The following is a 57,671-nucleotide window of genomic DNA, read 5'->3' as shown; positions in this document are numbered from 1 at the left end:
TTTGTGCTCGGTAGCATCATTGCCGCCCTCTCCCACTCCATCTGGGGAATTATTCTTGGCCGCGCCCTGCAGGGCTCCGGCGCGATTGCCGCCGCCGTGATGGCGCTGCTGTCGGATTTAACCCGTGAACAGAACCGTACCAAAGCGATGGCATTTATCGGCGTGAGCTTTGGCGTCACGTTTGCGATTGCGATGGTGCTCGGCCCCATTATTACCCACACGCTTGGCCTGCACGCCCTGTTCTGGATGATTGCCGTGCTGGCGACCATCGGTATTGCCTTAACGCTGTGGGTGGTACCGGACAGCAAAAACCACGTCCTCAACCGTGAATCCGGGATGGTCAAAGGCTGCTTTAGCAAGGTACTGGTTGAGCCGCGCCTGTTGAAGCTTAACTTCGGCATTATGTGTCTACACATTCTGCTGATGTCGACCTTTGTCGCCCTGCCCGGTCAACTGGCTGCCGCAGGTTTCCCGGCGGCAGAACACTGGAAAATCTATCTGGTGACGATGGTGATTTCGTTCGTCTCGGTGGTACCGTTTATTATCTATGCCGAAGTGAAGCGCAAAATGAAGCGCGTTTTCATTGGCTGTGTGGCGGTATTGCTGATTGCCGAGATCGTGCTCTGGGGCGCTGGCCCCCACTTCTGGGAACTGGTTGCCGGTGTGCAGCTCTTCTTCCTGGCGTTTAACCTGATGGAAGCCCTGCTGCCGTCGCTGATCAGCAAAGAATCCCCTGCCGGTTATAAAGGCACGGCGATGGGGATTTACTCCACCAGCCAGTTCATCGGCGTGGCCATTGGCGGTGCCCTCGGCGGCTGGGTCGACGGCCTGTTTGATTCCCAAACCGTCTTCCTCGCAGGCGCACTGCTGGCGACGGTCTGGCTGCTGGTTGCCGGTACCATGAAAGAGCCGCGCTACGTCAGTAGCCTGCGGGTAGAAATTCCTGACGACGTTGAGATTAACGATGCGCTGAAACAGCGTCTTGCATCGACAGAGGGCGTGAGTGAAGTGCTTCTCGCGGCAGAAGAGCGCAGCGCGTATGTCAAAATAGACAGTAAGGTGACAAACCGCTTTGAAGTTGAACAGGCGCTGAAAGCCTGAAAAAAAGCCCGGTTAAACCGGGCTTTTTCGTTTTAATCGCGGAAGTTTTTAAACTGGAACGGTTGTCCCAGATCGCCGCCGCGCACCAGCGCCATGACGGACTGCAGATCATCACGGGATTTTCCGGTAACACGAATTTCTTCACCCTGGATCTGCGCCTGAACCTTCAGCTTGCTGTCTTTGATGAGCTTAACGATTTTCTTCTGAACCGCGCTCTCAATGCCCTGCTTCAGTTTGGCTTCAACAAACCAGGTTTTACCGCTGTGCACGAACTCTTCCGGTACATCCAGCGAGGTCCCTTCAATGCCGCGTTTTAACAGCTTGGCACGCAGAATATCGAGCAGCTGGTTGACCTGGAAATCAGATTCGCTCAGCACCTTAATGGTCTTATTGGCATCGTTCAGCTCAAACGAGGCTTCAACGCCACGAAAATCGAAACGTGACTCAACTTCGCGGGTTGCGTTTTCTACGCCGTTGCGAACTTCCTGGATATCAACTTCGGAAACAATATCGAAAGATGGCATCTTTTCTTCTCCCTTCATTTTTGTTGCGTTGCATAATACCCGCTACGAGGCATAACTCAACAGAAGCTTAGCTGACGGCGCTATACTTAGGCCGTAACACCTGGCGCAGTTGCAGGTGAGGAGGAACAATGAAAATTACAGTGCTCGGATGCGGAGCCCTTGGTCAACTCTGGCTGACCGCACTATGCAAGCACGGACACGAAGTTCAGGGCTGGCTGCGCGTACCTCAGCCCTATTGCAGTGTAAACCTGATTGGTGAAGACGGAAGTATCTTTAACGAATCCCTCACCGCGAACGATCCTGATTTCCTGGCGCATAGCGACCTGCTGCTGGTGACGCTCAAAGCGTGGCAAGTTTCAGATGCGGTAAAAGCGCTGGCCGCCCAGCTTCCCCCCACGTCGCCCGTTTTACTCCTGCATAACGGCATGGGGACGATTGATGAACTGAAAAGCATTGTGCAGCCGCTGCTGATGGCCACCACCACGCACGCCGCACGCCGTGACGGCAATATCATTGTGCACGTGGCCAGCGGCGTCACGCATATTGGACCTGCCCGGGACCAGGATGGCGACTACAGTTATCTGGCAGACACTCTGCAAACGGTGCTTCCGGACGTGGCCTGGCACAACAACATCCGCCCTCAGCTGTGGCGTAAGCTGGCCGTTAACTGTGTGATCAATCCGCTGACGGCGCTGTGGGACTGCCCGAACGGGGAACTGAAGCACCATCCGCAGGAGGTTGCCACCCTCTGTGCCGAGGTCGCCTCGGTGATCGAGCGTGAAGGCTTACACACATCGGCGGATGATTTACGCTATTATGTCGAGCAGGTTATTGATAGTACGGCAGAAAATATCTCATCCATGTTGCAGGATGTTCGGGCGCTACGCCACACGGAAATCGACTACATCACCGGCTATCTGTTAAAACGCGCCCGCGCACACGGTATCACTGTGCCGGAAAACGCCCGCCTGTATGACCTGGTAAAACGTAAGGAGAGTGAATATGAGCGCGTCGGCACTGGTTTGCCTCGCCCCTGGTAGCGAAGAGACAGAAGCGGTCACCACCATCGATATCATGGTGCGTGGTGGTATTCAGGTGACCACCGCCAGCGTCGCCAGCGATGGCAACCTGGCTATTACCTGTTCCCGAGGAGTGAAACTCCTCGCGGATGCGCCACTGGTACAGGTGGCCGACGGGGACTATGACATCATCGTGCTGCCCGGCGGCCTGAAAGGGGCGGAGTATTTTCGCGACAGCACTCTGTTAGTCGAAACCGTCAGACAGTTTCATCTGTCGGGACGTATCGTTGCTGCCATTTGTGCCGCCGCCGGCACCGTGCTGGTTCCGCATAATATCTTTCCCATCGGTAACATGACCGGTTTCCCGGGGCTGAAAGAGACCATCCCGGAAGAGCAGTGGGTGGATAAACGCGTCGTCTGGGATCCGCGCGTCAACCTGCTCACCAGCCAGGGGCCAGGTACCGCGATAGACTTTGGCTTAAAGATTGTTGACCTGCTGGTCGGGCGAGAGAAAGCCTACGAAGTCGCCTCAACGCTGGTGATGGCGGCGGGGATTTATAACTACTATGAAGAGTAGTGCAAAGAAAAGCCGGGTGGCGGTAGGTAAAAGCAAAACGGCAACCTCAGGTTGCCGTTTTTAATGTTTGCGCCCTCTCCCCGTGGGAGAGGGTCGGGGTGAGGGCATCAAGCCACACACACACCCGCAAAAAACTACGGACGATACACCTTCACATTCGCAAAGCCCTGCTCACGCAGGTACAGCGCCTGCAGGCGACTCATCACCCCACGCTCACACCACAGCAGGTATGTTTTGCTCTGGTCGAGGTCGCCAAATTTGGTGCTCAGCTTATAGAACGGCAGAGAAACCACTTCCACCCCTTCCACCTGTAGCGGCTTGTCGTCCTGCTCATCAACGGAGCGGATATCCAGAATCGCGTCGTTGGCACCGAAACCGCTCACGGTTTCAACTTCAACCACTTCCTGCTCGGTCTGCTGGGCAATCTCACGGATGTCGATGTTGGAGGCTTCTTCCACCACTTTATCCAGAATGCTGAAATCGAAGTGCTCTTCTTCCGCTTCGATCTTCGCCTTCACCGCTTTGACCGTCGGGCTCTTCGAAATCACGCCGCAGTACTCTGGCATGGTACGGGCAAAATCTTCAGTGCCGATTTCGCGCGCCAGATCGATGATGTGCTCTTTGTCGTGAGAGATCAGCGGACGCAGGATCAGGGTGTCAGAGACATTGTCGATGAGACGCAGGTTGGTCAGCGTCTGGCTGGAAACCTGACCCAGCGCTTCACCGGTGACCAGCGCCTGCACACCGTAGCGTTCCGCTACTTTAGAGGCCGCACGCACCATCATACGCTTGAGGACCACGCCCATCTGGCCGTCATCCACTTTCTCCAGGATTTCGCCAACCACTGGCTCGAAGTTGATCGCCACAAAGCGCACGCGGTGCGAGCTGCCAAAGCGATTCCACAGATAGTGTGCCACCTGACGCACGCCGATTTCATGCGCCGCGCCGCCCAGATTAAAGAAGCAGTAATGCACACGGCAGCCGCGACGCATCAGCATGTAGCTGGAGACGCCAGAGTCGAAACCACCGGAAATCAGGGACAGCACATCTTCCTGGGTACCGATTGGGAAGCCGCCGATACCTTCGTAACGCCCTTTCACCAGCAGCAGGCGATCGTTTTCGATCTCCAGGTTCACGGTGACATCCGGGTTGGTCAGACGCACGCGCGCCGTTTCAACATGCTGGTTCAGACCGCCGCCAACGTAACGTTCCACCTCGATAGAGCTGAATTCGTGCTTGCCGCGGCGCTTCACGCGCACGCAGAAGGTTTTGCCTTCGATCTGGTCGCGATACTGCACCAGCGCTTTTTCGAAGATGTCATGCAGGGAAGTGAACGGAACATCTTCCACTTCCAGAATATGGTGAATACCCGGAATACGGGTCAGCGCGTCGCGAATGTCCTGACGTTTGTTTTCATCTTTCGCGCGGACTTCAACGTGATCCCAGTGGCGCACCACGGCGAGGGTTTCGTCGTAGTGTTTTAAAACGTTACGAATGTTCCCGGTGAGAATTTTAATAAAGCGCAAACGCACAGATTGGCTTTTGATGGTGATTTCAGGGAACAATTTAATGATAAACTTCATGGCGGCAATGTTTCTTAGGCAAGCGTATTAAGGCTTGTAATGGAAAATAATATTACAGCCCACACCCGTGGCTGCATCCAGGCGCGCAAGTATACCACCATCGCGCCGTTCCTGTGCACATTGCGCGTTATTTGATAATTGCCCCGAGTCCGTTACCATGTCGGGGCTGAGAATATAAGAGTCAATTCACTATGCCGAAGAAGAACGACGCACCGGCCAGTTTTGAAACTGCGCTGAGTGAACTGGAGCAGATCGTCACCCGCCTTGAGAGCGGTGATTTACCGCTGGAAGAGGCGCTCAACGAATTCGAGCGTGGCGTGCAGCTGGCGCGCCAGGGGCAGGTTAAACTGCAGCAGGCCGAGCAGCGTGTGCAGATCCTGCTTTCCGATAGCGAAGACGCTAAGACAACGCCTTTCACACCGGACGCCGAGTAAATGGATTTTGCTAACGAGCTTCAGGCGCGAGTCATACGCGCCAACGACGCCCTGCGCCGTTTTATTGCGCCACAACCTTTTCAGAACACTCCACTGGTTGAGGCCATGCACTATGGCGCACTCTTGGGTGGAAAGCGCCTGCGCCCGTTCCTCGTCTACGCCACAGGCAATATGTTTGGTATCAGCGATACTACGCTGGACGCCCCGGCTGCCGCCGTTGAGTGCATCCATGCCTACTCGCTGATCCACGATGATTTACCGGCGATGGATGATGACGATCTGCGTCGCGGTCAGCCAACCTGCCATATTAAGTTTGGCGAAGCGAATGCCATCCTGGCGGGGGATGCCCTGCAAACGCTGGCATTCTCTATTCTGAGCGATGCGCCGATGGCAGAAGTCAGCGATCGCGACCGTCTGGCAATGGTTTCCGAGCTGGCGATGGCCAGCGGCGTTGCCGGAATGTGCGGTGGGCAAGCGCTGGATCTGGAGGCAGAAGGACGTCAGGTTAATCTGGAACAGCTGGAGCGTATTCACCGGCATAAAACGGGCGCACTCATCCGTGCCGCCGTACGCCTGGGCGCACTGAGCGCGGGTGAACAGGGGCGCAAAGCCCTGCCGATTCTGGACAGATACGCAGAAAGTATCGGTCTGGCGTTCCAGGTTCAGGATGACATTCTGGATGTGGTGGGCGATACTGCAACATTGGGTAAACGTCAGGGTGCGGATCAGCAGCTTGGCAAAAGTACCTACCCCGCCCTGCTGGGTCTTGAGCAAGCCCAGCGTAAAGCCCGGGATCTGATAGAGGAAGCCCGCCAGTCGCTGAATGAACTGGCCGCGCAGTCTCTCGATACCTCGGCACTGGAAGCGCTAGCGGACTATATAATCCAGCGTGATAAATAAACACACTATCTCGATGAGCCTTTGATGAGTTTTGATATTGCCAAATACCCGACACTGGCGTTAGTTGACTCCACCCAGGAGTTGCGTCTGTTGCCGAAAGAGAACCTGCCGAAGCTGTGCGACGAGCTGCGTCGCTATCTGCTCGACAGCGTAAGCCGCTCCAGCGGACATTTCGCCTCCGGGCTTGGCACGGTCGAGCTGACCGTTGCGCTGCACTACGTCTACAACACGCCGTTCGATCAGCTCATCTGGGACGTGGGCCATCAGGCCTATCCACATAAAATTCTGACGGGTCGTCGCGATCAAATTGGCACGATCCGCCAGAAAGGCGGCCTGCATCCGTTCCCGTGGCGCGGTGAGAGTGAGTACGATGTTTTAAGCGTCGGCCACTCCTCCACCTCCATCTCTGCGGGTATCGGTATTGCCGTGGCCGCCGAAAAAGAGAACAAGCAGCGCCGCACCGTCTGCGTGATCGGCGACGGCGCCATCACCGCCGGGATGGCCTTTGAGGCCATGAACCACGCGGGCGATATCAAGCCGGACATGCTGGTTATCCTGAACGATAACGAAATGTCGATTTCCGAGAACGTCGGCGCGCTGAATAACCATCTGGCACAGCTGCTCTCCGGCAAGCTTTACTCCACGCTGCGCGAAGGCGGCAAGAAAGTCTTCTCTGGCGTACCGCCAATCAAAGAGCTGCTCAAGCGCACCGAAGAACACATCAAAGGCATGGTCGTGCCGGGCACACTCTTTGAAGAGCTGGGCTTTAACTATATTGGCCCGGTTGATGGGCACGACGTGCTGGGGCTGGTCACCACGCTCAAGAACATGCGCGACCTGAAAGGTCCGCAGTTCCTGCACATCATGACGAAAAAAGGCCGTGGTTACGAACCGGCGGAAAAAGATCCGATCACTTTCCACGCGGTACCTAAATTCGATCCGACCAGCGGTTGTCTGCCAAAAAGCAGCGGCGGTATGCCGAGTTACTCTAAAATCTTCGGCGACTGGTTATGTGAAACCGCGGCGAAAGACAACAAGCTGATGGCGATCACCCCGGCTATGCGTGAAGGTTCCGGCATGGTCGAGTTCTCCAAAAAATACCCTGACCAGTATTTTGACGTGGCGATTGCCGAGCAGCACGCAGTCACCTTCGCGGCGGGTCTGGCGATTGGTGGATACAAACCGGTGGTGGCGATCTACTCCACCTTCCTGCAACGCGCCTACGATCAGGTGATCCATGACGTTGCCATCCAGAAGCTGCCGGTGCTGTTTGCTATCGACCGCGCAGGCATCGTGGGTGCTGACGGCCAGACGCACCAGGGTGCATTCGATCTTTCTTTCCTGCGCTGCATCCCGGACATGGTTATCATGACACCAAGCGACGAAAACGAATGTCGTCAGATGCTGTATACCGGCTATCACTATCAGGATGGTCCAAGCGCGGTTCGCTATCCACGCGGTAACGCGGTAGGCGTTGAGCTGCAGCCGCTGGAAAAACTGGCGATAGGTAAAGGTCTGGTGAAACGTCGCGGTGAGAAAGTGGCAATTCTGAACTTTGGTACCCTGATGCCAGAGGCCGCTAAGGTCGCTGAAGCGCTGAATGCCACTCTGGTGGATATGCGCTTCGTGAAACCGCTCGATGAATCCCTGATCCTGGAAATGGCAGAAACCCATGAGGTGCTGGTGACGCTGGAAGAAAACGCCATCATGGGCGGCGCAGGTAGCGGCGTAAACGAGGTGCTGATGGCGAACCGTAAAGCCGTTCCGGTACTGAACCTTGGTCTGCCGGATCACTTCATTCCGCAAGGTACTCAGGACGAAGCCCGCGCGGCAATTGGCCTGGACGCCGCTGGTATTGAAGCCAAAATTCGTAGCTGGCTTGCCTGATCCTTCCCCTTTTCCGCTCCTGCTATGCTTAAACGTATTGTTTAAAAAAGCAGGAGTGGAACCATGCAATACACGACATTAGGAAAAACGGATCTTAACGTTTCCCGACTTTGCCTGGGCTGTATGACCTTTGGCGAGCCTGACCGGGGTAATCACGCCTGGACGCTGCCCGAAGAGAGCAGCCGCCCTATCATCAAACGCGCCATTGAAGGTGGCATTAACTTCTTTGACACCGCCAACAGCTACTCCGACGGCAGCAGTGAAGAGATCGTCGGCCGTGCCCTGCGCGATTTTGCGCGTCGTGATGAAATCGTCGTCGCCACCAAGGTCTATTACCCGGTGGGCGATCTGGCTGAGGGGCTCTCTCGCGCCCAGATCCTGCGTTCCATTGATGACAGCCTTCGACGCCTGAACATGGACTATGTCGACCTGCTGCAAATTCACCGCTGGGATTACAACACGCCCATTGAGGAGACGCTTGAAGCGCTCAACGATGTGGTGAAAGCCGGTAAAGCGCGCTACATCGGCGCATCGTCTATGCACGCGTCGCAGTTTGCTCAGGCGCTGGCTCTGCAGGCGCAACATGGCTGGGCGCGCTTCGTCACCATGCAGGATCACTACAACCTGATCTATCGCGAAGAAGAACGCGAGATGCTACCGCTCTGCTATCAGGAAGGCGTGGCGGTGATCCCGTGGAGCCCGCTGGCACGTGGTCGTCTGACCCGTCCGTGGGGGGAAACCACGGCCCGCCTGGTATCGGATGAAGTAGGAAAAATCTTTATTCCAGTACAGAAGCCAGCGATGCGTTAATTGCCGAACGGTTAGCCGGGATCGCCGACGATACCGGAGCAACCCGCGCCCAGGTCGCGCTGGCATGGCTGCTGGGTAAACGCGGCGTCGCGGCACCGATTATTGGCACTTCGCGGGAAGAGCAGCTTGATGAACTGCTGAATGCGGTGGATATCACGCTGACGCCGGAGCAGATTGCCGAGCTGGAGACACCGTATCAGCAGCATCCGGTGGTAGGGTTTAAGTAATCCCTCTCCCTAACCCTCAAATACGTAAGCCGGGTAAGGCGAAGCCGCCACCCGGCAGTACAGATCGCACAACATCACCCGAAGTGATCGTACCCTTTCCAGTCCAGCGTAACGGGCGCACCATCTTTCACAAACTTCAGCCCTTCACTCTCCGGCATGATCTGGCCGATACAGGTAAACTTCGCGCCGAGATGCGCTAACGCCACGTCCAGCGTCCCACGGTTGAGCTCAGGCACGGTAAAGCACAGCTCATAATCTTCGCCGCCGGAGAGCGCCCAGCGCAGCGCCTGCTCAGGCTCGACGTGTCGAAGCAGCTGCTCTGATAGCGGGAACAGATCCAGGTCAACGCGCGCGCCGACACCGCTGGCCTTCAGAATATGACCGAGGTCTGAGATTAACCCGTCCGAGAGATCGATAGCTGAGCTTGCCCGTTCGCGTAGCGCCTGGCCGTGAAGAATACGCGGCGTTGGCCGCAGATGGCGTTTGACCAGATACGCCGCGTCGTCAGTGTCATTCACGGTTAAGCGATCCTGGAGGATCGCCAGTCCCGCTGCGCTGTCGCCCGGCGTACCGGTGACGTAGATCCAGTCGCCAGGTTTCGCCCCGGAGCGTTTCAGCGCGCGCCCAGCCGGCACATAACCGTGGATCGCGAGCGTCATCGATAGCGGCCCCGCCGTGGTATCGCCGCCAATCAATTGCATGTCGTAGTAGTTAAGCTGCTCAAACAGAGCGTCACTAAAGGCTTCAAGCCAGGGTTCATCGACCTCTGGCAGCGTCAGGGCCAGCGTTAACCACGCCGGATCGGCCCCCATCGCAGCCAGATCGCTCACGTTGACCGCCAGCGCTTTATACGCCAGGTCGGCAGGATCGATATCAGGTAAGAAATGGCGCCCGCACACTAAGGTGTCGGTGCTGATTGCCAGCGTCTGTTTTTCGGGAATATTGAGAAGTGCACAGTCATCGCCAATGCCGGTTTCAACATCAAGACGAGAGGTTCTGACACGATCGAAATAACGGGCAATCAGGGAGAATTCGCCGCATGCCATACGTTATGCCTCAGCAAATAAAAGAAAAAACCGGAGCCGCACTGCCCGTCAGGCAATGCAGAGCTCCGGTTTGCGGATCACTTTTTGTGGGGACGGATCGCAGGTGCTGCTTTATCAAGAACGCCGTTTACAAACTTGTGGCTGTCTTCAGCGCCGAAGGTTTTCGCCAGTTCGATCGCTTCGTTGATGGCCACTTTGTACGGCACATCATCACGTTTAGACAGCTCAAACAGCGCAATGCGCAGCACTGCTTTTTCTACCTGACCCAGCTCTTCGAGCAGACGGGAGAGGTAGGGTTTCATCAGACCATCGAGATACGCGCTATTAGTCGCCACTCCCGACAGCAGTTCACGGAAGTACAGAACGTCAACATCTTTCACGTCCTGTTCTGACAGGAACTGGTATTCAACATCAGCGATGTCGTTCTGGGACAACTGCCAGGAGTAAAGTGCCTGAACGGCACATTCACGGGCGCGGCGACGAGCAGCAGGTTTCACGGAATTCCCCTTACAAAAAAATCAGGCCTTGATGGCTTTCAATACATTGATCATTTCAAGCGCGGTCAGTGCAGCTTCTGCACCTTTGTTACCGGCTTTAGTGCCAGCACGTTCGATGGCTTGTTCAATACTTTCGGTGGTCAGCACGCCGAACGCGACAGGAATTTCAGCGTCCTGTGCAACGTGCGCCAGACCATTGCTTGCACCGCCCGCAACGTATTCGAAGTGCGCAGTGCCGCCACGAATAACGGTACCCAGCGCAATCACCGCGTCGTATTTACCGGTTTTCGCCAGCGCACCCGCTGCCAGTGGCAGTTCGTAAGCACCTGGAACCCACACAACGGTAATGTTGTCATCTTTAACCTGGCCGATACGTTTCAGGGCGTCAACCGCACCTTCCAGCAGGCTATCGTTGATGAAGTTGTTGAAACGCGCAATGGTGATGGCGACGCGAGCGTCCGGGGTAGCTACAGCAGCTTCAATAATGTTCATACTCTTCCTTTACGGGTTCATTTGGCCCCGCAGGGGGGCGGATTTTATCATAATACTTTGCGCACTGCTTCCCTATTTCAGGAGCAATTACGCTGTCGTTAAATGGAGGCAAACATCCGGACCCACCGGACGAATCTCGCTAAATTTGAGTTGAGGTGCATCGGCCAGTTTTTCAAGGCCGGGCAGCACAAACAGGCCACGCGCGTCGCTACCCAGCAGTTTAGGCGCAACGTAGACAATCAGTTCATCGACCAGACCTGCCTGGAGCAGTGCGCCAGCCAGCGTCGGGCCGGCTTCCACCCAGATGCTGTTCACCTGCTGCTTACCCAGCAGCATCATCAGCACCACTAAATCCAGATGACCGTTGTGCTCCGGCACCATAATGCTGCGCACGCTTTCCGGCCAGTCGCGTGAATCTTCCTTTGTGCGGGCAATCCAGGTTTCACCGGGCTGCTGCACAATGCGGTGTTCAGGCGTGACGCGGTTCTGGCTATCAATGACAATACGCAGCGGCTGACGCAGGTTTTCCTGCGGATACAGCGCCTGGGTATCGGCATTCAGTTCGTTCCAGCGCACGGTCATGGCCGGATCGTCCGCGAGAACCGTTTCACTGCTGGTGAGGATAGCATGGCTTTGCGCACGCAGACGTTGCACATCGCGCCTTGCCTGCGGCGAGGTGATCCACTGACTTTCGCCGTTCGCCATCGCCGTGCGGCCATCCAGTGAGGCGCCCAGCTTGAGCTGAATATACGGGAACCCGGTACGCATACGTTTTAGAAAGCCTTTGTTGATGGCTTCCGCATCCTGCATCATCAGGCCGTGGCTAACATCGATCCCTTCCTGCTGCAGACGGTACAGACCACGTCCGGCCACCTGGGGATTAGGATCCTGCATCGCAGCGACAACGCGCGACACTCCCGCCGCAATCAGCGCTTCACAGCATGGCGGTGTGCGCCCGTGATGGCTGCACGGCTCAAGCGTCACGTAGGCCGTAGCCCCACGCGCTTTTTCACCCGCCATACGCAGGGCATGCACCTCAGCATGGGGCTCGCCCGCGCGGTAGTGGAAACCTTCGCCCACGATCTCGCCATCTTTAACAATGACGCACCCGACGTTGGGGTTGGGATGGGTGGTAAATCGACCGCGCTGCGCCAGCTTCATGGCGCGCGCCATGTACATCTCATCCTGCATGGACTCAATCCTGTAAGCGGGCGATCTCTTCGCCAAACTCTTTGATATCTTCGAAACTGCGGTAGACAGAGGCGAAGCGGATATAGGCAACCTTATCGAGCTTTTTCAACTGCTCCATCACCAGATTGCCGATCATCTTGCTGGGCACTTCACGTTCACCCAGACCACGAAGGTAAGATTTAATGTGGTTTAACGCCATTTCGACGTCATCCGCGCTGACGGGGCGTTTCTCCAGCGCCTTAAGCATTCCGCTGCGCAGCTTCTCTTCGTTAAACGGCTCGCGCACGTCGTTACTTTTTACCACGCGCGGCATGACCAGCTCTGCCACCTCAAAGGTCGTGAAACGCTCGTTACATACCAGACACTGCCGACGGCGGCGTACGGAAGACCCTTCGCCCACAAGACGAGAATCGATGACTTTGGTATCCACAGCGGAGCAGAATGGGCAATGCATACGGTATCCCTGTTATCTGGTTAACTGACTTTCATTTTACCCTGAACTGGCCTGACAACAAAGGAAGAGCTTTTTGAGACAAAGGATCTATGTCTGTCGGGATGATGCTGGCTACCATTACGGTGATCCGTTATTTCAAGGAATTAAACGCAATGACAAGACGTTACCTGAAAATTCTGCTGGTGGGGAGCCTCTTCACCCTTAGTGCCTGTGCACAGCAAACCGAAGTCCGCCAGATGAAACAGAGCGTGAATACGCTCAATACGGCAATGGACAAACTGAACAAAGAGACCGTGAAGATCACCCAGCAAAACGCGCTGAATGCAAAATCCACCAGCGGAGTGTATTTGCTGCCGGGGGCCAACACCCCTGCCCGTCTCAACAGCCAGGTTGGCACGTTAAAAATGTCGCTGGTGAATGTGGCGGCAAATGCGGATGGTACTCGCGCAACATTACGCATTCAGGGTGAGTCCAACGATCCGCTGCCAGCCTTTAGCGGCACCGTCGAGTGGGGCCAGATCCAGGGCACCACCGAGAATTACCAGGAGGTGAACGTGAAGAATCAGCTCTTCACCGCCCCGGCCTGTGTTTTAGCGCCGAGTGATGTGGATATTCCGCTTCAGTTAAGCGGCCTTACGCCCGATCAGTTAGGCTTTATCCGCATTCACGACATCCAACCCGCCGCACAGTAATCCCCCTCCTTTTGAGCGGAGTGAAATGTCACTCCGCTAACATTTACATTTCGTATGGATTGGCAACATAAATGATTGCCGCTACAATCCCGGCCGCTTAAAGTACGCAAACGTGAACGCAATCGATTACGCGTGTGAGAGATATGTGAAACAACACATATTTTTGTGAGCAAGGATTCCTATAATAGGCTCCGCAGAAACACGAAATATTTAGAAACGCAATTCGCGCATTTTTCACTCCCGGAAGGGAATTTCAATCAGTGGCATGATTATGAAAAAAACATTACTCGCAGCCGGCGCCGTGCTGGCATTGTCCTCCTCTTTCACTGTTAACGCAGCGGAAAACGATAAACCACAATACCTCTCCGACTGGTGGCACCAGAGCGTTAACGTGGTCGGCAGCTACCACACCCGTTTCGGACCTCAGATCCGTAACGATACCTACCTGGAGTACGAAGCGTTCGCCAAGAAAGACTGGTTTGATTTCTACGGCTATATGGATGCACCGGTCTTCTTCGGTGGTAACACCGACGCAAAAGGTATCTGGAACCACGGTTCCCCACTGTTCATGGAGATCGAACCGCGCTTCTCTATTGATAAACTGACTGGTACCAGCCTGGCGTTTGGTCCGTTCAAAGAGTGGTATTTCGCGAACAACTATATCTACGACATGGGCCGTAACAAGTCCGGTCGCCAGAGCACCTGGTATATGGGTCTGGGTACCGACATCGACACGGGCCTGCCAATGAGCCTGTCTCTGAACGTGTACGCTAAGTACCAGTGGCAGAACTACGGCGCTGAAAACGAAAACGAATGGGATGGCTACCGTTTCAAAGTGAAATACTTTGTGCCAATCACCCAACTGTGGGGCGGCAACCTGAGCTATATCGGCTTCACCAACTTTGACTGGGGTTCAGATCTGGGCGATAAGAGCGGTTACGCTGAGAACGGTATTAAGCAGCGTACCAACGATTCCATCGCTTCCAGCCACATTCTGGCGCTGAACTACGATCACTGGCATTACTCTGTTGTTGCGCGTTACTGGCACAACGGCGGCCAGTGGAACGACGACGCTAAACTGGTATGGATGAACGAACACGTCCGTTCTACCGGTTGGGGTGGTTACCTGGTAGTGGGTTACAACTTCTAATCGTGTGGTTGTTGCCGGGTGGCGCTGACGCTTACCCGGCCTACAAAACCTGTGCGGGCGGCCTCTCCCCGTGGCTTGTTACTGCTTCACCTTGCGCAAAAAATCCGCCAGCGATCGGTCTGCACTCTCACTAAAGCGCCTTTCCGTAAGGACAATTTTGAGGCATCTGTCGAGACGGAAACAGCGATAGTCATCGCGCAGTTCACACCATGACGCCAGTAACCAGCGTTCTCCCCAGAAAAACAGCCCCAGCGGCTGAACCTCACGCGTTGAAAATTGCCCCGCTTCGTCACGATAATGCAGCACGAGCACGCGCTGGGCCGAGATCGCCTGATGTATGACATCAAAATCACTGCGGGAGTGGCTTTTCATGCCAAAATCCGGGGCGTAGATCCGCGTCTGCTCTGCCTTTAGGCGGCTCTCTTCGGGCAGGATCGCGAGCACTTTCTCCTGTGCAGACTCCAGTTCGCGCGACAGCGACTCCCCACCCCAGGTGGTAAGCAGGCGAATAGCCACAATCAGCGCCTCAGACTCCTTGTTTGTCAGCATCAGCGGCGGCAGGTCAAACCCCGACATCAGCCGGTAACCGCTCCCCGCTTCGCCCTCCACCGGCACGCCGGAAAGCGACAGGTCGCGGATATCGCGGTACACCGTGCGCTCAGAAACGCCCAGCCGGTCCGCAAGATGCGCTGCCGTTGTCAGACGTCGGCCCCGCAGGATCTGTACTATCTGAAACAAACGGTCAGCGCGTCGGGTCATTTTTACTTACGCTCTCAGGCAGGTTGATGAAGGCCGACGCGATTACCTTCGCTGTCGGTAAATAAAGCAATAGTACCAATACCGCGCGGTAACTCCAGCGGGCCAAACACGCACTCGCCGCCCGCAGAGGCAATGCGATCGAGCGTTGCTGTCAGATTGTCAGTATGCAGGTAGATAATGGCCCCCTGCACCGAGGGAATAATCCCCTCAAATTTTGCCAGCGCGCCGCCGGTGGCCGGATCCTCATGCGGGAATACCGCCAGCTCGGCGCTGTCCATTTTCTCGCGCCTCAGTGAAACCTGCATCACCGGCTCATAAAATTTGATGGCGCGATCCATATCCGCGACCGGGATCTCAAACCAGTTAATCACACTTTTCATACATCCTCCTGCCTCTTGTTTGGGTTCAACAGGAGTCTACGACAGGGCTCCTGACAGCATACTGTCAGGAGTGTTTGTCAGGAGCAGATAAAAAAAATCCCGGTCAACAGACCGGGATTTCGATAACGCGATAAACGTCTTACGGCAGAATAGACGGCTGATCCGCCCCTTCTTTCTCGACTTTCTGCTGGAGCAGGTGCTCGCGCTTCATGCCGAGTTTCAGTGCCAGTGCAGACGCCACGTAGATTGACGACGCAGTACCGATAGACACACCGATCAGCATGGTCAGCGAGAAGCCTTCCAGCACTGGACCACCGAAGAGATACAGCATCAGGATCACCATCAAGGTGGTACCGGATGTGATCAAGGTACGGTGCAGCGTCTGGGTCAACGACACGTTAAAGATTTCGTACGGCGTACCGCGACGGATCTTACGGAAGTTTTCACGAATACGGTCAGATACCACGATACTGTCGTTCAGGGAGTAACCGATAACGGACATCAGGGATGCCACAATTGTCAGGTCAATCTCAATATGGAACAGAGACAGTACGCCCATGGTGATCACCACGTCGTGCGCCAGTGCGATAACCACACCCGCCGCCAGTCGCCACTCAAAGCGGAAACCGACGTACACCAGGATGGAGATCAGCGCCACCAGCAGTGCCATCGCACCGGTTTGCGCCAGGTCCGCACCCACGCTCGGGCCGACGAACTCAATACGCTTAACCGTGGCGTTCTGGCTGGTTGTTTCGTTAATCACGCTAACAACCTTGCTGCCCAGTTCCTGACTGCCGTTGGCATCGTGTACCGGCGGCATACGCACCATGATGTCGCGGCTGCTGCCGAAGTTCTGCAGCAGCGGCTCTTCAAAGCCCGCTTTCTGCAGTGACTGACGCATCTGGTCCATATCAACCGGTTTTTCCAGGGTGATTTCAATCACCGTACCGCCGGTGAAATCCAGACCCCAGTTAAAGCCTTTTACGCCCATAACGACGATGGACAGAATCAGCAGTAAACCTGAAATGCCGAAGGCCCAGTAGTCCCAGCGCATAAAGTCCCAGACTTTACGGCCGTGGTTCAATTGTTCAACAGTATATTCCTGTGCCACAACGCACTCCTCAGATAGACAGCTTTTTGACGCGCTTGCCGCCGTACAGCAGGTTCACGATGGCACGGGTGCCGACAATAGCAGTAAACATTGACGTTGCAACACCGATACCGGTGGTAATCGCAAAGCCTTTGATTGCGCCAGTCCCCACTGCATACAGGATAAGAACCTTGATCAGTGTTGTTACGTTCGCATCGAAGATGGAGCTGAACGCGCCTTTATAGCCTTCATCAATCGCCTGCTGAACAGAGCGACCGTTGCTCAATTCTTCTTTGATACGTTCGTTAATCAGTACGTTGGCGTCGACCGCCACCGCAAGGGTCAGAACGATACCCGCAATCCCCGGCATGGTCAGCGTCGCCCCTGGCAGCAGGGACATAATGCCGATGATCAGCACCAGGTTCGCGATCAGCGCGGAGGTGGCAATCAGACCAAACTTCTTATAGAAGAAGATCATGAAGAGGATAGATACCGCCAGACCGGCCAGACATGCTTCCAGCCCCTGCTGGATGTTTTGCATACCCAGAGTTGGACCAATGGTACGTTCTTCAACAATCTGAATTGGCGCAATCAGCGCACCGGCACGCAGCAGCAGAGAGAGCTGACGCGCTTCGTTCGGGTTGTTGATACCGGTGATACGGAAGCTGTTACCCAGACGAGACTGGATATTGGCGATGTTAATCACCTCTTCCTCTTTCACCAGCACCGCACGGCCGTTAGCGTCTTTCTTACCGCTGTCTTTGTACTCCACGAACAGGGTTGCCATCGGTTTACCGATGTTGTCCTTGGTGAAGTTAGACATGATGTTACCACCCGCGCTGTCCAGCGAGATGTTAACCTGCGGCTGGTTGTACTCGTCCTGGCTGGAGGTGGAGTCGGTGATATGGTCACCGGTCAGGATCACGCGTTTGTACAGCACAACGGGCTGACCTTCGCGGGTCTCTTTCACTTCCGAGTCACCCGGAATACGGCCAGAAGCGGCAGCAGACTGGTCAACGTTGGTGTTCACCAGACGGAATTCCAGCGTTGCAGTGGCGCCCAGAATCTCTTTCGCGCGCGCGGTGTCCTGAATACCCGGCAGTTCTACAACGATACGGTCAGCACCCTGACGCTGCACCAGCGGTTCAGCCACGCCCAGTTGGTTTACACGGTTGCGCAGAATGTTGATGTTCTGCTGAACGGCATATTCACGCGCTTCTTTCAGACGGGCGTCGGTCATTACCGCGCGCAGCTGGTTGCTGCCCTGAGCGGTGATCACCAGGTCACGGTGACGTTGGGTCAGGTAATCTACAGCCTGATCGCGCGCCGCACTGTCACGGAACGTGATGCTCATACCGTAGTTATCTTCTTTACGAACGGTGGTATACGCGATGCCTTTTTCACGCAGATCGCTGCGCAGGCTATCGATATTCTGTTCCTGCAGTTTGCCCAGCGCGGTATCCATATCCACTTCCATCAGGAAGTGTACGCCGCCACGGAGGTCAAGACCGAGTTTCATTGGCTCTGCGCTCAGCGCAGCCAGCCAACGTGGGGTAGCAGGAGCAAGGTTAAGCGCCACGACGTATTTATCACCCAGCACGCCCATCAGCGCTTCACGAGCGCGGAGCTGCGTGTCGGTGGTGTCGAAGCGAGCAAGAATTGCGCCCTCTTCCAGAGCCACAGACTTAGCGGTAATTTTTTCTTCTTGTAACGTTTTCTGGACCTGGATCAGCGTTTGCTCACTGGCGGCGACACCGCGCGCGCCAGTGATTTGAACAGCCGGATCCTCACCATACAGGTTGGGAAGCGCGTACAGCAGGCCGACGAGAATCACGACGACCAGCATGATGTACTTCCACAAAGGATAACGGTTTAACACGGCAGTTCCCTTTGGGAAAAGTTGGGATTACAGCGCCTTCATGGTGCCTTTCGGCAGAACGGCAGCTACGAAGTCACGTTTGATAACCACTTCAGTGGTGTCGTTCAGGGCGATAGCAATGTAGCCATTTTCAGCCACTTTGGTTACGCGACCGACCAGGCCACCGTTAGTCAGGACTTCATCACCTTTCGCGATGGAGTCCATCAGCTTTTTGTGCTCTTTGGTACGCTTCTGCTGTGGGCGCAGGATCATGAAGTAGAAGATCAGACCGAACACAACCAGCATCAGAATCAGAGACATCGGGCTGCCCTGCGCTGGAGCACCTGTTGCCGCTACCGCATCAGAAATAAAAAAGCTCATTCAAATTCCCTCATTATTAATATTAATCAACGTTCAAAGGTGGAACGGTTCGACCCTGACGTTGGTAAAAATCGGTCACGAAGCTCTCTAATTTACCCTCTTCGATAGCCTTGCGTAAACCAGCCATTAAGCGCTGATAATAGCGAAGGTTATGAATGGTATTGAGACGCGCGCCCAAAATCTCATTGCAACGATCGAGATGATGCAAATACGCGCGAGAATAATTGCGACAGGTGTAGCAATCGCACTCGGCATCGAGCGGACTGGTGTCACTCTTATGCTTCGCGTTACGGATTTTCACCACGCCATCGGTAACAAACAGATGACCGTTACGTGCGTTACGGGTTGGCATGACGCAGTCGAACATATCGATGCCGCGGCGCACACCTTCAACCAGATCTTCTGGCTTACCCACACCCATCAGGTAACGGGGTTTATCCGCCGGGATTTGCGGGCAGACATGTTCCAGAATACGGTGCATGTCTTCCTTCGGCTCACCCACAGCTAAACCGCCGACAGCGTAGCCATCAAAACCTATCTCTACCAGACCTTTAACAGAGATATCGCGTAAATCTTCGTAAACACTGCCCTGGATAATGCCGAACAGCGCATTTTTGTTCTGCAGGGAGTCAAAACGGTCGCGGCTACGCTTCGCCCAGCGCAGCGACATCTCCATGGAACGTTTAGCGTAATCCCAGTCCGCCGGGTATGGCGTACATTCGTCGAAGATCATCACGATGTCAGAGCCGAGATCGTACTGAATCTCCATAGACTTTTCAGGATCGAGGAAAATCGGATCGCCGTTGATCGGGTTACGGAAGTGGACGCCCTCCTCGGTGATCTTGCGAATATCACCCAGGCTGAAGACCTGGAAACCGCCAGAATCGGTCAGGATCGGGCCTTTCCACTGCATGAAGTCATGCAGATCGCCGTGAAGCTTCATGATCTCCTGACCAGGACGCAGCCACAGGTGGAAGGTATTACCGAGGATAATCTGGGCGCCAGTGGCTTCTACTTCTTCCGGCGTCATCCCTTTTACGGTGCCGTAAGTCCCCACAGGCATAAACGCGGGGGTTTCCACCACGCCGCGATCAAACACCAGGCGACCGCGACGCGCGCGGCCATCGGTGGTATCGAGTTCAAATTTCATTTTTATTCCTCTGTGCCAGAAAAACAGTCCAACACATTATTCCGGTGCCGCGGACTTATTCCCCGACACGCTCATTCAAAGCCAGCGGATTGTACGTGATAAACATCGCGTCCCCGTAGCTAAAAAAGCGATATTTTTGTTCTACCGCAGACTTGTATGCCGCCATGGTGTGCTGATACCCCGCAAAGGCGGAGACCAGCATAATCAGCGTTGATTCAGGCAGATGGAAATTGGTCACCAGTGCATCGATGACTTTGTACTGATAGCCCGGATAGATAAAGATCTGCGTATCGCCAAAGAATGGCTCGATCAGATCTTTTTGAGCCGCCTGGGCAGCGCTCTCCAGTGAACGTACGGAGGTGGTGCCTACCGCAACAACGCGGCTGCCGCGCGCTTTTGCCGCCAGAACCGCATCAACAACCTCCTGCGGCACTTCAGCATACTCAGAGTGCATGATGTGATCTTCAATGCTGTCTACCCGCACCGGCTGGAAGGTGCCCGCGCCGACGTGCAGCGTCACAAACGCCATCTCCACGCCTTTTGCACGTAATTTTTCCAGCAGCGGTTCGTCAAAGTGCAGACCCGCCGTCGGCGCCGCTACCGCGCCAGGCTTCTGGCTGTAGACGGTCTGGTAGAGCTCACGATCGGCCTCTTCATCCGGGCGCTCAATGTACGGCGGCAAAGGCATGTGGCCGATGGCGTTGAGAATATCCAGCACCGTGCGCTCATCGTTGAACTCCACTTCAAACAGCGCGTCGTGGCGCGCGGTCATAGTTGCTTTGATGCTCTCGTCATCGCCCAGCAGCAGTTCGGCACCCGGTTTAGGTGCTTTAGAGGCGCGAATATGTGCCAGAATACGTTTATCATCGAGCATACGTTCGACCAGCACTTCAATCTTGCCGCCGCTGGCCTTGCGGCCAAACAGACGCGCCGGGATCACGCGGGTATTGTTAAAGACCAGCAGATCGCCAGGGTTGAGCTTGTCGAGCAGATCGGTGAAAGTACCGTGCGTCAGCTCGCCCGTTGGCCCGTCCAGTGACAGCAAGCGACAGCTACTGCGCTCAGGCATTGGATAGTGAGCAATCAGGGATTCAGGTAGTTCAAAGGAGAAATCGGCGACGCGCATGACGTATACTCGTGACTTAAAAACAGGCGGCATAGTCTAGTGCTCACACCCTTTTGCTGCAACAACTAGCCGCCCCCGGACAAATAAAACGCATGAATTTTCTCGCTCACCTGCACCTCGCTCACCTCGCTGACAGCTCCCTTTCCGGCAATTTGCTGGCCGATTTCGTCCGCGGCAACCCCGCCGAGACCTGGCCCGCTGAGGTTGTCGACGGGATTTTTATGCATCGTCGTATCGATGTCATGACGGATAACCTGCCAGAAGTGACCGAGGCCAAAGCGTGGTTTCGCCCCGAAACGCGCCGCGTTGCGCCAATCTCGCTTGATGTCATGTGGGACCATTTCCTGTCGCGCCACTGGGCGCAGCTGTCGCCGGAAATGCCATTGCCGGATTTTGTGCGTTATGCCCACCAGCAGGTGTCGATCATCCTGCCTGACTCGCCGCCGCGCTTTGTGAATCTGAATAATTACCTGTGGTCGGAACGCTGGCTGGAGCGCTATCGCGAGATGGACTTCATCCAGAATGTGTTAAATGGGATGGCGAGCCGCCGACCGCGGCTGGATGCACTACGCGACTCCTGGCATGACCTGGACGAACATTACGATGCGCTGGAAACGCGTTTCTGGCAGTTTTACCCGCGAATGATGGCGCAGGCGAAAAACAAACAGCTCTGACAGAATTCGCATTGATAGGTAAAAGCTGGCGGAACGATTGTCACCACCTCTTTGTCTTATCCATGAACACTCTCTATACTGGCTCGCGTTGCGTTCCAAATAACCTTAGTATCTACAGGAGAATCATATGGTTCTGGTAACTCGTCCGGCTCCGGATTTTACAGCTGCAGCAGTTCTGGGCAACGGTGAAATCGTTGAAAACTTCAACTTCAAACAGCACACCAACGGTAAAGCGACCGTTCTGTTCTTCTGGCCAATGGACTTCACTTTCGTTTGCCCGTCTGAGCTGATCGCGTTCGACAAACGTTATGAAGAATTCCAGAAGCGTGGCGTAGAAGTGGTTGGCGTCTCCTTCGACTCTGAGTTTGTACACAACGCATGGCGTAACACCCCTGTCGACAAAGGCGGCATCGGTGCGGTGAAATACGCAATGGTTGCGGACATCAAACGCGAAATCCAGCAGGCTTACGGTATCGAACATCCGGACGCTGGCGTTGCGCTGCGTGGCTCCTTCCTGATCGACGCGAACGGCATCGTGCGTCACCAGGTTGTGAACGATCTGCCGCTGGGTCGTAACATCGACGAAATGCTGCGTATGGTTGACGCGCTGCAGTTCCACGAAGAGCACGGTGAAGTGTGCCCGGCTCAGTGGGAAAAAGGTAAAGAAGGTATGTCTGCGTCCCCAGACGGCGTTGCGAAATACCTGTCCGAGAACGTATCCAGCCTGTAATCGGCACGGTTTACGAAAAAGGCCCGCTTATGCGGGCCTTTTTGTTATCACGCCGTCAGCCAAACCAGACGGAAGCAGAAATCGCCAGCAGGGAGAGGATCCCCTCCTGCACGCTCCCTTTCCCCTCTTTTAGCTGCCACGCGCTCACGTTAAGCAGCGGAGAGTCATCCAGCACCACTTCGCACGCCTCGCCCCGGTTGATGGCTACCAGCACGCGCTGCTGGTTATAGACGCGGACAAACACCACCACGTTGTCGTGGGCATAAACCACCTGACAACCACCGTAGCGCAGCGCCTGGCTCTGCTTACGCAGTTTCGCCAGCCGCTGATACAGGCTGAACAGCACGTTGTCCTGCTTCGCCGGATCCCATGGGAAGGTTTTGCGGCAGAATGGATCGTTGTTCCCGTCCAGCCCCACCTCATCGCCGTAATAGATGCACGGCACGCCCGGCCAGGTAAAGAGCCAGGTCACCGCCAGCGGCAGGCGCGCGACATCCTTACCGAGCAGGGATTTAAATCGCGCGGTGTCATGGCTGTCCAGCTGGTTAAACATCCGTAACTGCTGCTGATGCGAAAGACTGGCGCGGTAGTTATCCATCCACGCCATGCAGGTTTCCGCATCAATATGCTGCGGATCGTAGGAAATATCGGTGTTAGCAAGGAATCCCCACAGCGGGAAGGTAAAACCGCGATAGTTCATTGCCGCATCTTCCGCGTCCGCCTGCAGCCACTGGCGCGCGTCGCCAAAATGTTCGCCAAAAACGAACGCCTCGGGCTGCGCGGCTTTTGCTGCACGGGTGATCCCGGCGACGTGCTGAAGGTTATTACGCGCCCCGCCCGCTTCACCGAGCATATGCACCACGTCAAGACGCCAGCCATCCATATTCCATGGCTCACTCAACCAGTGGCGCACAATGCTGTTTTCACCGCCGTAAATCTCGTTCACTAGCGTTTGCGACTGGAAATCCAGTTTTGGCAGGCTCGGATAGCCCAGCCAGTCCAGCGCGCGACCCTCCTCGTTGAAGCTGTACCAGTCGCGCTGGGGTGAATCCGGGTTATGGCACGCCCCGCCCATCGACTGGTTATGACGGTCAAACCACGCGTGTGAGTCGCCGCTGTGGTTAAACACGCCGTCCAGAATCAGACGCATGCTTTCTTTTTGCGTATTTTTACGCAGACGAAGCAGCGCGTCATCACCGCCAAACTGCGGGTCAACGTGGCGATAATCGGCGGTATCGTATTTATGCACGCTCGGTGCTTTAAACACCGGGTTAAGGTACAGCGCCGTCACGCCCAGCTTCTTCAGATACGGTAGCTTTTCGCTGATGCCGTCAAGATCGCCGCCGTAGAACGTCGAGCCGCCCGCCTGCGCGGTTAACGGCTCATCCCATTCTTTCAGGATAATGTCGTGTCCTGCAGCGTGGTGGTAATAAACTTTATCCTGCCCGGCGGTGCGCGTTTCGCTGCGCGCAAAGCGATCCGGGAAGATCTGATAGAAGACCTGATCGTTAACCCACTGCGGGCCAGCGTCCGGGTAATCGACGGCAAACTGCTCCAGCCGCGCCGGAGGAAAACGGCTAAATCCCTGCGGGGTAAACCACAGCTGGCGGTTATTCCAGAGCAGCTTAAAGCTATAGCGTCGGCGCGGCTGGCCGCTGCGCAAGTCGATGTTTGCCCGCCATGCCGTTACGCCAGGCTGCGGCTGGCTGCGCTGCTTGTGCATTTTCAGCGTGGTTTCTTCATTATCGACTTCAGCGCGTAGCGTCACGCGTTCAGGCTGATTTTCCCCCGCCAGCCAGAGCGTAATCACAAGGTTGTCTTTGTTTTGCTTAACAAATGGGGCAACCGGAAGGTGCCAGGCGTTTAACATCACGAATCCCCTTTGATGAAATTGACGTCACCTTGCCACAGGGTGATTAAGGATAGCTCATCACGTTCGCGATTATTGAGGGAGGAGAAAGGAGGAGGAGACAAAATTCCCTCTCCCACAGGGAGAGGGCATAAAATATTACTGCGCCTGCGCCAGCTGACGGTCGCGGCGGCATTTAAACACCCAACCCACCAGCAGCAGTACGATCCACGCACAGCCCACGTAGAGGGAAATACGGGTATCAGGATGGTAGCCAATCAGGCCGATGATAAACACCAGGAAGATCAGCCCAACGACGGTCGTCGCTACCCCGCCTGGCACTTTAAACTTCAGCGCTTTTGCCTCCTCAGGGGACAGACGGCGGCGGAACGCAATCTGTGACAGCAGGATCATGATCCACACCCACACGGTCGCGAAGGTCGCCAGAGAAGCGATCACCAGGAAGACGTTTTCCGGCATGATGTAATTCAGGTAGACCGACAGCAGCAGCGCAACGGTCATCACCATAACCGTCACCCATGGCGTGCCGCGACGGGAGGTTTTGGCAAAGACTTTCGGCGCACTGCCCTGCTCTGCCATGCCGTGCAGCATGCGGCCCACGCCAAAGACGTCACTGTTGATCGCTGACAGCGACGCGGTCAGGACCACAAAGTTCAGGATGCTGGCCGCAAAGGCGATGCCCATATGCTGGAAGGTCAGCACAAACGGGCTACCGTTGGTCCCCACCTGGTTCCACGGATAGATAGACATAATGACGAACAGCGTACCCACATAGAACACCAGAATACGCATCGGCACCGAGTTGATGGCGCGCGGAATGGACTTCTCCGGGTCTTTGGCTTCCCCGGCGGTGATCCCGATAATCTCAATCCCGCCGTAGGCAAACATCACCATCTGGAGCGACATCACCATGCCGAGCCAGCCGTTGCTGAAGAAACCACCGTTGCTCCAGAGGTTATGAATACCGGTTGGCTGGCCGCCGTTACCGATCCCCCAGATGATGATGCCGAAACCGGCCACAATCATGATGATGATGGTGGCAACCTTGAAGAAGGAGAACCAGAACTCCAGCTCACCGAAGACCTTCACGCTCATCAGGTTGACGGCACAGATAATCAGCACCACGCTCAACACCCAAATCCAGTGCGGAACCGCCGGGAACCAGACGCCCATGTAGATGCCAAAGGCGGTGACGTCGGCAATGGCCACAATCAGAATTTCGAAGCAGTAGGTCCAGCCGGTGATAAACCCGGCCAGCGGGCCTAAATTCTCCTGCGCATAGCGCGAGAATGAACTGGCTGAAGGGTTATGAACCGACATCTCTCCCAGCGCACGCATGATGATATACGCCGCCACGCCGCCGATGATGTAGGCCAGCAGAACGCTTGGACCGGCCATTTTGATGGCATCTGCCGAGCCATAAAAAAGACCGGTACCGATAGCGGAGCCGAGCGCCATAAAGCGAATGTGGCGCGTGCTCAGCCCACGTTTGAGTTTGTTAGTGCTTTCCATTTAAATCTTGCCATTCAACACGAAAAAAACAAAAAACCACGGGGCCTTAAGCCCCGTGGTTAAACAGTTTGTTGCCGTTGATTAATGGGCGTTCGATGTAACCTGACGCCCTGCAGCACGGTCCCAGATAATGGCCAGAACCAGTGCAACAACGGTAGGCATCAGCCAGGCCAGACCTTGCTCAGACAGCGGCAGACGCTGTGTCCAGGCTGGCAGGATGTGAGCAAACGCTGATGCTTTAATCCCGTCAAGGATACCAAAAATCAGGCTGATAAACATGGCTGGCGCAATAATTCGCGAGGAGTTGTTCCACCACGGGCGCGTAAAGCTCAACACCACCAGCACGATACACGGCGGATAGATGGCCGTCAGCACCGGAATGGAGACCTGAATCAGGTGGCTCAGACCGAGGTTAGACACCGCCATGGAGAAGATGCCGAGGATGAATACCAGCGTGCGGTAAGAGAGTGGCAGATACTGCGCAAAGAACTCCGCACAGGCACAGGTCAGACCAACCGCCGTCACCAGACAGGCCAGGAAGATCAGGGCCGCCAGCAGCATGCTGCCCGCACCGCCAAAGGTGTGCTGGACGTAAGCGTGCAGAATTGCCGCACCATTCGCGTTCTGATCGACCAGCGTGGCGCTATCGGAACCCAGGCGGAACAGCGCCAGATAGAGCAGCGTCAGGCCCACACCGGCCATCAGACCAGCCCATATGGTATAGCGGGTCAGCAGACGCGCTTCGGTCACACCACGGGAACGAGCGGCGTTCACGATAACGATACCAAACACCATCGCGCCCAGCGTATCCATGGTCAGATAGCCGTTCACAAATCCGTTAGAGAAGGCCGCGTTTTGGTAGGCATCCATCGCGCTGCTGATAGGACCCGCAGGCCAGATAATGGCCGCAACCGCCAGCACGATCAGCGCGATAATTTTGAGTGGAGCCAGGAAGTTACCCACGGTATCCAGCAGTTTGCCCGGATAGAGGGAGACCAGAATCACAATAGCGAAGTAAACCATGCTGTAGATAAACAGCGGCATCGCACCGTCACCGGTCAGTGGCGCAATCCCCACTTCGAAGGAGACTGTCGCAGTACGCGGGGTCGCAAACAGCGGGCCAACGGCCAGATAACACACCGTTGCCAGCAGAACGCCAGCCACTTTACCAATTGGGGTGCTGAGGCTATCAACGCCGCCGCCAACTTTCGCCAGCGCAACCACGGTCAACACCGGCAGGCCCACGGCAGTAATCAGGAAACCAAATGCTGCTGTCCAGACGTGTTCACCCGCCTGTAAGCCAACCATTGGAGGAAAAATGATGTTGCCTGCGCCAACGAACAGCGCAAATGTCATAAAGCCCAGCGCGATGATGTCACGCGATTTTAAGTGATGGGTCATAAAACCTTACTGCCTGTGGATGTGGTGTTGAATATATTGAGATTTTCGCCATCCCCAATGGGACGATACAGCGGAAATTTTGCTCAATTTCAGCGGGATATGCTCCCGTCCTGGCGTGGAGAAGAATAGTTTTTCGATTTACCACGCAAATACAGTCGGTCTGACAGTATCTGGGGGGCAATTTAAACGCTTATAACGTTTAAAGGCAAGGAGGGATCGTAAAACCAGAACAATATGCCAGCATGAAAATACCAACCAGAATAATTCGCTAATATCATGAAAAAGCCATGGCTAATCATGCGAACAAAAAAGCACCAGCCGTATAAAATTCATTCGCGTTTCGCTTTACTGCAAAGCAAACGGGCCAGCAATAACTGGCCCGTGGAAAGGTAAAATGACACACCCGCCGTCAGGCGATCTTTTTGGCAATTAATCGTTCCGGTATAACGAAACTGAAACGGGTTCCTTTGCCCAGCGTGCTTTGAATATCGAGGCGGCTTTCATGGTGATTCACCGCGTGCTTCACAATGGCCAGCCCCAGCCCGCTTCCCCCCGTTTGCCGGGAACGGGCTTTATCTACCCGGTAAAACCGCTCGGTCAGACGTGGAAGATGCTCAGGCGCAATGCCCGGCCCGTTATCCTCGACGCTAAACTCGGCCCCCGTTGGTGTCTGCTGCCAGCGCACCATAATATCCGTTCCTTCCGGGGTATGATTAACCGCGTTATAGACCAGATTAGAGATAGCACTCCGCAGTTCATCCTCGCTCCCGAGCACCTTCAGACTGTTATCGACGTCAAAGGTCAGATGATGTTTTTTATGGCTTAAGGTTTGCGCTTCGCGCTCCACTACCCGCAGCATCATCGGTACGTCGATAGTGTCATTTAAGGCAAGCGTCGGAGCCGCCTCAATCTTCGACAGCGTCAGCAGCTGTTTCACCAGCCCTTCCATACGGTGCGTCTGCTCGCGCATGGTATGCAGCGCCTTCTCACGCGGCGCACCTTCAAGCGTCTGCTCCTGCATCATCTCCAGATAGCCCTGCAGCACCGTCAGCGGCGTGCGCAGCTCGTGGCTCACGTTGGCGAAGAAGTTGCGTCGTGCCCCTTCCAGCTGGTGCATCTGGGTGACGTCACGCGCTACCATCAGCCATTGCCGATCGCTGTAGGGCATCACACGTATTTCAAGATGGCGGCCATTGTTGAGCTTCAGATTATGCGGACGCGTGAAATCACGTTTTTTCAGATACTGCGTAAACTCCGGATAACGCAAAAGGTTGAGGATGTTCTGGCCATTATCGTCCGGCCAGCGCAGGCCCAGCAGCTGTTGGGCGAGACCGTTACACCAGAAGATTGTCCCCTCTTCCGTGGTCAGAATCACCGCATCCGGCAGCGATTCCGCACCGCTGCGAAAGCGTTTAATCAGGCTTCCCAGCTCGCGACGGCGCTTTTTATTACGCATCTGCATCTGGTGCAGGCCGTAAAGCAGCGGCTCCCAGCTCCCGCTTCCCGGGGGAGGCGTCATACTTCTGTCAACCCACAACCACCAGGAGAGGCGCAGTAAGTTCCAGAAATGCCAGATCAGCAGCCCGGTCACAGACGCCAGCAGAAACCACGGCAGGTATCCAAGAAAGGCCCCCAAAATGAAGGCCGGAATACAACATAAGATCAGTTCAAAGACGAGCCTTTTCCATGACAGACGTTCCAGCACGCGTCACACTCCTGTCATTGTTCAGAAACGGGTAGAAAAACGATAACCCGTGCCGCGGACCGTCTGTACCATGCGATCGTGGCCGCTCAGTTCCAGCGCTTTACGCAGGCGGCGGATATGTACGTCAACCGTCCGGTCTTCGACATACACGTTAGTTCCCCAGACGTTATTCAGCAACTGTTCGCGGCTGTAAACACGCTCCGGGTGAGTCATAAAGAAATGCAGGAGTTTGAATTCGGTAGGCCCCATGTCGAGGGGATTTTCGCCCGTCATAACACGGTGCGAGGTAGGATCAAGGCTCAGGCCCTGCATTTCAATGACCTCTTCCACCGCCATCGGTGAAATACGGCGCATCACAGCTTTAATACGGGCAACCAGCTCTTTCGGTGAGAAGGGTTTAGTAATGTAATCATCCGCGCCGGTCTCAAGGCCGCGCACACGATCTTCCTCTTCACCGCGCGCGGTAAGCATGACAACGGGGATATCGCGGGTCATCGCTTCACGCTTGAGGTGTTTGATAAACTGCAGTCCGGAGCCGCCAGGCAACATCCAGTCAAGCAGGATCAGATCGGGCCAGGGTTCATTCAGCTGGTTCACCGCGCTGTCATAATCTTCCGCTTCAACCGGCTGGAAGCCATTTTGTTCGAGCACGAAGCACACCATTTCACGAATTGGAGCTTCATCTTCTACGACCAGAATACGTCTCGCCATACTTTGCCCTGTCTTATCTTATTTAAGTTACAAGTTTGTAATGCGGCGTCATTATGCGTCAGTTTTATGACAGATTTATGAAAAACAGTACCACGTAAAATGGCAAACTGTTGTTTTATTACAGCGGTTATTTTCCAGCTTCTGAAAGTTTATAATCCCCATTCCCTTTTTTTGCCACGGATTCGCTATGCGCATATTACACACCTCGGACTGGCATCTGGGTCAAAACTTTTACAGCAAAAGCCGGGCAGCGGAGCATGAAGCGTTCCTGAACTGGCTGCTGGACACGGCCCGATCGCACGAGGTGGACGCGATTATTGTTGCGGGTGACATTTTTGATACCGGTTCGCCGCCAAGCTATGCGCGTGAGCTCTACAACCGCTTCGTGGTAAATCTGCAACAAACCGGCTGTCATCTGGTGATTGTCGCCGGTAACCACGACTCCGTCGCAACGCTGAATGAATCCCGCGATATCCTGGCCTTCCTTAACACGACCGTGGTAGCCAGCGCCGGTCATGCGCCGCAGATCCTGAAAAAACGTGACGGTACACCGGGAGCGGTGCTGTGTCCGGTGCCCTTCCTGCGCCCACGCGATATCGTTCAGAGTCAGGCGGGGATGTCCGGCGGGGAAAAGCAGCAGCATCTGTTGCAGAGCATCACGGACTATTATCACCAGCAATATACGGATGCCTGCGCCCTGCGCGGCGAACAGGCCATTCCGGTGATTGCCACCGGGCATCTTACTACCGTCGGCGCCAGTAAAAGTGACGCGGTGCGTGACATCTATATTGGTACGCTGGACGCCTTCCCGGCGCAAAATTTCCCGCCAGCGGATTATATCGCGCTCGGGCATATTCACCGGGCGCAGGTCATCGGCGGCTGCGAGCACATTCGCTACTGCGGCTCGCCCATTGCGCTCAGTTTTGATGAGACCGGCAAAGCCAAATGTGTGCACCTGGTGAGCTTTAATGAGGGCAAACTCAGTGCCGTGGAGTCGCTGGAGGTCCCCGTCACCCAACCGCTGGCGGTGCTGAAGGGTGATCTGGCGGCGATTACCACTCAGCTGGAGCAGTGGCGCGGTGTCGAGCAAAATCCGCCCATCTGGCTGGATATTGAAATCACGACCGACGACTACCTGCATGATATGCAGCGTAAAATTCAGGCGTTGACGGAAGATCTGCCCGTCGAGGTCTTACTGGTTCGCCGCAGCCGCGAACAGCGCGAGAAAATTCTGCTGGGTGCACAGCGTGAAACGCTCAGCGAACTGAGGGTGGAAGAGGTATTTGAACGCCGACTGTCGCAGGAAGAGATTGACGACACCACGCGCGCAAGGCTGAACGAGCTGTTCCTTCATACCCTGCACGCGCTCAGCGATGAGGAAGAAAACGCATGAAAATTCTGAGCCTGCGTCTGAAAAACCTCAACTCCCTTAAGGGCGAGTGGAAAATTGACTTTACCGCCGAGCCGTTTGCCAGCAACGGGCTGTTCGCCATTACCGGCGCGACCGGTGCCGGGAAAACGACCCTGCTCGACGCCATCTGTCTGGCCCTTTACCACGAAACGCCGCGTCTGCAAAAAGTCTCCCAGGCACAAAACGACCTGATGACCCGCGATACCGCCGAGTGCCTGGCCGAGGTGGAGTTTGAGGTAAAAGGCATAGCGTATCGTGCGTTCTGGAGCCAGAACCGCGCGCGCAATCAGCCAGACGGAAACCTGCAGGCACCGCGCGTTGAACTGGCGCGTTGTGAAGACGGTAAAATTCTGGCCGATAAAGTGACGGACAAACTGGAGCAAACCGCCGCGCTCACCGGGCTGGATTATAGCCGTTTTACCCGTTCAATGTTGCTCTCCCAGGGGCAGTTTGCTGCCTTCCTCAACGCTAAACCGGGCGATCGCGCCGAACTGCTGGAAGAGCTGACCGGCACCGAGATCTACGGTCAGATCTCAGCGATGGTGTTCGAGAAACATAAGGCCGCCCGTAACGCGCTTGAGATGTGCGAGGCGCAGGCCGCAGGCGTGGTGCTACTGAGTGAAGCGCAACAGCAGCAGTTACAGGAGAGTTTGCAGGCACTTACTGACGAAGAGAAAACCCTGCTGACTCAGCAGCAGAACCAACAGCGCGATTTTCAGTGGCTGAGGCGCAACGACGAGCTTATTCGCGAGCAGCAGCGGGTTATGCTCCTGCAACAGCAGGCGCAGCAGGCTCTGACCGACGCCGCGCCTGAGCTGGCCAAACTCCAGCTTGCGCAGCCCGCCGCCCAGCTTCGCCCCCTGTGGGATAGCCAGCAAGAACAAACCACGCGCCTCGCGCAGACAAAGCAGCGCATTGTCGAAGTAAATACTCGCTTACAGGCCAAAGCCGCGCAGCGCTCACGCATCCGTCATACGGCGCTGCGTACCCATGCGCAACTGCAGAGTGACCTTACGACACAGGCAACATGGCTGGCGGAGCATGAACGTTACCGCGTGTGGGGCCAGGAGATTGCTGGCTGGCGCGCCCATTTTGCGCAGTTGAACCGCGATAAACATCAGATTGCCACGCTTGCAGCCCGTATTGCTGAATTACGTCAGAAGCTCGCCGGGATGCCGGAAAACCCCCTGACGCTGACGGCGGATGACGTGGCAGCGGCAATGGAGCAACAGTCCCGGTCACGCCCTTTACGCCAGCGCCTGACCTCGCTTCATGCCCGCTATCAGCCGCTGCAAAAACGGCTGCAAGAGAACGCAGATACCCGGCAAAAAGCGCAGTCCGAGCAGGTAAAACTCAATGAAACGCTGACGCTGCGCCGCCAGCAGTACAAAGAAAAAAACCAGCATTATGTCGATTTGAAAGCATTGTGTGAAAGCGAAGCGACGATCAAAAAGCTGGAAAGCTACCGCTCGCAGCTTGAGGCCGGAAAACCCTGCCCACTGTGCGGCTCCAGTGAACATCCCGCCATTGAGACGTATCAGGCGCTTGAGCTCACCGATAACCAGCGGCGCCGGGACGCGCTGGAAAAAGAGGTCGCCGCGCTTAAAGAGGAAGGTCTGCTGGTGCTGGGACAGGTCAATGCCCTGACGCAGCAGATCCAGCGAGAAACAGACGAAGCACAGACGCTCTCTCAGGAAGAGCAAGCACTCACTAAAGAGTGGCAGGAGGTCTGCGCCGACCTGAATATCTCATTGAATATTCAGGAAGATATCGCCCCATGGATGAACGAACAGGAACAGTACGAACGTCAGCTCTATCAGCTCAGCCAGCGCCTGACGCTGCAAAACCAGCTTAACGAACAGCAAGCGCAGGAGCGTCAGTACCAGCAGCAGCTGTCGGCTACGCGTCAGGCACTGGAAAACGCCCTGCTCGCGCTGTCGCTGCATGTTCCTGAAGAGGGGGAAGAGACCGCCTGGCTGTACGCCCGGGAAACGGAATTCAACCTGTGGCAGGAAAAACAGACGCAGCATGCTGCGATTCAGGAGCGCATTAATACCCTGAAACCGCTGCTCGACACGCTTCCGGCAGGCGATGACACCGAGGCAGAACCGGCCATTCCTGAGAACTGGCGCGAGATCCATGACGAATGCCTGTCCCTGCAAAGCCAGCTTGCCACCCTGCAGCAGCAGGAGAGTCTGGAAAGCGAGCGGCTACAGCACGCCACAGCGCAATTTGCCACCGCGCTGGCGGCAAGCTGCTTCGCCGATCGCGAGGCCTTTCTCGCCGCGCTGCTGGATGAGGAGACCATCCGCCATCTTGAACAACGCAAGCAGACGCTGGAGAGCCAGCTTCAGCAGGCAATTGCGCTTAGCGGGCAGGCTGAACAGCTGCTACAGGCCCACCAGCATCAGCGACCGGAAGGGCTGGACACCGACGCGCAAACCCTGCATGCGCAGCTACAGCAGCTGGCGCAGCAGCTTCGCGAGAACACCACTCATCAGGGGGAGATCCGCCAGCAGCTTAAGCAGGACAGCGATAACCGCCAGCACCAGCTGGCGCTGATGCAGCAAATTGACGAGGCCTCACGTCTGGCCGAGGACTGGGGTTATCTGAATGCGCTGATAGGCTCCAGCACTGGCGACAAGTTCCGTAAATTCGCCCAGGGTCTGACGCTGGATAATCTGGTCTGGCTCGCTAACCAGCAGCTTAACCGCCTGCACGGGCGCTATCTGCTGCAGCGTAAAGTCAGCGACGCACTGGAGCTGGAGGTGGTCGATACCTGGCAGGCCGATGCCGTACGCGATACCCGCACGCTTTCTGGCGGCGAAAGCTTCCTCGTCAGTCTGGCGCTGGCGCTGGCACTTTCCGACCTGGTGAGTCACAAAACGCGAATCGATTCGCTGTTCCTGGACGAAGGTTTCGGCACGCTCGACAGCGAGACGCTGGACACCGCGCTGGATGCGCTCGACGCGCTGAATGCCACCGGGAAAACCATCGGCGTGATAAGCCACGTCGAGGCTATGAAGGAGCGTATTCCGGTGCAAATCAAAGTGAAGAAGATTAATGGACTGGGGTATAGCAGACTGGATAAGGAGTTTGCGGTGCAGTGAAAGGCGGATCGGTGCGGTCTGGTGCCCTCACCCTGGCCCTCTCCCACAGGGAGAGGGTACAAACATAAAAAACCGCAACGTGCGTTGCTGTTTTGCTTTTATTCCGGCCATAACCACGCTGCGCCGCGCACGCCGCTGGAGTCACCGTGGACGGCTTTGCGGATTGGGGTTTCACACTCGCCGCCGAAGACCCACTGTTTGACGAGAGCAGGCACCGTCGCGTACAGCCGGTCGACGTTGCTCATCCCACCGCCCAGCACAATCACATCAGGATCGAGAATGTTCACCACATGCGCCAGCGATTTCGCCAGGCGCATTTCGTAGCGGCTCAACGCCAGTTCCGCCACGGGATCCTGCTCCTCAACCAGACGCATGATCTCGTTACCCTTAAGCGGCTGACCGCTCAGGCGGTGGTAATCGGCGGCAAAACCGGTGCCGGAGATAAACGTCTCAATACAGCCCTGCTTTCCACAGTAGCACGGCACTTCAGTACGGTATTTAAGTTCGTCTTCATCCATCCATGGCAATGGGTTATGTCCCCACTCGCCTGCCGTACCGTTACCGCCAATATGCGCACGCCCGCCGAACGCCACACCGGCCCCGCAGCCGGTACCGATGATGACAGCAAAAACGGTCTGGGCACCCGCCGCCGCACCGTCAATCGCCTCTGAGACCGCCAGACAGTTCGCATCATTTGCCAGACGCACCTCGCGCTGCAGACGCGCGCTCAAATCTTTATCAAAAGGCTGGCCATTGAGCCAGGTGGAGTTGGCGTTTTTCACCACCCCGGTATAAGGCGAAATGGACCCGGGAATGCCCATCCCGACGGAGCCGGTCTGTCCTGTCGCCTGCTCTGCCATCTCAACCAGCCGGGCAATCGTCTCGATAGTCTGGTGATAATCGTCGCGCGGCGTGGGCAGGCGGTGACGGAAAAGCTGCTCCCCCTGCTCGCTCAGTGCGATAACTTCAGTTTTGGTGCCGCCCAAATCAATCCCAATACGCACAAGACTCTCCTCATTATTTTGATTATCAACAGAGTAGAAGCACGCTTCCCGATTAGCAATGCAAGCGATGCGACAATTCGTTATCATGCCCGCTGATTTAACGACAAGGCCGTGGAAATTATCATGCTGTGGTTCAAAAATTTGATGGTTTACCGTCTCAGCCGCGACGTTTCGCTGCGTGCAGAAGAGATGGAAAAACAGTTAGCCGCTTATACCTTTTCCCCTTGCGGAAGCCAGGATATGGCAAAAACCGGTTGGGTTCCGCCAATGGGTTCACAAAGCGATGCCCTGACCCACGCCAGCAGCACGGGTCAAATCATCGTTTGCGCCCGTAAAGAAGAGAAAATCCTGCCCACGCCGGTAGTGAAGCAGGCGCTGGAAGCGAAAATTTTTAAGCTTGAAGCCGAACAGGGCCGCAAGCTGAAAAAGACCGAAAAAGATTCCCTGAAAGACGAAGTGTTGCACTCCCTGCTGCCGCGCGCGTTTAGCCGCTTCAGCCAGACCATGATGTGGATCGATACCGTCAACGGGCTGATCATGGTGGACTGCGCCAGCGCCAAAAAAGCGGAAGATACGCTGGCCCTGCTGCGTAAGAGCATCGGCTCTTTGCCAGTGGTTCCACTGGCGCTGGAAACGCCAATCGAGTTAACCCTGACCGAATGGGTTCGCAGCGGCACGGCGGCGCAAGGGTTCCAGATCCTCGATGAAGCCGAACTGAAAGCCCTGCTTGAGGATGGCGGTGTCATTCGTGCGAAAAAGCAGGATCTGGTGAGCGATGAGATCGCCGTCCACATTGAAGCAGGCAAAGTGGTCACTAAACTGGCGCTCGACTGGCAGCAGCGTATTCAGTTTGTGATGTGTGACGATGGCTCTGTTAAGCGCCTGAAGTTCTGCGATGAACTGCGCGATCAGAACGAAGATATCGATCGTGAAGATTACGCCCAGCGCTTTGATGCGGACTTTATCCTGATGACCGGCGAGCTGGCCGCGTTGATTCAAAATCTGGTAGAAGGCCTCGGCGGCGAAGCGCAGAGATAATTTCGTCTCAACCTGACCCTCTCCCCAACGGGGAGAGGGAAGAAGATTATTTCAGATAGCGGCACAGATAAGAGGTCGGTTCAGCAACCTGCAGATGGAACTCACTGTGGCCAGGGACGTTGAAAACTTCGCCGGCAGAGTAAACTTTCCATTCCGTTTCACCCGGCAGTAAGACGTTAAGCGCACCACTTACCACCGTCATCTCTTCAGCTTCGGCCGTACCAAAGGTGTACTCCCCTTCAGCCATCACGCCGACACTGGCGCGGCCAGTGCTGCTGCTGGTAAAACCAATGGATTTCACTTTACCGGAAAAGTATTCGTTACTTTGAAGCATGAACTGGCCCTTATATTTTTAGATAAAAATTCACTATAGGGGCCATGCTCATGACCTGTCACGCAAAATCATCAGGTAAGGAGTTCTGAGGCCAGACGCGCCATCAGAACGTTCGACAACAGTACCGGCACATCCAGCGCTTTTTGCAGTAGATCGCGGTGATGCTGGTGGAACCCCAGGCAGTCGAGGATCAATACATCAGCCCCGCGCTCCAGTAGCTCCTTCCCGGCCGCAATGAGTTTGGCCTCACTGTCCCAGAAGGGATTGGCCAGCGCATACAGGGGCGTTTTTTCAAGCACGTGCCATTTTGCTTCCTGGTTGTCCATGAGTTCTTCAATGGGCACAATCACCCCCACCTGGTGTCCGTCCACAATGGATGCCACCAGCGGCGGAATGATTCGCATCGGCTCGAGTAAAATCGCATTACGCGCCATGAGCCCCTTAATGGGAGCAGTACTCATCAGCAAAATAACGTCATACTCTTGATTATCGAGCACTTCTATTACTGCCTGCAGCGAGCGCTCAATTTTCTGTCGTGAAACATGCGCCAGTTTACCGTCGCTTAATAACGTCGCCAGGGGATCCTCCCCCGCCTCTACAGCGTAGTCCTCCATGACCTCTTCCCGGCTCATCTTCCCCAGCAGGCTGAGATGCGTGATCTGTTGTTCAGATACATGCTCGGTTAAGAGCGGTAACACTTCGCTTACAGGGACCACACCAATAGTGATGATCGCCAACGTTGCCTTCATCGTCTTCGCCTTCCATTACTACAAAAACTTAATACACAGGTACAGGCTCACTACGCTGCACAGTTCGTTTTTTCAACAAAACAGCACCAAGCGTAGCAGGTGATCTCCATCCCGAAATGTAAAGATCACCTGCCGGTAACGGAGCTACCTGTAATAACTAAATATTAACTCCTGCTTAACATTAGCGATGAGTAAAAAGTGTGATTCAGGCACGGTATTGGAGCGTTTAGGAAAACATTTATGACTTATCGGGATCTTCGTAGCGCCGTTTCGCATCCAGCGCTTCCTGTTCAGTCTCATGTTCACTGATGAGAGAGTCGGGTTTAGGGTGATCGGCACGCAGTTGATACCAGGTCACGGTTTGGCCGCCATTGCCTTTTTCAACGGTAACAATACGTGCTTCACGCGGATAGGGAGGTCTGGTTGGCATAGCTCATCCTTTTTTTATGTCAGAGCTATAAGTATAGACGGCGGTTAGCTGGCACAAGCCAAACGCAGGGCGGTAATAATCTGAATCACAACCTCTTCGGGCGACGCGGAAGCATCCACTACGTGATGTGCCGCTTCGCGGTATAACGCATCGCGCTCCGCCAGCACTTCGCTCACCTCTTCGCTGAGCGGTCTGGAGGTCAGCGCAGGGCGTTGCCCCTCTTCCGGAAACGCTTCCAGACGCCCCACCAGCGCAGCCACGGGTGCACAGAGATAAATCACAATCCCTTTTTCGCGCATAAAGCGGCGGTTATATGCCGCCAGAATAATTCCGCCGCCTGTGGCAATTACCGCATCGGGAGCCGTCACCGCTTCCAGCGCGGCCGTTTCACGGCTGCGAAAGCTCTCCCAGCCTTCTTTTTCGACGATATCCGCGATGGTTTGTCCGGCCTGCGTCTGCAGCCAGTGGTCGGTATCAACAAAATGACGTTGACAGGTACGCGCCAGCTCCAGGCCAACGGTGGTTTTCCCACAGCCGCGGGGGCCAACTAAAAAGATGGGTTGGGTCATAACCAGGTGTTTCCCCTTGATGCCGGATGGCTGAAGAGTGTAAAGAAATAATTGCAGAAGATGTTGCGTTTACTTTACTGCAAAGCGGTACGGAATGACAACCCTGTCACTGCCATACTGTACCACATATTGACAATGATTATCATTTAGCAGGGCGACGTTTCACTTCCAGCAGCCACTTATCGAGCTCTGCGGCAAACTGCTGGCGGTCACGTTGAGATAAACTGTCTGGCCCACCGGTCTGCACACCGCTGGCGCGAAGCGTATCCATGAAATCACGCATGGTCAGTTTTTCCCGGATGGTTGTTGGTGAGTAACGCTCCCCGCGCGGGTTCAGCGCTGCGGCGCCCTTTTCCAGTACCTCTGCGGCCAAAGGAATATCCGCCGTGATCACCAGATCTTCCGCGCTGCACAGCCGTACGATCTCGTTATCCGCCACATCAAAACCGGCAGGAACCCGCAACGCACGAATGAATCGGGAAGGCGGTACGCGGATATTCTGGTTTGCCACCAGCGTAAGCGGCATCTGAACACGCTCGGCAGCACGGAACAAAATCTCTTTAATCACATTCGGACATGCGTCCGCATCAACCCAAATCGCCATAATGTCTCCCCTATTGATACTGGCGACTATTGTCGCCTGCATTTCGTTGTTAAGCTATCAATCAGAGAAAACAACGCATAACGACGGAGAAACGTGATGGATAAGAAAATCGGGTTTATTGGCTGCGGTAACATGGGCAAAGCCATCCTGGGTGGCCTGATCGCCAGCGGGCAGGTCCTGCCGGGTCAGATTTGGGTCTATACACCATCACCGGATAAAGTCGCGGCGTTGCGTGATGAGTATGGTATTAACGCAGCCGAAAGCGCGCAGGAAGTGGCCCAGGTCGCCGATATCGTCTTTGGGGCGGTTAAACCGAACATCATGATCAAAGTCCTGAGCGAGATCACCTCCAGCCTGAATAAAGACACGCTGGTGGTGTCGATTGCCGCAGGCGTGACGCTCGATCAGTTGGCCCGTGCACTGGGTCATGACCGTAAAATTGTTCGCGCAATGCCCAATACCCCTTCACTGGTCAATGCTGGGATGACCTCCATCACCCCTAACGCGCTGGTGACCACGGAAGATGTGGCCGATGTGCTGAACATTTTCCGCTGCTTCGGCGAAGCGGAAGTGATTGCCGAATCGATGATCCATCCGGTTGTGGGCGTGAGTGGCTCTGCTCCTGCGTATGTCTTCATGTTCCTGGAAGCGATGGCGGATGCTGCGGTGCTTGGCGGTATGCCACGTGCGCAGGCCTATAAATTTGCCGCACAGGCGGTGATGGGCTCAGCCAAAATGGTGCTGGAAACCGGTAAGCATCCAGGGGAACTGAAAGATATGGTCTGCTCGCCTGGCGGTACCACCATCGAAGCGGTGCGGGTGCTGGAAGAGCGCGGGTTCCGTGCGGCGGTCATTGAAGCGATGGCGAAATGCATGGAAAAGTCAGAGAAGCTGAGTAAGTCCTGACCAAACTAAGCCGGATGTCAGGCGGCCACCTCGGTACGTCCGCGTCCGGCATTTTTGGCTTTATAAAGCGCGATATCTGCCGCTTTTAACCATTCGCGGTAGTGGGCAAACTGTGTTCCCCATGGCGCAACCCCCACGCTGATGCGAAGCCGTTCGTTCGGGGCGCAGGGTAACGACAGTTTTTTCAGCCGCTCGTGGACGCGGGACATCGCCGCAATTGCACTTTCTGCCGGGGTGCCGGACATGATGATCGCGAACTCATCGCCACCGAAACGGCCAATATAATCCCCGGCCCGCAGCGTCATCTGCAGCTGACGAGTGATAGCAATGATCGCTTCATCGCCCACATCATGTCCCCAGGTGTCATTGATGCTCTTGAAGTGATCGATATCGATAAGCAGGATCGTGGTTTGACAATGATCCCGTCGGCACTTTTCATACTCCATCCGCAGCAACGTTTCCCAGTGGCGCCGGTTATAAACGCCCGTCATGCCATCGCGGGTACTCATCAGCTCAAGTCTTCGCTTATTTTCCGCCAGGCGAATGGCCGTCTGATGGCTCACCCAGGCAAAGAGTATTGGGTAGATCATCAAGACCGGCAGCGTCAGCCACCACTCCAGCGCTCCGGAAGAGAGCACCACAACATTTCCGGTTAGCTTCAGCGTCACGACAGCGGATAACGTGGTTATGGCAATGCCTGCGAGAAACAGGCGACAGCCGCCGGATCCCATCATATTCATGCCCATCATCATAACCAGCGCAGCCGATGGCAGAGCGTTCACGCCCATCAGGCCAATCCAGATGCCGGTAAAAATAGCGTCGATCTTCAGATTGAAGATTTCACATTGATAAGGTTGAGATGAACGGCAGGTGAACTGCCAGGCAAGATGCGGCCAGATAAAAACCCAGCTCACCAGTAATAACCACCAGCCGCCGGGCAGAAAATGCGTGACCAGAACGCCGGCAACAGGAAAAAACATCGCCGCCAGACCCACAATCCGCCCCAGCCGGACGCGTCGGGCAAAGCGTATGCCGGTACGGTGCACGTCATCCTGAGAAAGGTTTTGAAGCCACTCTTCCCCGATACGCTCTTTATTGTAAAAGTTTTCGTCGTTCATCATATTTTGGGAATATTCTGAAACATTTTCCCAAATTATAGAGAGGGGGGATGCGGAGAAAGTATGAAATTTCGGGTGAGTCACCGTAAGGACTCACCCGATAGGACTATGCCTGTTTCTTCAGACAACCACTCATAAACTTGCTGCGATCGTCGCCTTTCAGCATTTGTTGCGTGGCCTGAGCGTTACATTCACGCATTTTTTGCTGCTGCGGCGTCAGGCTTTTTTCATCTGGTTTGGATGCACCATTTTTGAGGCAATCGCTCATATATGTCTTACGGGCATCCCCTTTCAGCGCTTTTGCTGTCGCCTGTTGGTTGCAGGTTGTCATACGCTGCTGTTGAGGTGTTAAGGTTTTCTCTTCCGCATGCGCTGAGGCGATCAGGCACAGGCCGGAAAACAGGGTAACCAGTATTGTTGTTTTCATTGCACCATCCTTTATGTGAAGTTCCACATTAAGTCTGGTTCGTTGCGGGAAAAAAACCACCCTGCGACAATGATTTTCTTCGGGTTTATGGATTATTTCATCTCTGGCGCGGCACGCTGTTCATTACCCGGTTTCGCCTGACGCGTTAGGGTATTTAATAGCGAGAGGCATGAGATGAAATAGAGACTCTGTTTAAATTCTTTTCTCCCAGTGCGAAGGCCAAAAATAAAAACAGAGCGACGACAGGCATCCTGCATGACCATTCTATGGCAGGCCATTCTCTTTCAGCAGGCTAGCTGCGAGGATGCCTTAATAGCTTCTTTACGTATTGCTGAAGCATCTCCGCATCTTCAGCGGGGACCAGCGAATCGGGGCGAGCCTTGTCCAGCGCGCTTTCTACATTATCGATTAACGCCTGTTGCTGCGGTTGTGTCATTTGTCGGAGCAACGCCGTAACGACAATTTCCAGCGCCTCGACCTGGGCGACCAGTTCTTTTGACTCTTCTTCCTTTTGTGCAAGCTTGACCAGCAACTCAGCAATGAGATTTTTCATCGTGCTATTTCCTTATGCGTTTTTTCTGAACTTAGCATTCAGAATGAATAATGCAAAGAGGAGAAAAGTATTATCTTATGCAAAAGTGATGCTGCTGCCAAAATAAAGATGAATGGCAAGCAGCGAAACGTTTTTCTCTTTAGAAAAAGCCGCATTTAGTTATATAAAAATGCGGCAGCCATAAGAATATATAATACATTACGGCAAATGATTAACGCGCTGCTCTCGCCTGCTCTAATTGGCGACGGCGTCTCAGCGCAATCGCCAGCTGGATAATATTGATCAACACCACAATCGCCGTGGCCGCAAATACCCAACGAAAACCGGCCATCGCCGAAACGGATGCGCCAATAAGCGGACCGGCAACATTACCTAAATACATAAATGACTGGTTATAGCCAAAAATACGCCCTGTCACCTGGTCACTTGAATATTTCACCAACAAGGTCTGCACCGCAGGAAACATGGCGCCATCGGCAAAGCCGAGCAGGAATCGCAGCACGCCGAGCTGAAGCGGTGAGGTGACGAACGACATCGCAAAAAAGAGCACCACGGCAAAAATCAGCGTGGCCATCAGGATACGCGCCGTACCGATCCTGTCACCCAGTTTTCCCAGCCGCGGCGCAGAGATTAACGCCGATACGCCCGGCACGGCAGCAATCATCCCGCTGAGAAACGCAATATTGCTGCTGTCTGGCTCCATCGATTTTATAAACAGCGCCAGAATCGGGCCTACCGAACCGTTACAGAGCTGGATCACCATGGTGGTTACGAACAGGCTTATCATCAGCCCGGGATACGGCAGCGAGGCGAAGACCGCTTTGCCGCTCAGGCGTTCAGATTTACTGACAACCGGGCGCCCCCCCTCCTTGATCAGAAACAGCGTCACCAGAAAACTGATCACCAGCAGGATAGCAGTAATGAAGAAGACGGCGCGCAACCCTACGTGGTCGGCCAGAAAGCCGCCTAACAACGGGCCGCCGATAACGCCACTGATCTGTGCGGTGGAGAGCGTACTCAACGCCCAGCCGCTACGTTCACGCGGCACCTGTGAAGCGACCAGCGCCATGGCGTTCGGAATATAACCGGATGTCAGCCCCATGATCGCCCGCAGGATAAACAGCTGCCAGACGTTAGTGGCAAAGGCCTGCAGCAGGATGGCTATTGCCATTCCCAGCGAAGCGCGCAGCAGCATCAGTTTGCGCCCTTTTCGATCCGCCAGGCTCCCCCACATGGGTGACACAATGGCGGAAACCAGAAACGTCACGCTGAACGTCAGCCCCGACCACATGGAGAGGGCTTCATGCGAGGTCACGCCCAGCTGCGACACGTACAGCGGCAGAAAGGGCAAAATCTGGCTGATGGCCAGCCCGGTGAAGAAACACCCGAACCAGACCGAGATGAGGTTAACTTTCCAGGATTCCATAAAAGAAATAGTCTTCATTTTTAGGCAAATGCGCCGACAGATTAGCAAGTTACCGGCATCTACGCCGTGCCAGAGATGCGGCCTTGCTGACTTTGGTTTTTTATCTTCCCAGTCATCATATTTGTGAAATATGTCACAGATCATCCAATTTCTGGCGGAAGATTATGCTTTAGCGGCAGAGTCCAAAGCCGCGCATTCCCAGATGGAAATGGTTGGCGTGCGCCGCGTTATACTCCGGCCCCAGGCCGTTCCCGTAGTAGCCGCAGCTCGCCGTCAGCAGCGCCTGTAGCCACGGCTGCGTTTTGGTCGATCTCCAGCCGTGCAGAATGGTGACCCGTTCACCGTTCGCCAGCCGAAACGCGCTGATATCCAGCGCCTCTGCCGTGGCATGTTCGCTGCGTCTTGCATCAGGGCGGTGGTAAATATTGCGACAGGCATAGCTGCCCAGGTGCTCAATGCGCACCAGCTCGCTTCCGGTCCAGGTTCTGGTGAGTGGCCGGGCCTGCTGGCTGACAAACAGTGCAGAACTCAGCGCCAGCGGGCAGCTGGCAAGAAAGCTGCTGTTCAGGCTGACCGGCCCGAAGTCACGCACGCGCACCACGTTGTGAAGGGGGCATGCTCCGGCGCTGTCGGCGACAGGCTGTGTGCGAATAAGGGCCTTCTGATTGGCCTTCGATAACAGGCTGGCACACGCCTCGGGGGTAAGGCGCCGCAGTTTGTACTGAGTAATTGGGCCTGGCGGGTCGTCAAGCGAGAGCGGCGTAAAAGGGTTGTAGTGAGACGGCAACCAGCGGTAACCCACCGTTGCGACTGCCACCAGAATGAAAACGATCAGCAACGTTTTGCCTTTCACACTCCCCCCTCTTTACTCCCAAAACATTATGGCAGAAGGTCGCGAAACCCGCAGGGCATCGTGGTATGTTATTGGCTTTTCGTCAGACTGGAAGAGAGTGAGATGGCAAAGCAGCGCGTAGGTATTGTCTTTGGGGGAAAATCAGCGGAGCACGAGGTTTCATTGCAGTCGGCAAAAAATATTGTCGATGCGATTGATAAAAACCGTTTCGACGTAGTGCTGCTGGGCATTGATAAACAGGGCCAGTGGCATGTGAACGATGCGAGCCAGTATCTGTTAAACGCCAACGATCCGGCACATATCGCCCTTAATCCTTCTGAAATCAGCGTCGCCACCGTCCCTGGCGTAGTGAAGGGGCAACTTATCGACGCCGGTAATGCACAGGCTCTTGCTCAGATTGACGTCGTGTTCCCAATCGTCCACGGCACGCTGGGCGAAGATGGTTCGCTGCAGGGTATGCTGCGCATGGCGAACCTGCCGTTTGTCGGCTCCGATGTGCTGGGCTCCGCCGCCTGTATGGATAAAGACGTCACCAAACGCCTGCTGCGCGATGTCGGGCTGAACGTTGCCCCGTTCGTGACGCTCACCCGCGCCAACCGCGATAAATACACCTTCAGCCAGATTTCCGCCCAGTTGGGTCTGCCGCTGTTCGTGAAGCCTGCGAACCAGGGCTCCTCCGTTGGCGTCAGCAAAGTGACAAGCGAAGCGCAGTTCACCGAAGCCGTTCGTCTGGCTTTTGAGTTTGACCACAAAGTCGTGGTTGAGCAGGGTATCAAAGGCCGTGAAATTGAGTGCGCGGTGCTGGGCAATGATTTCCCACAGGCAAGCACCTGCGGTGAAGTGGTGTTAAACAGCGATTTCTACTCTTACGACACCAAATACATTGATGATAAAGGCGCTCAGGTCGTCGTGCCGGCAAATATCGATCCGGCCATCAACGATAAGATCCGGGCGATCGCCATCAACGCCTATCAGGCTCTTGGCTGCTGCGGCATGGCGCGTGTGGATGTGTTCCTGACGCCAGATAATGAGGTGGTGATTAATGAAATCAACACCCTGCCGGGCTTTACCAACATCAGCATGTATCCAAAACTGTGGCAGGCCAGCGGTCTGGGTTACTCTGAGCTGATCACTCGTCTGATCGAACTGGCGCTGGAGCGTCATGCCGCTGACAGCGCACTCAAAAGTTCCGTAAACGGTTAATCGGTTCTTTTCACCGTCTCCGTCTCATCCGCTGCCGCCTCTTCCGGGCGACGGCGGATAATTAACCCAGCCAGCCAGAAACTGATCACCCAGGTCACCAGTCCGACAGCATAGGTTTGCCATCCTTTGGCTTCAAACCCCAGCAGCCCCACGACACCGTTAAGAATAAAGATCAGCCCGATAGCAAAGGCGTAGTAGTGCCAGTCACGGCGTAGTTTGGACGTGAGCTTCATAAGAACTCCGGCAGGAAAAAAAGACATCCTCTCACAGTTTTACGATCGGGTCTGTGGCAGATGCGGAAAATCTGAAACACGACGCAATTTCAGTTAAGTAATGAATTTGTGATGTGCTGCAGAAATCGACAATCCAGGAGAATTCCGCAGGGGAAATTACCACGATTCTGATATTGACAAATGCTATGACCTGTCAAACTCACCGTGTGCGAAGCGTATTAACAGAGTGATATTTCCGGAGGTCTTTATGGCTGACTTTACATTGTCGAAACCGATTTTTGGCGGCACACCACCAAAAACCTCCACTGCGGGTAATATTGCGTATGCCCTGTTTGTCCTGTTCTGCTTCTGGGCAGGCTCTCAGCTTCTCAACATGCTGGTTCACGCGCCTGGCGTCTACGAACATCTGATGCAGGTGCAGGACAACGGACGCCCGCGGGTTGAGATTGGTTTGGGGGTGAGCACCTTGTTTGGCCTTGTCCCCTTCCTCGCGGGTTGTCTGATTCTTGGTGTTGTCGCGTTAGTCGTACGCCTGCGTCGTCGCCATTAACGTCCCATGCAACGAGCCCGACGATCGTCGACGCGTTTGGCGAACCATGCCGTTGTCAGGTTACGCGTGATTTTCGGGCTTTCCAGTTGAATACCCGGCAGGATTGCCCGCGGTAACGCTTTTCCACTCTTCTTCTCGGCCAGCGCGAAAACCTTGTTGTAGAGATCCGTCTTCTCGAACGCCAGGCTATCCCCTTTCTCCAGCTGACGGCGAATGTCGCTATCGCTCATGCCAAGCGATGCTGACAGTTTGCGCACCGCCAGTTCCGTTGCCCCCGCCTTGCTGCTGCCGTAGGCGATGAGATCGCCGTCCAGCGCCAGCTTCACCCCGCTGGCACGGCTGACCGCACTCTGAAACGCCGCGTTTCGGCTGGCATACCAGCCCGCGTTAAAGTCAGCAAAGCGGTACAACGGCTCGCTGTAGCTCGCCGGATAGTTCAGCAGATGGTACGTGCCAAACCACAGTCCGCCACGCAGGGAGAAGACTTCCTGGCGCACCGTCCCGTCGATTTTCCACGGATAACCGTCCGTATGCTGCTCGGCAAACGCAATGCTGACCTGCATCGGGCCGCCGGTATGCACCGGATTAAGCGAGCCGAACAGTTTCTGCCCCATCGGCACCATATTGATGAAATCATCAAAAATGGCGCTGAGCTGTTTCTCGGTTTTCACCGTGTCCAGCCGATCGCTGTAGCTTTTGCCGTTTGGCGAGGTGATTTTAAGGGCGGTATGCACCAGGAACACCGGGATATGCATCGATTCCGCGCGACGGTCGATCTCTTTCCAGGCAATTTTGTTCAGCCCCGGCACCACCGGGTCTGACTGGTACATTGACTCCTGCTGCGCCACTGCCAGCACCGAGCAGATATTCTCCTCGGTAGGGGCAATTTTCTGACTTTCAAAGGTCTTCGCTAATGCCTCGGCCCACGCATTGCGGTCTTTCACCGTAGAGGGCATTTTTTGCCGCACCACGCTCGCCACATCTACAGGTTTCTCACCTTTTTTAAGCGGGGCGGCCCCTTTTTCGGCACACCCCGCCAGCACGAGTGCGGCGAGTAAAGAGAGCGATAATGTACGCGGTACGGCAAAAGACATAGCAATTCCCTGTTTTAGCTAAATGTATTGGTGACTTCCTGCAGATCCCGATCGTCCAGCTCGCGTTCAAAGCTGCGCAGACGTTTGTAGATGGACATCAGTTCCACCAGCGTGGTCCAGGAGCTAATCAGATACTGGAACGACCCGCGAACCTGACCAAATACGTTGGTGATCTGTGTCATCAGACCCAGCGTTATCGTACCCGCAACAATGGACGGGAACAGCAGGAACAAACCGAAAACGTTATCCACCTGCAGATACAAAATGCGCGCAATGTTGAAGTACATATAGTGGAAGTAAAGACGGAAATAGTTGCGACGCACGGCGCCAAACAGTTCACGTACGGTTGGCGGCGAGGCGCGGTTGGCGTCATCTTCACCATACACCAGCTCTTTACGATACGCCGCTTCAACGCGCTGATTTTTAAACTCCAGCCCAGGCAGCTTGATCCCCACCACGGCCAGCAGCCCCGTTCCCATTAATGACCAGACAATAGCGGCAATCACCAGGCCATACGGCAGATGACCAACAATCGGCAGGTCCGGCACGTGCGCCGAGAGCGTCACCAGCACCGGCAGGAAGGCAATCAGGGTCATAATGGCATTGATAAAGCTCACGCCCATGTCTTCAAGGGTCGAGGCGAAACGCATGGTGTCTTCCTGCACACGCTGTGCGGCGCCTTCGATATGACGCAGGTGTTGCCAGTGCGCCATATAATGTTCGTTCATCGCGGTACGCCAGCGGAAGACGTAGTGGCTGACAAAGAAATTGTTCATGACGCCAATCACCACCGCAATAAGGGCAATACCGAGGAAGATGCCAACTTCGTGGTAGAACTGATTGATAGTCACCTTATGCGGTGAACTCAGCGCACTCTGGATCAGATCGTAGAACGGGGCATACCAGGCGTTAACCGCCACTCCCACTTCCACCAGAAACCAGGTGACAAAGATGATCAGCGACGTGCCCAGAATCGACCAATACTGCCAGCGATGTGGCGAATAGACAAACCAGAACAGGGCAAAAAGCCCTACGCAGACCATGTAGTAGGCATAAAACAGCAGATAGCTCAGCGACCAGAAACGCGCCGCGCTAATGGGAACTTCGCCCGTCGCGCCCGTGATGCGCGTCAACCACGCTCCGCCGCCGGCCTGCCAGAAAATGACAGCGATCAGTGCCCAAATAAATGCCGACAGGAAAAATGGCCCCGGCTTTGGGAAAAAAGACTTAAACATGATACATCCTTCTTGTTGTTATGGCTGTTGCTGTGCTCAACACATCACCACACGAAAATCTTGCCTGGGCCAGGTGCCTGGCGCAGGCAAAAAGGTCAGACCCGAGGGTTTATTATTAGTTCGCTTTCCAGTTTTCAAGAATTGTTTCGGTGCGTTTCACCGCGGGCGGGTTTGCGGGCGCAATGAAGTTGCGCCAGACGTCGTTGTAGTGGTTAATCAGAATGCGGGCTTCGGCCGCCGGGCGATTCGCGGTGGTATGCGCATCCTCCGCCACGGTGATGTGGTAGCCCCGGCTGACGCCATTCTTGAACGTGGCATCGACACAGTAATCAGTAGCGCAACCGCAGATGACAAACTCCCGGATCCCCTGCTCGCGGAGCAGCGTTTCAAGCGAGGTGTTATAGAACGCATCGCAGGCCGTCTTGGTCACGTAGAGGGCATCTGCAGGCTGATGCAGTTCTGGCAGCAAGGCAAACCCGTCACTGCCCTCTTCCAGACCACCAGGCTCAGTATGCTGAATAAAAATCACCCGATCGGCTGCCTGCGTAAGCTGATTGATCAATGAAACACATTTTTCACGCTGATGACGAGGCGTTTCGAACACCCCCTGCTGCATATCGACAACCATAACCACACGCTTTCCGGACATACCCTTCTCCGCAAGATTGAGTAACACAGCCCTCTATCATAAGGCCGATGTCACAAAATGGGAGACTGACAGTAAGTAAATTCTTCTGATTTACTCGCAGTTACGTTTTTCTGGTTATCGTTATGTAATTCGGGGCATTGCACCGTACGGTTTAGTAGTATAAATACCCATTACTTTCCTCATTCACACTATGGATGCTTTTCGTTGAAACGTTGTCTGCTCTTTTTCGCCGCGCTGTGTGCGGTGAGCTTCTCAACCGCCCAGGCAGCCCAACCGCTGACGGCGCCCGTTCTGGCATCAGATATTGCCGATCGCTACGCGAACCTGATTTATTACGGCAGCGGCGCGACGGGAATGGCGATGGTCGTCATCGACGGTAATCAGCGCGTGTTTCGCAGTTTCGGTGAAACGCGTCCCGGTAATAATGTTCATCCGCAACTGGATTCCGTCATCCGCATCGCGTCCCTGACCAAGCTGATGACCAGCGAAATGCTGGTGAAATTGCTGGACCAGGGCGTGGTGAAACTCGACGATCCGCTCAGCAAGTATGCTCCGCCGGGCGCACGTGTCCCGACGTATCAGGGAACGCCGATAAGGCTGGTCAACCTGGCAACGCATACCAGCGCCCTGCCTCGCGAGCAGCCAGGGGGTGCGGCGCATCGCGACGTTTTTGTCTGGCCAACGCGTGAACAGCGCTGGAACTACCTGAGCAAAGCCACGTTGAAGTCCGCGCCCGGTTCTCAGGCCTCTTACTCCAACCTGGCGTTTGACCTGCTGGCCGATGCGCTGTCGACGGCAGCGGGCAAACCGTATACGCAGTTGTTTGAAGAGCAGATCACGCGCCCGCTGGGCATGAAGGACACCACCTTCACCCCATCACCGGATCAGTGCCGCCGTCTGATGGTCGCCGAAAAAGGTGCCAGCCCGTGTAACAACACGCTGGCAGCCATCGGCAGCGGCGGGGTTTATTCCACCCCTGGCGACATGATGCGCTGGATGCAGCAGTTCCTCTCATCAGACTTCTACTCACGCAGCCATCAGGCCGACCGAATGCAGACGCTGATTTACCAGCGCAGCCAGTTGCACCGCGTGATCGGTATGGACGTGCCGGGCAAAGCCGACGCCCTCGGTCTGGGCTGGGTATATATGGCACCTAAAAATGGCCGTCCGGGCATTATTCAGAAAACGGGGGGTGGTGGAGGATTCATTACCTATATGGCAATGATCCCCCAGTCCAACGTGGGCGCTTTTGTGGTGGTCACCCGCTCGCCAAATACCCGTTTCGTCAATATGAGCGATGGCATCAATAACTTAGTGGCTGAGCTCAGCGCCAATAAAGCCCAGGTGCTTACCGCCTCCGTCCAGCCTTAATATTCCGTGGGCAAACGGTTGATGCTAACCAGTTTGCCCCGGCTCATATTGATGTAGTTACCCTGTCGAAGCGCAGCGAGCACCTCTGCCACGACCGAACGCGAAATGCGCGTGCTTTGTTGAATATGATTCATCACACCAATTTTTGAGCGCAGGGTTTCATCCCATTCGGCCATATTCAGCAGCATGGCGCGGATTTGGTGATAGGAGTTATTTCCTACCAGTTGCCTGTCCCGCTTTTCCAGAATGGATTTAATCCAGGACAGCCAGCAGAAAGCCTCTTTCCAGAGCGAACTTTGCTGAATAAGCTGCAGAGAGGTCGAAGCAGGCAAATAAAAGCCTGTGCACGGATTTTTGGCAACGACCCGATATTCCTTGCTGTAATCAAGCATGCTTGCAGTCAGCCCCAGAATAAAGGGCGCGGTGGCAATGCCAATCAGCAACTCGTCAGAACGGCGATAGATTTCAATAACACCGGTCTGTAATACAAAGGTGCTGGGTTCATCATTATCATCATTTGAAATAATCTGCTGGGGAGCAGATTTAAATGGGGTACTGGCTACTTTCAAACACTGTTCGAGCCGGCTTAATTCAGAAAGTGGTTTCGCATTAACTTTCATGCAGACCTCTGGACATCCGTATTTGTCGGTTCAATATTATTTTTTTTAGATGACAAAGCGGGGGATATATTCCCCCGCTTTTATACTTTACCAGGTATATTTCACACCCAAATTGGCGCCCCAGTTCTGGTCAACGTCACCGCCGCCCAGGTAAGTGGCATCCGTGTATGCACTGAAGTTTTTGGTGAAGCTGAACTGTGTGCCCAGACCCACACGCACCGCAGAGCCTTCAACGCCGTTATCAATGCTGTCGCCATTCACGTTCGCATTGTTATCAGCATCGTCATACACATACGCCAGTTTGACGTATGGCGTCAGAGCCTGATCGCCGCCGTAGTTGAAGGTATACCCTGCGTCGACACCGAGTTCATAGCGCAGGCTGTCGTAAGACTGGCCATCAATTCGCATGTCATTGCTCAAGCGGTAGTCGTCACCCGACTGGAACAGCCCAGACACTGCCGCATAAGGCGTGACGTAGCCGGACAGGTTTGGTTTCCAGTCATAACCCAGTTTCATACCGAAACCAACCGCATCTGTCGTGGTATTACCGTCCACGTACTGACCGTTACTCATGGTCGCGGAGAGATCGTTATTGAAGCGGGTGTAGCTCAGGGAGCTGTCGAGGAAGACATCGTTGGCAAACTTCGCAGAGGCATAGATCATCGCCGTCTGGCTATCCTGATCAACCTGACCGGTACGATCGCTGATATCCCCCTTCGCGAAACCTGCCGCGCCACCAACGATCCACTTCGCGTTGTTACCGTCAATCTGCGTATCCAGACCAACCATAATCCCGCTTACGTCCTGATCGTAGCTGATAACGCCATTGTCAGCGTCAAAGTTGCCGCCGAAGTAGCTCACCCACGCCCCGCCGTTATCGGCCAGACCGTGACGGCTGTTAGTCAGACGGGTTCCAACGGTATCCTGCTGCAGATCCCAGATATTGGTATTCGCTGACGGAATGCTCAGCGCCATATTGGCGTAGTCAGTCAGCGCTTTCTGCTGCAGAACAACCGTGTCACCCTTCTGCTGCGCCTGGTAGGTATAGGCACCTAAATCGGCTTTGTTTGCTGCCGTAAAGCGGGCCGCAGTGTCTGCGTTATTGTCATAAACGCGGATGATCTCTTTGTTTTTATAATCAGCAACAGAACCGGCGCCGGTCGCATCGTCGATACGCACGGTGTAGTTACCTGCCACATCACCGTTCACCGCCAGATGACCGTCTGAGTTAAGCGCCACGACGCCATAGTCGTAATCTGCTTTGCTCTTGTCGTTGGTGATAAAGCGGGCGTTGTTCAGATCGCTGTTCAGCACGTAGTCACGGCTGGCAACGTTCAGCACACCGCCATCGGTCAGCACCATGTTGTGCGTGTCCACCTGACCCAGGCCCAGTGCCAGTTCCGCACCGTTGTCGACGGTGATGGTGTTGGCATACAGTTCAGCCGTTTCTTCCGTCAGCGCGGCACGGCTATAGCTGTCCAGATACAGGCTGTCTGTCGCCACTGCACCGCTGTCGCCAATATTCAGGGTAGAGGCGTTGGTCAGGGTGATGGAATCCGCCAGCAGGCCAGAGTTTTCAACATTGACCTGCGACTGGTTATTCACTGCCAGCGTGTCGATGTTAGACAGTTTGCGGGTATCCCACTCTGAACCGTTGTTCAGGGTGACGTTGAACAGACCGCTCTGGTATACCTCTTCACCTGCAACGTGACCGTTGGTGTCGTAGGTGGAATCAGGCCAGATGCTGTTTGGCGACAGGGTTCTCCAGTCAACGCTGCTGTAACCCTCACCATACATCTGCGCGGTGCCGATCGCTTCAACGCTGGATTGTGCTGCGCCAACCCATTTGCTGCCGTTGGTCAGTGTGACATCCAGCTTATCGGTACCATCCCAGCCGTTGGTGGTTGGGTTATACACACCGTCTTCGGTGGTATCGGTTGCCGGGTCGCCATTCTCGTAGAAGTTATTGTCGAAGGTGCTGGAGAACAGGATATCGCCGGTAACGGTAGAGTGATCGAAGGTGGCGGTGGTTTGCATGGCGTTGTCAGACGCGCTGGCCGCGACGATCAGTGCCGCATCATCTGCGCCGGTCGCGTTGGTTTCACCGTAGTCGCTCGGCTTCGCGGTTTGACCATAGAACCCGCTGGTACCCAGATCGCTGTATGCGCCGGAGGTCAAAACAGAGTCTTTGACCACCAGGGTGTTAGTAAAGACATTACTGCTATCCGCAACGCCTTCAACGCCGTCATACGGGGTATTGTCCAGCTCATGGTAACCCTGAGTCAGCGTGATACCCGCAACGTGGGAGTTGTTCTGGATAACAATATCCGATTCCACATCCAGCGTAATCGCATTACCCAGTCCATAGGTATCCAGATAGTGGGTTTCGGTGTTGTCACCATTCAGAACATCATACGCATAATGCTCATAGGTATCGTTAATGGTGGAGTGATCGACGGTCAGGCTAAAACGATCGTACTGCGTATGGGTCGTGCCGTCCGTATCATCCCCATCAGCACACGTGGTGGTCATGCACTTTGAGGTGATCATGCCATTAATGGTGCTGTTAGAAATGCTCAGCGCATTCGCTCTTCCATTGACACCATCGTCAAGGTAGTACGTCGAAATAACACCGTTCACCGTTGACTTATTAATCACCGGATAAATATCACCGTCGTGGGTGGCATCCGAGTAATCCCAGTCAGCGTAGCCATAATACCAGGGTGTTGATGCTGAATTATCATATCCGAAGGTATTATATGTGGCACCAGAAATATCTTTCGCATTGGCCTGAGAAGCGATAGCCAGGGTGCAGGCTAATGCAAGTTGTGATACAACCAGTTTCTTTTTCCATGTTTGCATTGGGTCATCCCTCCTCAGGGACGTAAGCAAGTTTGTCCATCTAATCATTTGGCAACATTGTATTGCGGAGGGAATTATGCATTTTCATTTCGAAAAGGTTCAATGAATGATTCCATTAAGTCCGTATCCAGACTAATAACATGAAAAAAATGCAACAACATTAAAAATTATAAATAAACACTATAAAAACAGCGAATTAAAATCATCTGATATAAATATAGAAAATATAATAAAGAATAATAGATCATTATTAATGATATATTTACTTCAATTTAGAAATCGCACCAATATCTCGAGCGTGTGAAAAACAGGCTGACGTTGGTTATATATATTGACCATGTGAAACATCGCAAACCCCATTTCGCATTAACAAAAAGCCTGATTTCGTAAAACCCTCTCCTCCACTTTCATGTACACTAGCCTTCTTTGTTCCACAAACGTCAGGCATATCATGACCGATTTAATTGCTCGTCCCCGTCGTCTGCGCAAGTCACCTGCACTGCGCGCTATGTTTGAAGAGACAACACTGACCTTAAACGATCTGGTGTTGCCGATTTTTGTTGAAGAAGAGATCGATGACTACAAAGCCATCGACGCCATGCCAGGCGTGATGCGCATTCCGGAAAAATATCTGGCGCGTGAGATCGAACGTATCGCCAACGCGGGGATCCGCTCGGTGATGACCTTTGGCATCTCCCACCACACTGACGCTACCGGCAGCGATGCCTGGAAAGAAGACGGTCTGGTCGCCCGGATGTCGCGGATCTGCAAAGAGACCGTGCCGGAAATGATCGTCATGTCAGACACCTGTTTCTGTGAATATACCTCTCATGGCCACTGCGGTGTGCTGTGCGATCACGGTGTCGATAACGACGCCACTTTGCTGAATCTCGGTAAGCAGGCGGTGGTAGCTGCAGCAGCCGGTGCGGATTTCATCGCACCTTCCGCTGCCATGGACGGGCAGGTTCAGGCGATCCGCCAGGCGCTTGATGCGGCCGGATTCACTGATACCGCCATCATGTCCTACTCCACTAAGTTTGCCTCTTCGTTCTACGGTCCGTTCCGTGAAGCGGCCGGTACAGCGCTGAAGGGCGATCGCAAAACCTATCAGATGAACCCGCTGAACCGCCGTGAAGCCATCCGTGAATCGCTGCTGGATGAAGCCCAGGGCGCAGATTGCCTGATGGTGAAACCGGCTGGCGCGTATCTGGATATCCTGCGCGACATTCGCGAGCGCACCGAACTGCCGCTGGGTGCATACCAGGTGAGCGGCGAGTACGCGATGATCAAATTCGCCGCGCAGGCGGGTGCGATCGACGAAGAGAAAGTGATCCTGGAAAGCCTGGGCGCGATCAAACGTGCTGGCGCGGATCTGATCTTCAGCTACTTTGCGCTGGATCTGGCCGAGAAGAAAATTCTGCGTTAATCCGCTTTAGCGCCGGGTGATGGCTTCGCCTTACCCGGCCTCCTCTCTGCGCTAATCTTCACCAAACTGCAATACAACCGACATCTCTCCCTTCTACTGTCTGAGCAAGACGGCAGGAGGAGTAACCATGTTTAGTCTCGATAGCGTTCTCGACGACCTTTGGCCTCAGGCGAGGCCTGCACCCTGGCAAAAAAGTCTGTTAAAAAGACTGTTCTACGAAGAAGAATTCCAGCAATTTGCCGCGACACACCGCCATCTGAAAGGCCTGGATATGGTGGAGCAAGTTCTGGAGCACCTCGATATTCTCTGCACCGTTTCCGCCCGCGATCTCGAACAAATCCCTGAACATGGCCCGCTGGTCATTATTGCCAACCACCCAACCGGAACGCTGGACGGGCTGGCGCTGATGTATGCCGTTTCCCGTGTACGGCGGGATGTGAAAGTCGTCACTAACCGGATGCTGACCCACCTTGAACCGCTTAGCTCGCTGTTTATTCCGGTGGACAACATGGGCGGCAGAACGGCAAAAACGTCCCTGATGCAGATGGAACAGCATCTGCAAAACGCAGGGGTACTGATCTTCTTCCCGGCGGGAGAAGTGTCCCGTCCTACGCGCAATGGGATCCGCGATAAAAAATGGCACCCCGGCTTTATTAAACTCGCCAGTAAGCTGCGCGTACCGCTGCTGCCGGTGCATATTCAGGCACACAACAGCCTGCTCTTTTATGCCAGCACGCTGGTGTCCCCCACCGTATCGATGCTCTTGCTGATGCAGCAGATGTTCCGCCGCCGCCACAGCCAGCTGCCGATAAAGATCGGCCAGCAGATAGCCTGGCATCACTGGTATAGCACAACCCTTTCATCGCGTGAGATGGCCGAGCAGTGCCGTCAGCACGTAATACGTCTTGGCAAGGGAGTGCCTGGCGTCTTCAAAACCCAATGCGCCATTGCCCGTCCGGAAGACCGGGCCACGCTGAAGCGCGAGCTGGCCCAGGCTGAATGTCTGGGCAAAACCAGCGATGGCAAAACCATTTATCTGTGGCAACGCAACGGGCAGGAAGAGGCTCCCCTGCTGCGCGAGCTGGGACGCCTGCGCGAGATCGCGTTTCGCGCCGTGGAGGAAGGGAGCGGTAAACGTCGGGACACCGACAGTTACGACGATGACTATCTGCACCTGATCCTGTGGGATGAAGACGATCTGGAGATCGTCGGCGCCTATCGCTTTATGCCCACTGCCAGACAGGTCGAGCAACGCGGTCTGGAAGGGCTTTATAGCTACAGTCTGTTCCACTACGACGATAAAATGCAGGACGTGCTGGAACACGGTATTGAACTCGGGCGCAGCTTTATTCAACCGCGCTACTGGGGTCGTCGCGGTCTGGACTATCTGTGGTCCGGTATTGGTGCCTATCTGGCACGTTATCCGCACTACCGCTACCTCTTTGGCCCGGTCTCGATTTCCGGTGGCTTACCGCCTGCCGCACGGGATCTGCTGGTGGCGTTTTACCGCCTCTGGTTCCCGGCGACACATCCCTTAGCCGCGTCACGTCAGCCTTATCCGGCCTCCCTGCCAGACGTGCTGGCACAGTTTGGCGGGGTCGATTACGTGGATGACCTGACGAAGCTGAAATCCCTGCTTGGTAATCTGGGGTGCGGTATTCCGCCGCTCTACAAACAGTATTCCGAGCTGTGTGAACCCGGCGGCGTGCAGTTTATCGATTTTGGCAGCGACCCGGCGTTCAACAACTGCATCGACGGGCTGGTGCTGGTGGACTTGTGCTACCTCAAGGCAAACCGCTATCAGCGGTATATTGAGGCGCACCTTTAACTGTGCGGTTTTTTGTAGATACTGTTATGCCACGCAAGCATTTTTCTCGTGCAGTGTGGCATCGAACGGGCGTCCTGATTTCAGGACGCCATACGCCACCTGCGCCAGCTTACGCATCATTGCTCCGATTATCAGCT

The 57,671-nt window shown here is 54.9% G+C and carries 55 protein-coding genes and 1 pseudogene (1 of these 56 running past the window's edge); 20 read left to right on the top strand and 36 right to left on the bottom strand.

Annotated elements, in window-relative coordinates; genetic code table 11:
• Positions 1-1,101, top strand: partial view of an MFS transporter gene (locus PUZ33_RS19270; protein ID WP_013095847.1) — the 3' portion only. The gene continues 261 nt to the left of window position 1, outside the view; the window shows 1,101 of its 1,362 coding nt (coding positions 262-1,362); the start codon falls outside the window, past its left edge; its stop codon occupies positions 1,099-1,101.
• A gap of 32 nt (positions 1,102-1,133) precedes the next feature.
• On the opposite strand, the gene PUZ33_RS19265 is transcribed toward PUZ33_RS19270, so the two are convergent.
• A complete protein-coding gene (locus tag PUZ33_RS19265; protein WP_008503327.1) occupies positions 1,134-1,625 on the bottom strand; it encodes a YajQ family cyclic di-GMP-binding protein in 492 nt (163 codons plus the stop codon).
• A 128-nt stretch (positions 1,626-1,753) separates the two neighbouring features.
• On the opposite strand from PUZ33_RS19265, the gene panE reads away from it, so the two are divergent.
• Both panE and yajL read left to right on the top strand, forming a co-directional pair.
• Entirely contained in the window at positions 1,754-2,665 is a 912-nt protein-coding gene (gene panE / locus PUZ33_RS19260; protein WP_045902413.1) for a 2-dehydropantoate 2-reductase, read from the top strand.
• On the top strand, positions 2,628-3,221 hold the full coding sequence (gene yajL, locus PUZ33_RS19255; protein WP_013095845.1) for a protein deglycase YajL: 594 nt from the start codon (positions 2,628-2,630) through the stop codon (positions 3,219-3,221). The genes panE and yajL overlap by 38 nt, the downstream gene beginning before the upstream one ends.
• Positions 3,222-3,355: 134 nt before the next feature.
• Here the strand turns inward: yajL and thiI are convergent, their stop codons facing one another.
• Positions 3,356-4,804 (bottom strand): tRNA uracil 4-sulfurtransferase ThiI, encoded by a 1,449-nt coding sequence (thiI, locus tag PUZ33_RS19250; protein ID WP_013095844.1) that lies wholly within the window; start codon positions 4,802-4,804, stop codon positions 3,356-3,358.
• Between the two features lie 191 nt (positions 4,805-4,995).
• Between thiI and xseB the strand changes: the two genes are divergently transcribed.
• From xseB to PUZ33_RS19230, 4 genes and pseudogenes are all read left to right on the top strand, one after another.
• Positions 4,996-5,238 (top strand): exodeoxyribonuclease VII small subunit, encoded by a 243-nt coding sequence (gene xseB / locus PUZ33_RS19245; RefSeq protein WP_008503331.1) that lies wholly within the window; start codon positions 4,996-4,998, stop codon positions 5,236-5,238.
• Positions 5,239-6,138 (top strand): (2E,6E)-farnesyl diphosphate synthase, encoded by a 900-nt coding sequence (gene ispA / locus PUZ33_RS19240; RefSeq protein ID WP_014830869.1) that lies wholly within the window; start codon positions 5,239-5,241, stop codon positions 6,136-6,138.
• A 24-nt stretch (positions 6,139-6,162) separates the two neighbouring features.
• A complete protein-coding gene (gene dxs / locus PUZ33_RS19235; RefSeq protein WP_023622252.1) occupies positions 6,163-8,025 on the top strand; it encodes a 1-deoxy-D-xylulose-5-phosphate synthase in 1,863 nt (620 codons plus the stop codon).
• Positions 8,026-8,088: 63 nt separating this feature from the next.
• Positions 8,089-9,062: pseudogene (locus PUZ33_RS19230) on the top strand (aldo/keto reductase).
• 74 nt (positions 9,063-9,136) lie between these two features.
• Here PUZ33_RS19230 and thiL read toward each other — a convergent pair.
• The 5 genes from thiL to nrdR form a co-directional block, all read right to left on the bottom strand.
• Entirely contained in the window at positions 9,137-10,108 is a 972-nt protein-coding gene (gene thiL / locus PUZ33_RS19225; protein WP_013095840.1) for a thiamine-phosphate kinase, read from the bottom strand.
• A gap of 77 nt (positions 10,109-10,185) precedes the next feature.
• Entirely contained in the window at positions 10,186-10,605 is a 420-nt protein-coding gene (gene nusB / locus PUZ33_RS19220; RefSeq protein ID WP_006809908.1) for a transcription antitermination factor NusB, read from the bottom strand.
• Positions 10,606-10,626: 21 nt separating this feature from the next.
• Complete coding sequence (gene ribH / locus PUZ33_RS19215) at positions 10,627-11,097, bottom strand: 6,7-dimethyl-8-ribityllumazine synthase (protein WP_003859098.1); 471 nt, start codon at positions 11,095-11,097, stop codon at positions 10,627-10,629.
• A gap of 87 nt (positions 11,098-11,184) precedes the next feature.
• Entirely contained in the window at positions 11,185-12,288 is a 1,104-nt protein-coding gene (gene ribD / locus PUZ33_RS19210) for a bifunctional diaminohydroxyphosphoribosylaminopyrimidine deaminase/5-amino-6-(5-phosphoribosylamino)uracil reductase RibD (protein WP_028028139.1), read from the bottom strand.
• Positions 12,289-12,292: 4 nt separating this feature from the next.
• A complete protein-coding gene (nrdR, locus tag PUZ33_RS19205) occupies positions 12,293-12,742 on the bottom strand; it encodes a transcriptional regulator NrdR (protein WP_008503337.1) in 450 nt (149 codons plus the stop codon).
• 152 nt (positions 12,743-12,894) lie between these two features.
• Between nrdR and PUZ33_RS19200 the strand changes: the two genes are divergently transcribed.
• Together PUZ33_RS19200 and PUZ33_RS19195 are read left to right on the top strand one after the other, a co-directional pair.
• Complete coding sequence (locus tag PUZ33_RS19200) at positions 12,895-13,434, top strand: DUF3251 domain-containing protein (protein ID WP_058681198.1); 540 nt, start codon at positions 12,895-12,897, stop codon at positions 13,432-13,434.
• Between the two features lie 271 nt (positions 13,435-13,705).
• A complete protein-coding gene (locus PUZ33_RS19195; protein WP_058681199.1) occupies positions 13,706-14,584 on the top strand; it encodes a nucleoside-specific channel-forming protein Tsx in 879 nt (292 codons plus the stop codon).
• A 78-nt stretch (positions 14,585-14,662) separates the two neighbouring features.
• On the opposite strand, the gene PUZ33_RS19190 is transcribed toward PUZ33_RS19195, so the two are convergent.
• From PUZ33_RS19190 to queA, 7 genes are all read right to left on the bottom strand, one after another.
• The gene (locus PUZ33_RS19190) at positions 14,663-15,343 is read right to left on the bottom strand and encodes a helix-turn-helix transcriptional regulator (RefSeq protein WP_058681181.1); all 681 of its coding nucleotides are present in this window, start codon (positions 15,341-15,343) and stop codon (positions 14,663-14,665) included.
• A 14-nt stretch (positions 15,344-15,357) separates the two neighbouring features.
• Positions 15,358-15,723 (bottom strand): VOC family protein, encoded by a 366-nt coding sequence (locus PUZ33_RS19185; RefSeq protein ID WP_020686373.1) that lies wholly within the window; start codon positions 15,721-15,723, stop codon positions 15,358-15,360.
• A 139-nt stretch (positions 15,724-15,862) separates the two neighbouring features.
• On the bottom strand, positions 15,863-16,834 hold the full coding sequence (gene secF, locus PUZ33_RS19180) for a protein translocase subunit SecF (RefSeq protein ID WP_013095834.1): 972 nt from the start codon (positions 16,832-16,834) through the stop codon (positions 15,863-15,865).
• 10 nt (positions 16,835-16,844) lie between these two features.
• Positions 16,845-18,692, bottom strand: a complete 1,848-nt coding sequence (gene secD / locus PUZ33_RS19175) for a protein translocase subunit SecD (RefSeq protein WP_071830016.1) — start codon at positions 18,690-18,692, stop codon at positions 16,845-16,847.
• Between the two features lie 27 nt (positions 18,693-18,719).
• Entirely contained in the window at positions 18,720-19,052 is a 333-nt protein-coding gene (gene yajC / locus PUZ33_RS19170) for a preprotein translocase subunit YajC (RefSeq protein WP_000007629.1), read from the bottom strand.
• A 22-nt stretch (positions 19,053-19,074) separates the two neighbouring features.
• Entirely contained in the window at positions 19,075-20,202 is a 1,128-nt protein-coding gene (gene tgt / locus PUZ33_RS19165) for a tRNA guanosine(34) transglycosylase Tgt (RefSeq protein ID WP_013095832.1), read from the bottom strand.
• 55 nt (positions 20,203-20,257) lie between these two features.
• Positions 20,258-21,328: a tRNA preQ1(34) S-adenosylmethionine ribosyltransferase-isomerase QueA gene (queA, locus tag PUZ33_RS19160; protein WP_029883413.1), complete on the bottom strand. Its 1,071-nt coding sequence runs from the start codon at positions 21,326-21,328 to the stop codon at positions 20,258-20,260.
• A 92-nt stretch (positions 21,329-21,420) separates the two neighbouring features.
• On the opposite strand from queA, the gene acpH reads away from it, so the two are divergent.
• Together acpH and PUZ33_RS19150 are read left to right on the top strand one after the other, a co-directional pair.
• On the top strand, positions 21,421-22,002 hold the full coding sequence (gene acpH, locus PUZ33_RS19155) for an ACP phosphodiesterase (RefSeq protein ID WP_038985392.1): 582 nt from the start codon (positions 21,421-21,423) through the stop codon (positions 22,000-22,002).
• 127 nt (positions 22,003-22,129) lie between these two features.
• Positions 22,130-22,732 (top strand): peroxiredoxin, encoded by a 603-nt coding sequence (locus PUZ33_RS19150; RefSeq protein WP_013095829.1) that lies wholly within the window; start codon positions 22,130-22,132, stop codon positions 22,730-22,732.
• A 55-nt stretch (positions 22,733-22,787) separates the two neighbouring features.
• Here PUZ33_RS19150 and malZ read toward each other — a convergent pair whose 3' ends face one another.
• From malZ to phoB, 5 genes are all read right to left on the bottom strand, one after another.
• Positions 22,788-24,602 carry a maltodextrin glucosidase gene (gene malZ / locus PUZ33_RS19145; RefSeq protein ID WP_252107640.1) on the bottom strand — a complete coding sequence of 605 codons (1,815 nt, stop codon included), beginning with the start codon at positions 24,600-24,602 and terminating at the stop codon, positions 22,788-22,790.
• Positions 24,603-24,740: 138 nt separating this feature from the next.
• A complete protein-coding gene (gene proY / locus PUZ33_RS19140; protein WP_020686369.1) occupies positions 24,741-26,114 on the bottom strand; it encodes a proline-specific permease ProY in 1,374 nt (457 codons plus the stop codon).
• 81 nt (positions 26,115-26,195) lie between these two features.
• Positions 26,196-27,515 carry a branched-chain amino acid transporter carrier protein BrnQ gene (brnQ, locus tag PUZ33_RS19135; protein ID WP_058681183.1) on the bottom strand — a complete coding sequence of 440 codons (1,320 nt, stop codon included), beginning with the start codon at positions 27,513-27,515 and terminating at the stop codon, positions 26,196-26,198.
• A 409-nt stretch (positions 27,516-27,924) separates the two neighbouring features.
• Positions 27,925-29,220, bottom strand: a complete 1,296-nt coding sequence (gene phoR / locus PUZ33_RS19130) for a phosphate regulon sensor histidine kinase PhoR (protein WP_029883416.1) — start codon at positions 29,218-29,220, stop codon at positions 27,925-27,927.
• Between the two features lie 21 nt (positions 29,221-29,241).
• Positions 29,242-29,931 carry a phosphate response regulator transcription factor PhoB gene (phoB, locus tag PUZ33_RS19125; RefSeq protein WP_010428026.1) on the bottom strand — a complete coding sequence of 230 codons (690 nt, stop codon included), beginning with the start codon at positions 29,929-29,931 and terminating at the stop codon, positions 29,242-29,244.
• A 187-nt stretch (positions 29,932-30,118) separates the two neighbouring features.
• Here phoB and sbcD point away from each other — a divergent pair, with 187 nt between their 5' ends.
• Entirely contained in the window at positions 30,119-31,324 is a 1,206-nt protein-coding gene (gene sbcD, locus PUZ33_RS19120; protein WP_058681184.1) for an exonuclease subunit SbcD, read from the top strand.
• On the top strand, positions 31,321-34,452 hold the full coding sequence (gene sbcC, locus PUZ33_RS19115; protein ID WP_058681185.1) for an exonuclease subunit SbcC: 3,132 nt from the start codon (positions 31,321-31,323) through the stop codon (positions 34,450-34,452). Before sbcD ends, sbcC begins: the two co-directional genes overlap by 4 nt.
• 98 nt (positions 34,453-34,550) lie before the next feature.
• Here the strand turns inward: sbcC and mak are convergent, their stop codons facing one another.
• On the bottom strand, positions 34,551-35,456 hold the full coding sequence (gene mak / locus PUZ33_RS19110) for a fructokinase (protein WP_058681186.1): 906 nt from the start codon (positions 35,454-35,456) through the stop codon (positions 34,551-34,553).
• Positions 35,457-35,579: 123 nt separating this feature from the next.
• Between mak and rdgC the strand changes: the two genes are divergently transcribed.
• The gene (gene rdgC, locus PUZ33_RS19105) at positions 35,580-36,494 is read left to right on the top strand and encodes a recombination-associated protein RdgC (RefSeq protein WP_013095820.1); all 915 of its coding nucleotides are present in this window, start codon (positions 35,580-35,582) and stop codon (positions 36,492-36,494) included.
• Positions 36,495-36,540: 46 nt separating this feature from the next.
• Here the strand turns inward: rdgC and ppnP are convergent, their stop codons facing one another.
• The 5 genes from ppnP to PUZ33_RS19080 all read right to left on the bottom strand — a co-directional run bounded on the left by ppnP (position 36,541) and on the right by PUZ33_RS19080 (position 39,180).
• Positions 36,541-36,828 carry a pyrimidine/purine nucleoside phosphorylase gene (gene ppnP / locus PUZ33_RS19100; protein WP_013095819.1) on the bottom strand — a complete coding sequence of 96 codons (288 nt, stop codon included), beginning with the start codon at positions 36,826-36,828 and terminating at the stop codon, positions 36,541-36,543.
• Between the two features lie 71 nt (positions 36,829-36,899).
• Entirely contained in the window at positions 36,900-37,577 is a 678-nt protein-coding gene (locus tag PUZ33_RS19095) for an AroM family protein (RefSeq protein ID WP_013095818.1), read from the bottom strand.
• A gap of 238 nt (positions 37,578-37,815) precedes the next feature.
• Positions 37,816-38,007, bottom strand: a complete 192-nt coding sequence (yaiA, locus tag PUZ33_RS19090; RefSeq protein ID WP_023620970.1) for a protein YaiA — start codon at positions 38,005-38,007, stop codon at positions 37,816-37,818.
• Between the two features lie 44 nt (positions 38,008-38,051).
• On the bottom strand, positions 38,052-38,576 hold the full coding sequence (aroL, locus tag PUZ33_RS19085; RefSeq protein ID WP_023620969.1) for a shikimate kinase AroL: 525 nt from the start codon (positions 38,574-38,576) through the stop codon (positions 38,052-38,054).
• 142 nt (positions 38,577-38,718) lie between these two features.
• Positions 38,719-39,180 carry a YaiI/YqxD family protein gene (locus tag PUZ33_RS19080; RefSeq protein ID WP_023620968.1) on the bottom strand — a complete coding sequence of 154 codons (462 nt, stop codon included), beginning with the start codon at positions 39,178-39,180 and terminating at the stop codon, positions 38,719-38,721.
• A gap of 96 nt (positions 39,181-39,276) precedes the next feature.
• On the opposite strand from PUZ33_RS19080, the gene proC reads away from it, so the two are divergent.
• On the top strand, positions 39,277-40,086 hold the full coding sequence (gene proC, locus PUZ33_RS19075; protein WP_013095814.1) for a pyrroline-5-carboxylate reductase: 810 nt from the start codon (positions 39,277-39,279) through the stop codon (positions 40,084-40,086).
• Between the two features lie 17 nt (positions 40,087-40,103).
• Here the strand turns inward: proC and adrA are convergent, their stop codons facing one another.
• The 5 genes from adrA to PUZ33_RS19050 all read right to left on the bottom strand — a co-directional run bounded on the left by adrA (position 40,104) and on the right by PUZ33_RS19050 (position 44,463).
• The gene (gene adrA / locus PUZ33_RS19070) at positions 40,104-41,207 is read right to left on the bottom strand and encodes a diguanylate cyclase AdrA (protein ID WP_252107638.1); all 1,104 of its coding nucleotides are present in this window, start codon (positions 41,205-41,207) and stop codon (positions 40,104-40,106) included.
• Between the two features lie 103 nt (positions 41,208-41,310).
• Positions 41,311-41,631, bottom strand: coding sequence for a phosphate starvation-inducible protein PsiF (gene psiF, locus PUZ33_RS19065; RefSeq protein WP_013095812.1), 321 nt, complete (start codon positions 41,629-41,631; stop codon positions 41,311-41,313).
• Positions 41,632-41,923: 292 nt separating this feature from the next.
• Positions 41,924-42,184 carry an anti-adapter protein IraP gene (gene iraP, locus PUZ33_RS19060; protein WP_013095810.1) on the bottom strand — a complete coding sequence of 87 codons (261 nt, stop codon included), beginning with the start codon at positions 42,182-42,184 and terminating at the stop codon, positions 41,924-41,926.
• 211 nt (positions 42,185-42,395) lie between these two features.
• Entirely contained in the window at positions 42,396-43,610 is a 1,215-nt protein-coding gene (locus tag PUZ33_RS19055; RefSeq protein WP_023620966.1) for a multidrug efflux MFS transporter, read from the bottom strand.
• Between the two features lie 169 nt (positions 43,611-43,779).
• Positions 43,780-44,463: an extensin-like domain-containing protein gene (locus tag PUZ33_RS19050; RefSeq protein WP_023620965.1), complete on the bottom strand. Its 684-nt coding sequence runs from the start codon at positions 44,461-44,463 to the stop codon at positions 43,780-43,782.
• A gap of 102 nt (positions 44,464-44,565) precedes the next feature.
• On the opposite strand from PUZ33_RS19050, the gene ddlA reads away from it, so the two are divergent.
• Positions 44,566-45,666, top strand: coding sequence for a D-alanine--D-alanine ligase (gene ddlA, locus PUZ33_RS19045; protein WP_058681187.1), 1,101 nt, complete (start codon positions 44,566-44,568; stop codon positions 45,664-45,666).
• Here the strand turns inward: ddlA and PUZ33_RS19040 are convergent.
• Entirely contained in the window at positions 45,663-45,899 is a 237-nt protein-coding gene (locus tag PUZ33_RS19040; RefSeq protein WP_058681188.1) for a DUF2754 domain-containing protein, read from the bottom strand. The two genes, ddlA and PUZ33_RS19040, sit on opposite strands and share 4 nt — an antisense overlap.
• 247 nt (positions 45,900-46,146) lie before the next feature.
• On the opposite strand from PUZ33_RS19040, the gene PUZ33_RS19035 reads away from it, so the two are divergent.
• On the top strand, positions 46,147-46,449 hold the full coding sequence (locus PUZ33_RS19035) for a DUF2755 family protein (protein ID WP_013095805.1): 303 nt from the start codon (positions 46,147-46,149) through the stop codon (positions 46,447-46,449).
• Here the strand turns inward: PUZ33_RS19035 and PUZ33_RS19030 are convergent.
• The 3 genes from PUZ33_RS19030 to PUZ33_RS19020 all read right to left on the bottom strand — a co-directional run bounded on the left by PUZ33_RS19030 (position 46,446) and on the right by PUZ33_RS19020 (position 49,427).
• A complete protein-coding gene (locus PUZ33_RS19030; RefSeq protein WP_058681190.1) occupies positions 46,446-47,543 on the bottom strand; it encodes a DUF1615 domain-containing protein in 1,098 nt (365 codons plus the stop codon). The two genes, PUZ33_RS19035 and PUZ33_RS19030, sit on opposite strands and share 4 nt — an antisense overlap.
• Before the next feature lie 14 nt (positions 47,544-47,557).
• Positions 47,558-48,778 (bottom strand): peptide antibiotic transporter SbmA, encoded by a 1,221-nt coding sequence (gene sbmA / locus PUZ33_RS19025; protein ID WP_013095803.1) that lies wholly within the window; start codon positions 48,776-48,778, stop codon positions 47,558-47,560.
• A 115-nt stretch (positions 48,779-48,893) separates the two neighbouring features.
• A complete protein-coding gene (locus PUZ33_RS19020) occupies positions 48,894-49,427 on the bottom strand; it encodes an isochorismatase family protein (RefSeq protein WP_029882454.1) in 534 nt (177 codons plus the stop codon).
• A 204-nt stretch (positions 49,428-49,631) separates the two neighbouring features.
• On the opposite strand from PUZ33_RS19020, the gene ampH reads away from it, so the two are divergent.
• A complete protein-coding gene (gene ampH, locus PUZ33_RS19015; protein ID WP_013095801.1) occupies positions 49,632-50,798 on the top strand; it encodes a D-alanyl-D-alanine-carboxypeptidase/endopeptidase AmpH in 1,167 nt (388 codons plus the stop codon).
• Here ampH and PUZ33_RS19010 read toward each other — a convergent pair.
• On the bottom strand, positions 50,795-51,418 hold the full coding sequence (locus PUZ33_RS19010; RefSeq protein WP_058681191.1) for a helix-turn-helix domain-containing protein: 624 nt from the start codon (positions 51,416-51,418) through the stop codon (positions 50,795-50,797). The genes ampH and PUZ33_RS19010 overlap by 4 nt on opposite strands.
• A gap of 87 nt (positions 51,419-51,505) precedes the next feature.
• Positions 51,506-54,280 carry an autotransporter outer membrane beta-barrel domain-containing protein gene (locus PUZ33_RS19005; RefSeq protein ID WP_058681192.1) on the bottom strand — a complete coding sequence of 925 codons (2,775 nt, stop codon included), beginning with the start codon at positions 54,278-54,280 and terminating at the stop codon, positions 51,506-51,508.
• Between the two features lie 451 nt (positions 54,281-54,731).
• Between PUZ33_RS19005 and hemB the strand changes: the two genes are divergently transcribed.
• Both hemB and PUZ33_RS18995 read left to right on the top strand, forming a co-directional pair.
• Complete coding sequence (gene hemB / locus PUZ33_RS19000) at positions 54,732-55,706, top strand: porphobilinogen synthase (protein ID WP_013095798.1); 975 nt, start codon at positions 54,732-54,734, stop codon at positions 55,704-55,706.
• 127 nt (positions 55,707-55,833) lie between these two features.
• Positions 55,834-57,534, top strand: a complete 1,701-nt coding sequence (locus PUZ33_RS18995) for a lysophospholipid acyltransferase family protein (RefSeq protein ID WP_058681193.1) — start codon at positions 55,834-55,836, stop codon at positions 57,532-57,534.
• The last annotated feature ends 137 nt before the right edge of the window (positions 57,535-57,671 follow it).

The sequence above is a fragment of the Enterobacter cloacae complex sp. 2022EL-00981 genome, assembly GCF_028737495.1.
Classification (GTDB): domain Bacteria; phylum Pseudomonadota; class Gammaproteobacteria; order Enterobacterales; family Enterobacteriaceae; genus Enterobacter; species Enterobacter cloacae.
Note: the sequence above shows the minus strand (reverse complement) of the source record. Positions and strands in the feature narration are given on the sequence as shown.

Bases quoted from the DNA above. Each gene is read 5' to 3' on its own strand.
- ribH (WP_003859098.1), bottom strand. From the start codon at position 11,097: ATGAACATTATTGAAGCTGCTGTAGCTACCCCGGACGCTCGCGTCGCC.
- ribD (WP_028028139.1), bottom strand. From the start codon at position 12,288: ATGCAGGATGAGATGTACATGGCGCGCGCCATGAAGCTGGCGCAGCGC.
- rdgC (WP_013095820.1), top strand. From the start codon at position 35,580: ATGCTGTGGTTCAAAAATTTGATGGTTTACCGTCTCAGCCGCGACGTT.
- sbcC (WP_058681185.1), top strand. From the start codon at position 31,321: ATGAAAATTCTGAGCCTGCGTCTGAAAAACCTCAACTCCCTTAAGGGC.
- PUZ33_RS19185 (WP_020686373.1), bottom strand. From the start codon at position 15,723: ATGAAAAGTGTGATTAACTGGTTTGAGATCCCGGTCGCGGATATGGAT.
- yajL (WP_013095845.1), top strand. From the start codon at position 2,628: ATGAGCGCGTCGGCACTGGTTTGCCTCGCCCCTGGTAGCGAAGAGACA.
- ddlA (WP_058681187.1), top strand. From the start codon at position 44,566: ATGGCAAAGCAGCGCGTAGGTATTGTCTTTGGGGGAAAATCAGCGGAG.
- hemB (WP_013095798.1), top strand. From the start codon at position 54,732: ATGACCGATTTAATTGCTCGTCCCCGTCGTCTGCGCAAGTCACCTGCA.
- PUZ33_RS19020 (WP_029882454.1), bottom strand. From the start codon at position 49,427: ATGTCCGGAAAGCGTGTGGTTATGGTTGTCGATATGCAGCAGGGGGTG.
- aroL (WP_023620969.1), bottom strand. From the start codon at position 38,576: ATGACCCAACCCATCTTTTTAGTTGGCCCCCGCGGCTGTGGGAAAACC.
- ppnP (WP_013095819.1), bottom strand. From the start codon at position 36,828: ATGCTTCAAAGTAACGAATACTTTTCCGGTAAAGTGAAATCCATTGGT.
- proY (WP_020686369.1), bottom strand. From the start codon at position 26,114: ATGGAAAGCACTAACAAACTCAAACGTGGGCTGAGCACGCGCCACATT.
- psiF (WP_013095812.1), bottom strand. From the start codon at position 41,631: ATGAAAACAACAATACTGGTTACCCTGTTTTCCGGCCTGTGCCTGATC.
- yajC (WP_000007629.1), bottom strand. From the start codon at position 19,052: ATGAGCTTTTTTATTTCTGATGCGGTAGCGGCAACAGGTGCTCCAGCG.
- nrdR (WP_008503337.1), bottom strand. From the start codon at position 12,742: ATGCATTGCCCATTCTGCTCCGCTGTGGATACCAAAGTCATCGATTCT.
- queA (WP_029883413.1), bottom strand. From the start codon at position 21,328: ATGCGCGTCGCCGATTTCTCCTTTGAACTACCTGAATCCCTGATTGCT.
- PUZ33_RS18995 (WP_058681193.1), top strand. From the start codon at position 55,834: ATGTTTAGTCTCGATAGCGTTCTCGACGACCTTTGGCCTCAGGCGAGG.
- acpH (WP_038985392.1), top strand. From the start codon at position 21,421: ATGAATTTTCTCGCTCACCTGCACCTCGCTCACCTCGCTGACAGCTCC.
- PUZ33_RS19195 (WP_058681199.1), top strand. From the start codon at position 13,706: ATGAAAAAAACATTACTCGCAGCCGGCGCCGTGCTGGCATTGTCCTCC.
- sbmA (WP_013095803.1), bottom strand. From the start codon at position 48,778: ATGTTTAAGTCTTTTTTCCCAAAGCCGGGGCCATTTTTCCTGTCGGCA.
- ispA (WP_014830869.1), top strand. From the start codon at position 5,239: ATGGATTTTGCTAACGAGCTTCAGGCGCGAGTCATACGCGCCAACGAC.
- tgt (WP_013095832.1), bottom strand. From the start codon at position 20,202: ATGAAATTTGAACTCGATACCACCGATGGCCGCGCGCGTCGCGGTCGC.
- PUZ33_RS19080 (WP_023620968.1), bottom strand. From the start codon at position 39,180: ATGGCGATTTGGGTTGATGCGGACGCATGTCCGAATGTGATTAAAGAG.
- brnQ (WP_058681183.1), bottom strand. From the start codon at position 27,515: ATGACCCATCACTTAAAATCGCGTGACATCATCGCGCTGGGCTTTATG.
- panE (WP_045902413.1), top strand. From the start codon at position 1,754: ATGAAAATTACAGTGCTCGGATGCGGAGCCCTTGGTCAACTCTGGCTG.
- sbcD (WP_058681184.1), top strand. From the start codon at position 30,119: ATGCGCATATTACACACCTCGGACTGGCATCTGGGTCAAAACTTTTAC.
- iraP (WP_013095810.1), bottom strand. From the start codon at position 42,184: ATGAAAAATCTCATTGCTGAGTTGCTGGTCAAGCTTGCACAAAAGGAA.
- phoB (WP_010428026.1), bottom strand. From the start codon at position 29,931: ATGGCGAGACGTATTCTGGTCGTAGAAGATGAAGCTCCAATTCGTGAA.
- dxs (WP_023622252.1), top strand. From the start codon at position 6,163: ATGAGTTTTGATATTGCCAAATACCCGACACTGGCGTTAGTTGACTCC.
- xseB (WP_008503331.1), top strand. From the start codon at position 4,996: ATGCCGAAGAAGAACGACGCACCGGCCAGTTTTGAAACTGCGCTGAGT.
- thiL (WP_013095840.1), bottom strand. From the start codon at position 10,108: ATGGCATGCGGCGAATTCTCCCTGATTGCCCGTTATTTCGATCGTGTC.
- malZ (WP_252107640.1), bottom strand. From the start codon at position 24,602: ATGTTAAACGCCTGGCACCTTCCGGTTGCCCCATTTGTTAAGCAAAAC.
- PUZ33_RS19150 (WP_013095829.1), top strand. From the start codon at position 22,130: ATGGTTCTGGTAACTCGTCCGGCTCCGGATTTTACAGCTGCAGCAGTT.
- PUZ33_RS19200 (WP_058681198.1), top strand. From the start codon at position 12,895: ATGACAAGACGTTACCTGAAAATTCTGCTGGTGGGGAGCCTCTTCACC.
- adrA (WP_252107638.1), bottom strand. From the start codon at position 41,207: ATGATGAACGACGAAAACTTTTACAATAAAGAGCGTATCGGGGAAGAG.
- PUZ33_RS19095 (WP_013095818.1), bottom strand. From the start codon at position 37,577: ATGAAGGCAACGTTGGCGATCATCACTATTGGTGTGGTCCCTGTAAGC.
- PUZ33_RS19005 (WP_058681192.1), bottom strand. From the start codon at position 54,280: ATGCAAACATGGAAAAAGAAACTGGTTGTATCACAACTTGCATTAGCC.
- PUZ33_RS19035 (WP_013095805.1), top strand. From the start codon at position 46,147: ATGGCTGACTTTACATTGTCGAAACCGATTTTTGGCGGCACACCACCA.
- PUZ33_RS19030 (WP_058681190.1), bottom strand. From the start codon at position 47,543: ATGTCTTTTGCCGTACCGCGTACATTATCGCTCTCTTTACTCGCCGCA.
- PUZ33_RS19040 (WP_058681188.1), bottom strand. From the start codon at position 45,899: ATGAAGCTCACGTCCAAACTACGCCGTGACTGGCACTACTACGCCTTT.
- PUZ33_RS19265 (WP_008503327.1), bottom strand. From the start codon at position 1,625: ATGCCATCTTTCGATATTGTTTCCGAAGTTGATATCCAGGAAGTTCGC.
- PUZ33_RS19190 (WP_058681181.1), bottom strand. From the start codon at position 15,343: ATGACCCGACGCGCTGACCGTTTGTTTCAGATAGTACAGATCCTGCGG.
- PUZ33_RS19055 (WP_023620966.1), bottom strand. From the start codon at position 43,610: ATGGAATCCTGGAAAGTTAACCTCATCTCGGTCTGGTTCGGGTGTTTC.
- proC (WP_013095814.1), top strand. From the start codon at position 39,277: ATGGATAAGAAAATCGGGTTTATTGGCTGCGGTAACATGGGCAAAGCC.
- yaiA (WP_023620970.1), bottom strand. From the start codon at position 38,007: ATGCCAACCAGACCTCCCTATCCGCGTGAAGCACGTATTGTTACCGTT.
- thiI (WP_013095844.1), bottom strand. From the start codon at position 4,804: ATGAAGTTTATCATTAAATTGTTCCCTGAAATCACCATCAAAAGCCAA.
- PUZ33_RS19010 (WP_058681191.1), bottom strand. From the start codon at position 51,418: ATGAAAGTTAATGCGAAACCACTTTCTGAATTAAGCCGGCTCGAACAG.